At 74.0% G+C, this 49,246-nt stretch carries 38 protein-coding genes; 14 read left to right on the top strand and 24 right to left on the bottom strand.

Translation table 11 applies throughout. The annotated features are described in order from the left end of the window. Positions 1-70: 70 nt before the first annotated feature. The gene (locus ACFVU9_RS32990) at positions 71-511 is read right to left on the bottom strand and encodes a hypothetical protein (RefSeq protein ID WP_387599759.1); all 441 of its coding nucleotides are present in this window, start codon (positions 509-511) and stop codon (positions 71-73) included. Positions 512-584: 73 nt separating this feature from the next. Between ACFVU9_RS32990 and ACFVU9_RS32985 the strand changes: the two genes are divergently transcribed. After that, complete coding sequence (locus ACFVU9_RS32985; protein ID WP_380506862.1) at positions 585-815, top strand: hypothetical protein; 231 nt, start codon at positions 585-587, stop codon at positions 813-815. Here ACFVU9_RS32985 and ACFVU9_RS32980 read toward each other — a convergent pair. Further along, positions 810-1,088, bottom strand: coding sequence for a hypothetical protein (locus ACFVU9_RS32980; protein WP_387599756.1), 279 nt, complete (start codon positions 1,086-1,088; stop codon positions 810-812). The genes ACFVU9_RS32985 and ACFVU9_RS32980 overlap by 6 nt on opposite strands. Positions 1,089-1,406: 318 nt before the next feature. On the opposite strand from ACFVU9_RS32980, the gene ACFVU9_RS32975 reads away from it, so the two are divergent. The 5 genes from ACFVU9_RS32975 to ACFVU9_RS32955 all read left to right on the top strand — a co-directional run bounded on the left by ACFVU9_RS32975 (position 1,407) and on the right by ACFVU9_RS32955 (position 11,904). Then, positions 1,407-2,453, top strand: coding sequence for an alpha/beta hydrolase (locus tag ACFVU9_RS32975; RefSeq protein WP_387599754.1), 1,047 nt, complete (start codon positions 1,407-1,409; stop codon positions 2,451-2,453). Positions 2,454-2,748: 295 nt separating this feature from the next. Next, the gene (locus tag ACFVU9_RS32970) at positions 2,749-3,672 is read left to right on the top strand and encodes a diiron oxygenase (protein WP_387599751.1); all 924 of its coding nucleotides are present in this window, start codon (positions 2,749-2,751) and stop codon (positions 3,670-3,672) included. 47 nt (positions 3,673-3,719) lie between these two features. Beyond that, the gene (locus ACFVU9_RS32965) at positions 3,720-5,309 is read left to right on the top strand and encodes an FAD-dependent oxidoreductase (protein WP_387599749.1); all 1,590 of its coding nucleotides are present in this window, start codon (positions 3,720-3,722) and stop codon (positions 5,307-5,309) included. Between the two features lie 1,857 nt (positions 5,310-7,166). Next, positions 7,167-9,440, top strand: coding sequence for a PQQ-binding-like beta-propeller repeat protein (locus ACFVU9_RS32960; RefSeq protein ID WP_387599746.1), 2,274 nt, complete (start codon positions 7,167-7,169; stop codon positions 9,438-9,440). An 88-nt stretch (positions 9,441-9,528) separates the two neighbouring features. Continuing rightward, on the top strand, positions 9,529-11,904 hold the full coding sequence (locus ACFVU9_RS32955; protein ID WP_387599743.1) for a PQQ-binding-like beta-propeller repeat protein: 2,376 nt from the start codon (positions 9,529-9,531) through the stop codon (positions 11,902-11,904). A gap of 28 nt (positions 11,905-11,932) precedes the next feature. On the opposite strand, the gene ACFVU9_RS32950 is transcribed toward ACFVU9_RS32955, so the two are convergent. The 3 genes from ACFVU9_RS32950 to ACFVU9_RS32940 all read right to left on the bottom strand — a co-directional run bounded on the left by ACFVU9_RS32950 (position 11,933) and on the right by ACFVU9_RS32940 (position 14,274). Continuing rightward, on the bottom strand, positions 11,933-12,988 hold the full coding sequence (locus ACFVU9_RS32950; RefSeq protein WP_380506882.1) for a Rieske 2Fe-2S domain-containing protein: 1,056 nt from the start codon (positions 12,986-12,988) through the stop codon (positions 11,933-11,935). Between the two features lie 5 nt (positions 12,989-12,993). Continuing rightward, positions 12,994-13,890 (bottom strand): methyltransferase domain-containing protein, encoded by an 897-nt coding sequence (locus tag ACFVU9_RS32945; RefSeq protein ID WP_380506885.1) that lies wholly within the window; start codon positions 13,888-13,890, stop codon positions 12,994-12,996. Between the two features lie 105 nt (positions 13,891-13,995). Continuing rightward, positions 13,996-14,274 (bottom strand): hypothetical protein, encoded by a 279-nt coding sequence (locus ACFVU9_RS32940; RefSeq protein WP_387599739.1) that lies wholly within the window; start codon positions 14,272-14,274, stop codon positions 13,996-13,998. Positions 14,275-14,372: 98 nt separating this feature from the next. Between ACFVU9_RS32940 and ACFVU9_RS32935 the strand changes: the two genes are divergently transcribed. Further along, positions 14,373-15,536, top strand: coding sequence for a hypothetical protein (locus tag ACFVU9_RS32935; RefSeq protein ID WP_387599736.1), 1,164 nt, complete (start codon positions 14,373-14,375; stop codon positions 15,534-15,536). A gap of 475 nt (positions 15,537-16,011) precedes the next feature. Here the strand turns inward: ACFVU9_RS32935 and ACFVU9_RS32930 are convergent, their stop codons facing one another. Continuing rightward, the gene (locus ACFVU9_RS32930) at positions 16,012-17,148 is read right to left on the bottom strand and encodes a PucR family transcriptional regulator (protein ID WP_387599734.1); all 1,137 of its coding nucleotides are present in this window, start codon (positions 17,146-17,148) and stop codon (positions 16,012-16,014) included. Positions 17,149-17,206: 58 nt separating this feature from the next. After that, positions 17,207-18,112 (bottom strand): GntR family transcriptional regulator, encoded by a 906-nt coding sequence (locus ACFVU9_RS32925; RefSeq protein ID WP_387599730.1) that lies wholly within the window; start codon positions 18,110-18,112, stop codon positions 17,207-17,209. A gap of 196 nt (positions 18,113-18,308) precedes the next feature. On the opposite strand from ACFVU9_RS32925, the gene ACFVU9_RS32920 reads away from it, so the two are divergent. Next, the gene (locus ACFVU9_RS32920) at positions 18,309-19,121 is read left to right on the top strand and encodes a tyrosine-protein phosphatase (RefSeq protein ID WP_387599727.1); all 813 of its coding nucleotides are present in this window, start codon (positions 18,309-18,311) and stop codon (positions 19,119-19,121) included. Between the two features lie 60 nt (positions 19,122-19,181). Next, complete coding sequence (locus tag ACFVU9_RS32915; protein WP_387599724.1) at positions 19,182-19,745, top strand: DUF4291 domain-containing protein; 564 nt, start codon at positions 19,182-19,184, stop codon at positions 19,743-19,745. A 31-nt stretch (positions 19,746-19,776) separates the two neighbouring features. On the opposite strand, the gene ACFVU9_RS32910 is transcribed toward ACFVU9_RS32915, so the two are convergent. Both ACFVU9_RS32910 and ACFVU9_RS32905 read right to left on the bottom strand, forming a co-directional pair. Next, positions 19,777-20,655, bottom strand: coding sequence for an ABC transporter permease (locus ACFVU9_RS32910; RefSeq protein WP_387599722.1), 879 nt, complete (start codon positions 20,653-20,655; stop codon positions 19,777-19,779). Beyond that, complete coding sequence (locus ACFVU9_RS32905; protein ID WP_380506906.1) at positions 20,652-21,563, bottom strand: ABC transporter ATP-binding protein; 912 nt, start codon at positions 21,561-21,563, stop codon at positions 20,652-20,654. The genes ACFVU9_RS32910 and ACFVU9_RS32905 overlap by 4 nt, the downstream gene beginning before the upstream one ends. Positions 21,564-21,717: 154 nt before the next feature. Between ACFVU9_RS32905 and ACFVU9_RS32900 the strand changes: the two genes are divergently transcribed. Both ACFVU9_RS32900 and ACFVU9_RS32895 read left to right on the top strand, forming a co-directional pair. Beyond that, positions 21,718-22,953: a sensor histidine kinase gene (locus tag ACFVU9_RS32900; RefSeq protein WP_380441945.1), complete on the top strand. Its 1,236-nt coding sequence runs from the start codon at positions 21,718-21,720 to the stop codon at positions 22,951-22,953. Then, positions 22,950-23,606 (top strand): response regulator, encoded by a 657-nt coding sequence (locus ACFVU9_RS32895; protein ID WP_380441947.1) that lies wholly within the window; start codon positions 22,950-22,952, stop codon positions 23,604-23,606. Before ACFVU9_RS32900 ends, ACFVU9_RS32895 begins: the two co-directional genes overlap by 4 nt. 176 nt (positions 23,607-23,782) lie before the next feature. Here ACFVU9_RS32895 and ACFVU9_RS32890 read toward each other — a convergent pair whose 3' ends face one another. The 14 genes from ACFVU9_RS32890 to ACFVU9_RS32825 all read right to left on the bottom strand — a co-directional run bounded on the left by ACFVU9_RS32890 (position 23,783) and on the right by ACFVU9_RS32825 (position 40,801). Next, complete coding sequence (locus ACFVU9_RS32890; RefSeq protein ID WP_387599718.1) at positions 23,783-24,874, bottom strand: hypothetical protein; 1,092 nt, start codon at positions 24,872-24,874, stop codon at positions 23,783-23,785. Positions 24,875-25,178: 304 nt separating this feature from the next. Continuing rightward, positions 25,179-25,628 (bottom strand): SgcJ/EcaC family oxidoreductase, encoded by a 450-nt coding sequence (locus ACFVU9_RS32885; RefSeq protein ID WP_380506912.1) that lies wholly within the window; start codon positions 25,626-25,628, stop codon positions 25,179-25,181. A 61-nt stretch (positions 25,629-25,689) separates the two neighbouring features. After that, on the bottom strand, positions 25,690-26,823 hold the full coding sequence (locus ACFVU9_RS32880) for an MFS transporter (RefSeq protein WP_387599764.1): 1,134 nt from the start codon (positions 26,821-26,823) through the stop codon (positions 25,690-25,692). A gap of 1,825 nt (positions 26,824-28,648) precedes the next feature. Continuing rightward, complete coding sequence (locus ACFVU9_RS32875; RefSeq protein ID WP_387599715.1) at positions 28,649-29,812, bottom strand: MAB_1171c family putative transporter; 1,164 nt, start codon at positions 29,810-29,812, stop codon at positions 28,649-28,651. Positions 29,813-29,814: 2 nt separating this feature from the next. Next, positions 29,815-30,354: a hypothetical protein gene (locus tag ACFVU9_RS32870; RefSeq protein WP_380496609.1), complete on the bottom strand. Its 540-nt coding sequence runs from the start codon at positions 30,352-30,354 to the stop codon at positions 29,815-29,817. Positions 30,355-30,457: 103 nt separating this feature from the next. Beyond that, positions 30,458-31,030 (bottom strand): hypothetical protein, encoded by a 573-nt coding sequence (locus tag ACFVU9_RS32865; RefSeq protein WP_387599712.1) that lies wholly within the window; start codon positions 31,028-31,030, stop codon positions 30,458-30,460. 64 nt (positions 31,031-31,094) lie between these two features. Next, complete coding sequence (locus ACFVU9_RS32860; RefSeq protein ID WP_387599709.1) at positions 31,095-31,730, bottom strand: hypothetical protein; 636 nt, start codon at positions 31,728-31,730, stop codon at positions 31,095-31,097. A gap of 194 nt (positions 31,731-31,924) precedes the next feature. Beyond that, a complete protein-coding gene (locus ACFVU9_RS32855) occupies positions 31,925-32,944 on the bottom strand; it encodes an N-acetylglucosamine kinase (RefSeq protein WP_380441962.1) in 1,020 nt (339 codons plus the stop codon). Positions 32,945-33,286: 342 nt separating this feature from the next. Continuing rightward, positions 33,287-34,588 carry a 6-phospho-beta-glucosidase gene (locus ACFVU9_RS32850; RefSeq protein WP_380441964.1) on the bottom strand — a complete coding sequence of 434 codons (1,302 nt, stop codon included), beginning with the start codon at positions 34,586-34,588 and terminating at the stop codon, positions 33,287-33,289. Then, a complete protein-coding gene (locus tag ACFVU9_RS32845; RefSeq protein WP_387599705.1) occupies positions 34,588-35,487 on the bottom strand; it encodes a carbohydrate ABC transporter permease in 900 nt (299 codons plus the stop codon). Before ACFVU9_RS32845 ends, ACFVU9_RS32850 begins: the two co-directional genes overlap by 1 nt. Before the next feature lie 37 nt (positions 35,488-35,524). Beyond that, positions 35,525-36,523 (bottom strand): carbohydrate ABC transporter permease, encoded by a 999-nt coding sequence (locus ACFVU9_RS32840; RefSeq protein WP_380441968.1) that lies wholly within the window; start codon positions 36,521-36,523, stop codon positions 35,525-35,527. A gap of 46 nt (positions 36,524-36,569) precedes the next feature. Then, entirely contained in the window at positions 36,570-37,925 is a 1,356-nt protein-coding gene (locus tag ACFVU9_RS32835) for an ABC transporter substrate-binding protein (protein ID WP_387599702.1), read from the bottom strand. 130 nt (positions 37,926-38,055) lie between these two features. After that, positions 38,056-39,246 (bottom strand): ROK family protein, encoded by a 1,191-nt coding sequence (locus ACFVU9_RS32830; protein WP_380506929.1) that lies wholly within the window; start codon positions 39,244-39,246, stop codon positions 38,056-38,058. Positions 39,247-39,622: 376 nt separating this feature from the next. After that, positions 39,623-40,801 (bottom strand): mechanosensitive ion channel family protein, encoded by a 1,179-nt coding sequence (locus tag ACFVU9_RS32825; RefSeq protein WP_380441974.1) that lies wholly within the window; start codon positions 40,799-40,801, stop codon positions 39,623-39,625. A 457-nt stretch (positions 40,802-41,258) separates the two neighbouring features. Here ACFVU9_RS32825 and ACFVU9_RS32820 point away from each other — a divergent pair, with 457 nt between their 5' ends. Then, on the top strand, positions 41,259-41,903 hold the full coding sequence (locus ACFVU9_RS32820; RefSeq protein ID WP_380441976.1) for an HNH endonuclease: 645 nt from the start codon (positions 41,259-41,261) through the stop codon (positions 41,901-41,903). Positions 41,904-42,052: 149 nt separating this feature from the next. Here the strand turns inward: ACFVU9_RS32820 and ACFVU9_RS32815 are convergent, their stop codons facing one another. Further along, positions 42,053-46,057, bottom strand: a complete 4,005-nt coding sequence (locus ACFVU9_RS32815) for a beta-N-acetylglucosaminidase domain-containing protein (RefSeq protein WP_387599699.1) — start codon at positions 46,055-46,057, stop codon at positions 42,053-42,055. A 643-nt stretch (positions 46,058-46,700) separates the two neighbouring features. Between ACFVU9_RS32815 and malQ the strand changes: the two genes are divergently transcribed. Then, complete coding sequence (gene malQ, locus ACFVU9_RS32810; RefSeq protein WP_387599761.1) at positions 46,701-48,785, top strand: 4-alpha-glucanotransferase; 2,085 nt, start codon at positions 46,701-46,703, stop codon at positions 48,783-48,785. Positions 48,786-48,869: 84 nt separating this feature from the next. Continuing rightward, positions 48,870-49,097, top strand: a complete 228-nt coding sequence (locus tag ACFVU9_RS32805) for a hypothetical protein (protein ID WP_380441980.1) — start codon at positions 48,870-48,872, stop codon at positions 49,095-49,097. The last annotated feature ends 149 nt before the right edge of the window (positions 49,098-49,246 follow it).

The raw sequence follows: 49,246 nt of genomic DNA, 5'->3' as shown, positions 1-49,246 counted from the left end.
GACCTTACCCGCTCGTCTGTAACCCGGGGGGGCCCGACGACCCGGCCGTGGGCCCCACCGGGCTTTTTTCTCACATCGCCGCCGCCTCGCCGAACTCCCGGTAGGCCGAGTCCGAGGCGGGCAGCAGGCCGGCCCGGACCATCGCCGCGCCGAGCTCCAGCCGCCGCTCGGGGTCGTCGCACTCCAGCCCGCACTGGATGACCTCCGCGACCACCTCCGTCGTCCCGGCCAGGAAGATCGAACCGCTGTCCACCTGGTAGAACCAGGCCTCGTAGCGCGGTACTCCGTCGGCCACCACGTCCCAGAGCTCGCAGAAGTGCAGCACGCCCTCGTCGTCGCCGTCCCCGTCCGCGTCGCCGTCCGCGTCCCCGTCCACGTCCGCGGACAGTCGCCGCTCGGCGGGCAGGTCCTCGCCGTCGTAGAGCCTGCCGCTCAGGGCGACCTGCGCCGCCTGGAGCGGGGTGAGCGAGTCCGCCGACGTGACCGGGCGGCGATTGGTGAAGTCAGCCATGCGCGGGAACCTACCAATACCCACCGACCACGGCCGGTCCGACATTTCTCGCCGGCCGGTGGTGGCGGTGGCCATGGTGCACGGGCCGGCCGCCGGACTCGCGCTGCTCTCGGAGCTGGAGGCGGACCGGCGGCCGCCGCGCCACCACCGGCCCTTCGCGGTGCGCGGGCATCTGCTGGAGCTGCTGGAGCTGTTGGGGCAGTCGGCGGAGGCTGCCGCCGCCTACCGCGAGGCCGCGGCCCGTACGGTCAGCGCGCCCGAGCGGCGGTACCTCGCGGAGCGGGCCGGCCGGGTGGCGTCATGACGTCGCCCGGCGGGCCCGGAGCTCGTCGAGCCGGCCGCTGACCTGCTCGTCGCTGTGCAGGTAGGGGGCTCCGGGGCCGTGGCGCAGGTCGATCCCGGCGAGCAGGGCGAGGGCCCGGGCGGCCGACTCGTCGGTGTCGTCCTCGGTCAGGTGCATCTGCTGCACGGCCCACTCGTCCGCCGCCTCCCGGGTGAGACGGCCGTCGAGGACGTTGCTCCTGCACCGTACCGACCCGAAGCGGGCGTACTTCTTCGCCCCGTCCTGGGGCGTCAAGTTCGCGCCGTGTCAGGCGCCTTCGGACGACGAGATGCACCTCACCGACGGCAGGACCGTCACGTGTGAGATCTACCTCGTGCCGGAGAGCGTCCAGCCGCTCTACGTGGGATTCCAAGGGCAGCGGGATGCCTCGAACCCGAGCAACGACACGGGTTCCGCGCCGGAGGTGATCCGGAAGGCGGGCTGACGGTGCCGCCCGGGTGCCCGCCGTGCCGGCTCGCGACCGCCTTGAGCGGGCGTCGAGGCGGGGTTCCCCCGACCGGCGGGCGGCCCCATCATGGGGGCTCCCCAGGAGAGCCCCCCCAGGAGGCAGCGATGTCGATTCCATTCCCCGTCCGGATCCAGGCCGCCGTCGTCCGGGGCGCGTTCGCGCTGCCGGAGGGGGTGCGGCGGGCGATCGCGGGGGCGCCGGTCGTGCGGGACGGGCAGACGCTCGCCCTGGACGCGCAGCTGATCCTCAAGCTGCAGCGGCTGTCGAAGGCGGCCCTCGTCCTGCCGGGCGGGGTCGGGCCCTCGCGGACGGCGATGGAGTACGCGCGGTATCTGGTGGGCGGGCCGACGATCGGGCCGGTGGCCGTCCGGGAGGTCGGAATCCCCTCCGGCGGCGACGAGTTGGCGGCGACGCTGTACAGCCCGGCCGGGCTGGGGGAGCGGTCCGGGCTGCTCGTGTACTTCCACGGCGGCGGCTGGGTGGTGGGCTCCCGGGCGAGCCACGACCAGGTCTCGCGGTTCCTGGCCCAGCGGGCCGGGGTGCGGGTGCTGTCGGTGGAGTACCGCCTGGCGCCCGAGCACGCGTACCCGGCGGCGGCCGACGACGCCCTCGCCGCCGTCGACTTCGCCCTCGCCAAGGCGGGCGACCTCGGCGCGGACCCGGCACGGATAGCCGTCGGCGGCGACAGCGCGGGCGGCAACCTCGCCGCCGTCGCCGCGCAGCGGGCCGTGCGCCGGGGCGGGCCCGCGCCCGTCTTCCAGCTGCTGCTGTACCCGGCGACGGACGCGTCCGTCCGGCGGCCGTCCCGGGACCTCTTCGCCGACGGCTTCTTCCTCACCAGCGCCGACATGGACTGGTTCGCGGACCGCTACGCCCCCGAGCCGGTCGACCGCGCCGACCCGGGCGTCTCACCGCTGCGCGCCGCCGACCTCACCGCCCTGCCGCCCGCGTACGTCGGCACGGCCGGCTACGACCCGCTGCGCGACGAGGGCGAGGCGTACGCGGAGGCGCTGCGGGCGGCGGGGGTCGAGGTGGAGCTGAGCCGGCAGCCGGACCTGATCCACGGGTACGCCAACTACATCGGGATCGGGCACCGGTTCCGCGAGGCGACGGCGGAGGCGGCGGAGGCGCTGCGGAAGGCGCTGCGGTAGGGCTTCGGTTCTTTGAGGCGGCCCGCGTTTCTTTGATCCGGCCCGCGTTCCTTTGAGGCGGCCCGCGTTCCTTTGAGACGGCCCGCGTTTCTTTGAGACGGCCCGCGTTCCTTTGAGACGGCCCGCGTTTCTTTGAGACGGCCCGCGCCCCGGGATTCGCTCCCGGGGCGCGGGCCTTTCGCTGTGCGCCCCCGGCCCGTCGCGCGGGGGGTTCTCGGCGGCAGGCTCTTATTGTACTGTCCGTCTAATAAGCGGGTCAGCGGGAACCCGCAGGAGCAGGCACCTGGAGGCAGCCATGGCTCTCACCGACCCGGCGGCGCGGCGGAGGAACGACCAGCACACCGTTGCCGACGACGACGTCTCGAAACGGCTGCTGGACTCGGCCGCCATGCTCTCGTACGACCCGTCGACCGAGATCGACTGGGACGCCCCCCTCCCCGACGAGCACTACGGCCTCAACCCGGAGTGGAGCACGCTCTACGGCACCCGCCTCTGGGACGAGATGACCGAGCAGCAGCGCGTGACCCTCACCCGGCACGAGGTCTGCTCGATCATGAACACCGGCATCTGGTTCGAGATGATCCTCCAGCAGATGGTGCTCCGCGATCAGTACCTCAAGAACCCGGCCAGCTCCGAGTTCCAGTTCGCGCTCACCGAGATCGCCGACGAGTGCCGGCACTCGATCATGTTCGCGCGCGCCTGCCAGAAGATGGGCGTGCCCGCGTACCGGCCGAACAAGGTGGTCGCCAACGCCGGCCGCGCCTTCAAATCCCTCGCGAAGGGCGAACTCGCCTACGGCGGCATCCTCGTGGCCGAGGAGGTGCTCGACGTCATGCAGCGCGACTGGATGCGCGGCGAGAACGTCCTCGACATCGTCCGCGGCACCTCCCGCATCCACGTCGTCGAGGAATCCCGGCACATGAAGTTCGCCCGCCAGGAGATCCGCGAACGCATGCGGCACGCCGGCCCCACCCGGCGGCGCACCTCCGCGACGGGCATCGCCATGGGCGCGTACGTCATCGTCACCAGCATGGTGCACCCCGGGGTGTACAAGGCCACCGGACTCGACGTCGCGCGGGCCCTCGCCGAAGTCCGGGGCAACGAGCACCGCAAGGCCATGATGCGCACCAGCTCCCGGCACCTGATGGCCTTCCTCGCCGAGACCGGGCTCCTCACGCAGCGCTCCGCGGCCATCTACCGGCGCATCGACATGCTCTGACCTCCCCCTCCTCCCCCCCCCCACTCAGTGAGGACCCACCCCCGGCCATGGCCTACGCGATCACCCGCACCTGCTGCAACGACGCCTCCTGCGTGTCCGTCTGCCCGGTCAACTGCATCCACCCGACCCCGGACGAACCGGAGTTCGGCACGACCGACATGCTGTACATCGACCCGGCGGCCTGCATCGACTGCGGCGCGTGTGCGGACGCCTGCCCGGTCGACGCCGTCTTCCCCGTCGACCGGCTCCGCGGGCCCGACACCGTGTACGGCGACCTCAACCGGGACTGGTACCGCGACCACCCCAACGACCACGCGTGGGGCGCGCCCACCTTCCCCCGCAGCCTGCCCGACGGGCTCGGGCCGCTGCGGGTCGCCGTCGTCGGCACCGGGCCCTCCGCCGGGTACACCGCGCAGGAACTGCTGCGCACCACCGGCGCCGAGATCACCATGATCGACCGGCTGCCCGTCGCCGGCGGCCTCCTGCGGCACGGCGTCGCCCCCGACCACCAGTCGACCAAGCGCATCGCCGAGAGCTTCGCCGGCGTCTTCCACGACCCGCGGCTGCGGATGTACCTCAACGTCGAGGCCGGCACGGACCTCACCCACGACGAACTCGCCGCCCACCACCACGCGGTGGTCTACGCCGTCGGCGCGGCGGCCGACCGGCGGCTCGGCGTACCCGGCGAAGACCTGCCCGGCAGCCTCCCCGCCACCACCTTCGTGCGCTGGTACAACGCCGAACCGACCGTGCCGGCCGACGCGGTGACGCTGTCTTCGTCGTCGTGCGGTCGGGTCGTCGTGATCGGCAACGGGAACGTCGCCGTCGACATCGCGCGCATCCTGCTCACCGACCCCGACCGGCTCGCCACCACCGACATCGCCGACCACGCGCTCGCCGCCCTGCGCGGCAGCCGGGTGCGGGAGGTCGTCCTGCTCGCGCGGCGCGGGCCGGCGGAGGCGGCGTGGACGCGGTCGGAGTTCCTCGCGCTGCGCCAACTGCCCGGAGTGGAGGTGGTGGTGGACTCGTCCGCGTCCTCGCCCGCGCCTCTGCTGGACGGGCTGCCGCTGGTGCGCTTCGACGGCTCGGCGGAGCCCGAGGGGGCTCGCCGCTTGGTGCTCCGCTTCTTCTCCACCCCCACGGCTCTGACCGGGGACGACGGGGGAGTGACGGGGGTCGCGGTCCGGCGGGCCACGGGGGAGGAGGAGGTGATCCGGGCCGGCCTGGTCGTGCGCTCCATCGGCCACCGGGGCGTCCCGATCCCCGGCCTCCCGTTCGACGAGACGACGGAGACCGTCGCCCACCGCGGCGGCCGCGTCGACGGCCTCCCCGGCACCTACGTCGTCGGCTGGGCCAAACGCGGCCCGTCCGGCGGCATCGGCGCCAACCGCGCCTGCGCCCGCGAAACCGTCGACGCCCTCCTCGACGACGCCACCGCCCGCACCCTCCCCACCCCGGCCGCCACCCGCAAGGACCTCGACCACCTCATCCGCTCCCGGCGCCCCGACACGGTGGGCCTGAAGGAACTGCGAGCCGTGGACCGCGCCGAACGCACCCGAGGCGAAGCCGAAGGCCGCCCCCGCGTAAAGCTGGCCACCGTCCCAGCCCTCCTCGCCGCCGCCCGCTCCAAGCCCTAACCCCACCTCACCCCACCCGACGTCCTGCACATCGCCGCCCCACCCACCGACCACGCACAGGTAGTCGCCCAGCCCGACTTCCTGCACATCGCCGCCCCCTTCGTCCACCCACACGCGGCGCCCGCCGGCGCTGCTCGTCGCGCCGCAGCACCCGCCCCGCGCGAGAAGTCGGCCCGCCCGACTTCCTGTGCACCGCCGTCCCCTTCGTGCACCCGCGCGCGGTGCCCGCTGGCGCTGCTCGTCGCGCCGCAGCACCCGCCCCGCGCGAGAAGTCGGCCCGCCCGACTTCCTGTGCACCGCCGTCCCCTGCGCTATTTCGCCCATCGAGCTGCGCGCGAGAAGTCGGCCAGCTCGACTTCCTGCGCATTGGCGACCCCTTCGTGCACCCGCACGCGGCGCCCGCCGGCGCTGCTCGTCGCGCCCCAGCGCCTGCGCGGGAAGTCGGCCCGTCCGACTTCCTGTGCACCGCCGCCTCACCCGGCGGCCACACGCAGGAAGTCGGCCAGCCCGACTTCCTGAGCATGGGCGTCCCCATTGTTCGCCCGCACGCGGTGCCCGCTGGTGCTGCTCGTCGCGCCGCAGCGCCTGCGCGAGGAGTCGGCCCGTCCGACTTCCTGTGCACCGCCGCCTTACCCGGCGGCCACGCGCAAGAAGTCGCCCAGCCCGACTTCCTGCGCATCGGTGACCCCTTCGTCCACCCGCACGCGGTGGCCGCCGGCGCTGCTCGTCGCGCCGCAGCACCCGCCCCGCGCGAGAAGTCGGCCAGCCCGACTTCCTGCGCATTGGCGATCCCTTCGTGCACCCGCACGCGGTGGCCGCCGGCGCTGCTCGTCGCGCCGCAGCACCCGCCCCGCGCGAGAAGTCGGCCAGCCCGACTTCCTGCGCATTGGCGATCCCTTCGTGCACCCGCACGCGGCGCCCGCCGGCGCTGCTCGTCGCACCCCAGCACCTACGTGAGAAGTCGGCCCGCCCGACTTCCTATGCAGCGGCGATTCCTGTGCTTTGGGGGTGCACTGAGCCGGATGACAGGCACCGGCTGACCCCGCACGAGAAGTCGGTCTGCTCGACTTCCTGTACGCAGCTGGCGCCTTCCTCGCCCGCTGGCTTGTACGGGCGGCGCACCCAACCCGCATGGGAAGTCGGCCGACCCGACTTTTGACGCACCAATTCCAACGCCCCAACTCTTGTGCAGCCCACGCGAGAAGTCGGGCCTGCCGACTTCTCGCGTATTGGCTGCTGGGTGGTGTGCAGGGTGGAGTTTCGAGTGAGTGAGTGGGTGTGTGAGAAGTCGGGTTGGTCGACCTCGTGTGCAGGCTTGAGGTGGATTTCGAGGGTGAGCGTGCAAGAAGTCGGCCACGTCGACTTTCTGTGTGTCGGCTGGTGGGTGGCGTGCAGGGTGGGTTCTCCGAGTGAGTGAGTGGTGCGTGAGAAGTCGGGCTCGCCGACTTCCTGTTGCAGGGGTGGCTCGTAGGGCGATAGGGGGTGGGCGCACAGGAAGTCGGCTGGGTCGACTTTCTGTGCGAAGTGGGGTGGGGATTCGGGGTGAAGGGGTGGTGGGGGCGTGTCTCCGGTGGGGTGGGGGCGTTGGGCGGGGCGTGAGTGATTGTGTTGCGTCGCTGGGCGAGGAAACGATTCTGCGGGACGCCGCCGGGGTGCCGATCTATGCCGAGTTGGTGCGGCTCTGGTGGGCGGCCGGGCGGGCGGTGCCGGGGGTGGTGGATCCGGTGTGGGAGAGTTTGGCGGCTCCGCCACCGGGGTGGGTGCCGGGCAGTGCCGGGTCGATAAAACCCGGATGATCCACTGTCACCGCACCGCGGTTGGCCCTAGCCTTTGAGGGCTCGCGGGGAGGGGGAGACGGTGGAGCAACTCGGGCCTGCGGATCCGCGCCAGGTCGGGCCGTACGCATTGGTCGGACGGCTCGGGGCCGGTGGCATGGGGGCCGTGTACCTGGGCCGGTCGGCCGGTGGGCGGACCGTGGCCGTCAAGGTCGTGCGGCCGGAGCTGGCCGGGGACCCGGGCTTCCGCGCGCGGTTCCGGCAGGAGGTCGCGGCGGCGCGCCGGGTGTCGGGGGCGTTCACCGCGCCCGTCGTCGACGCCGACCCGGAGGCCGTCACCCCCTGGATGGCCACGGCCTTCGTCGTGGGCGTCCCGCTGCAGGAGGCCGTGGCGCGGCACGGCCCGTTACCCGAGGGGACGGTCCGCACGCTGGCCGCCGGGCTCGCCGAGGCCTTGCACGAGGTGCACCGCGCCGGGCTGATCCACCGGGACCTCAAGCCCGGCAACGTGCTGCTGGCGCTGGACGGCCCGCACGTCATCGACTTCGGCATCTCGCGCGCCGCCGACGGCACCGGGCTGACGACGACCGGTTCGGTGATCGGTTCGGCGCCGTACATGTCACCGGAGCAGGCACTGGGCGAGCCGCTCGCCCCGGCGAGCGACGTGTTCGCGCTCGGGTCGACGGTCGCGTACGCGGCACTCGGACGGCACCTGTTCGGCGAGGGTGCCGCTGCGGCCGTGCTGTTCCGCGTGGTCAACACCGAGCCGGACCTGAGCGGTCTGCCGGACGGCCTCCGGTACCTGGTGGGCGCCTGCCTCGCGAAGAACCCGGTGCACCGGCCGGCCCCGCGGCAGCTCGTCGAGCTGGTCGAGCGGATCGGCCGTCCCGACACGGCGGGCGGCTGGCTCCCGCAGGCCGTCACGGCGGACGTGCTCGCGGTGCGGGGCGTCCTCACCGCGGCACCCGAGCCATCGGAGAGACCGGAGTCCCCGGAGCCACCGGAGTCACCGGCATACCCGCCGCCGGCATACCCGCCCCCGGCATACACGCCGCCCCCGTCCGACGCCCCACCCCGCCAACCCCCGCGTCGCCGGCTCCCGCGCCGTCGCGTCCTGCTGGCCATCGGCGGCGGCGTGCTCACCGCAGCGGGCGCGGCCACCACCGTCGCTCTCCTCCGCGAGCAGGACGTCCGCGACGTTCACGCGCCGCCCGGAGCCGCCGCCACCACGGGCGCCACGACCACCCGCCCCGCCGTCGCCTCCGTCCCCGAGGCGTCCCTCGCCTGGAAGGTGAACCTGCCGTCCGCCTGCCCCCAGCTCCTCTCCGCCCCCGGCGTGACGGCCTGCATCGGGCTCGGCCACATCTGGGGCGTGGACGACGCCGGGCACACCAAGTGGACGGCGGACGCCGGCTACGCGATGGGCGGCATGCCCCGGAACTTCTCGGCCCTGGGCGGCGACCGCCTCTACACCGTCGGAATGGCGATGGTCGGAGCCGCGCCGAGGAGCGAGCTGGTGAGCGTGAACCCGGCCGACGGTTCGGTCGACTGGCGGCTCCAGCAGGACCACCCGCACGCCGTGGGCGAGCTGCTGTTCGCCGGGGTCCGCGCCGGCCGGGCCTACCTGATCGGCCTCGGCGACGGCGCGGACCGGGGGATCGCGGACACCGGCTTCCACGTGTGGGCGGTGGACCTGGCCGGCCGCCGTACCGCCTGGCTCCACGGCGACCAGGCGCAGCTGCTCGAACTCGCGCTCCTGCCCGGTGACGACCACGCGGCGCTGAGCACCCAGGACACCCTGAAGATGCTGGACGCCAAGGGCGAGGTCGCGTGGGAGCGGAGGATGCCCTCCCTCGGCCTGACCGCCGCGGGCGGCCACTACCTCGTGCCCGACGCCGTCCGGGGCACCCTGACCGCCCTCGACCCCGCCACCGGCAACCCGACGTGGACGACGGACGGCGTCATCGGCGCCTCCCTGCGCGGCGACGGCTTCGCGGCCTCGGCGGACGGCGGCACGGTGCACTGCCTGATGAAGGACGCGGACGGAGGCGTCTCGGTCGCCGCCCTCGACACCGGCAACGGCCGCCCCCGCCACCGCACCCCGCTGCCGCCCGACCCGCCGGACGCCGCGTACCTGGGCGCCCGCCTCCTGCTCGCCGACGGCAACCTCTACCGGATGGGCCCGGACACCGTCCTGTGGGCGCTCGACCCGGCGGACGGCAAACCCCGCTGGAAGTACTCGGGGTTGAAGGGCAAGGACCCGACGACCCTGGCCTGGACGGCCGGCGACGGGCGGCTGTGCGTGTCCGACCCGAGCACGTCCACGGTGACCGCCCTGCACGCGAACGGAGCGTGAGCACGACCGTGCACGACCACCCCGCCCCCGAACCCACCTCCGCCCCCGAACCCGCCCCCGAACCCGCCCCCGAACCGAACGGAACCCGATGATGCGGCAGCTGGACCCCGCCGACCCGCCCAGGATCGGCCCGTACGCGCTGCTCGGCCGGCTCGGGGCGGGCGGCATGGGCGTCGTGTACCTGGGCCGGTCGGCGGGCGGACGGACGGTCGCCGTCAAGGTGGTGCGACCCGAACTCGCCGGGGACCAGGGCTTCCGCGCCCGGTTCCGGCGCGAGGTCGCCGCCGCGCGCGCCGCGTCGTCGGCGTTCACCGCGCCGGTCGTGGACGCCGACCCGGACGGGCCCGTCCCGTGGTTGGCGACCGCCTTCGTGCCGGGCATCGGCCTGGACGAGGCGGTGATGCTGGTCGGGCCGTTCCCCGAGCACGTGCTGCGCATCGTCGCGGCCGGGATCGCCGAGGAGCTGCGCGCCATCCACGCGGCCCGGCTCACCCACCGCGACCTCAAGCCGAGCAACGTCCTGCTGGCGCTGGACGGCCCGCACGTCATCGACTTCGGCATCGCGCGGGCGGCCGACGGCACCGCGCTCACCGCCGAGGGCGCGATCTTCGGCACGCCCGCGTACATGTCCCCGGAGCAGGCGCTGGGCCGGACGGCGGGCCCGGCGAGCGACGTGTTCTCGCTCGGCGCGACGCTGGTGTACGCCGCCTCCGGCGGGCGCGGGCCGTTCGACGGCGGGCACCCGCTGGCGGTGCTGCAGAAGGTGGCGGGCGAGGAGCCCGACCTGTCGGCGGTGCCCGGCGGGCTGCGGCTGCTGATCGCGGCCTGCCTGGCGAAGGAGCCGGCGGACCGTCCGACGCCGGAGCAGGTCGTGGCCGCGCTCGCGCAGGGCGGTGCGGGGGCGGTGGCCCAAGGTCCTTGGCTGCACCCGTCGTTGGTGACGCAGATCGAGCGGGCGGCGGCCGTGCTCGCGCCGTCCGTCCCGCCACCGCCCGCGGCGCCGCCCGCGGCGCCCCCTTTCGCACCGCCCGCGGCGCCGCCCACGGCGCCGCCCGCGGCGCCCCCGCAGCCCGAGCCCGCTCCCGGGCCGACCGATCAGCCCAGGCCCTCCCGCCGCAAGCTCCTCCTGGGCCTGGCCGGGGGAGCCGTGGCGTTGGCCGGGGGCGGCGCCGCGCTGTACTACGCGCTCCCGTCCTCCTCGGACCGGGCCTCCGGCGACGGAGCGAAGCCCTCGACCGCCGCCCCCGGACGCCCCGCCCCCACCGACCTCACCCGCCCGATCGACACCAAGACCGCCGCCACCCCCCTCTGGACCGCCCAACTCGACGAGCCCGCGATCCAGTTGGCCGGTGAGGGCGGCACCGTCCTGGTCGCCGGGATGACCGGCGTCCGCGCCTTCGACCAGTCCGGCCGTCCCCTCTGGGGCCCGCTGTCGAACCAGATGGCCCGTTCGTGGACCGGGCTCGGCTCCGGCGCGTTGGTGGTCGGCGGCGGCAAGGCCTACGCCGGCGGGTTCGTGAGCCTGACCGACCCCCTCAACCTCAACTACGCGATCAAGGCCGTCGACCTCGCCACCGGCACCGTCGCCTGGTCGATCACCCGGAAGGCCGTCGGCCTCACGAACGTCTCCCTCGCGGGCCTGCTCGACGGGGTCCTGTACATCCACGGGGACGGGACCACCACGCACGTCGCCCCGCCCGCGCCGCCGACGTACCAGCAGGAGTCCTTCGTCCAGGCGATCGACCCGGCGACGCAGGCGGTCCGCTGGGAGACCACCTACCCCCACACCCAACCGGTGTACGGGCGGCTCCTGGTGCCGTCCTCCGGCACCCGCGTGCTGTACAACACCGCCACCGCCGACCGCACGATCTCCAAGCTGACCGCGCTCGACACCACCGCCGCCGGGAAGACGGTGTGGGAGCAGCCCGCCCCCGGAGCCGGGACCACGATCACCTCGCTCACCACCCTCCCCGCCTTCTCCGACGGCCCGCACGCTTCGGCCGGCGGCCGGTTCCTGTTCCTCACCGACCACCTCTACGCCCTCGACCCGGAGGGCGGCGCGGTGGCGTGGCAGTCGCCCGGCCGGCCGGTCTTCCAGGCCGCGGCGGCGAGTCCGGACGGCACCGCCGTCTACGCGGCCGCGTCGCAGTTCGAGGGACCGGCGGTGGTCGTGCAGGCCTTCGACGCGAAGAGCGGCGCGGTCCGTTGGTCGGGGTCGCTGCCGATCGGCTCGGTCAACCGGATCGAGGTGTTCTGCGCGGACGGCAACGTGTACGTGTGGGCGCACGGACAGGTGTGGGCGCTCGACCCGGACACCGGCGACGCCCGGTGGAGTTTCGACTTCACGCCGAGCACCGAGACGACCGCCCTGGTGCCGTTCTGGGCGGGCGGCGGAAGGGTCTACGGGCCGACGGACAAGGGCCTGGTCGCGCTCGCGGCGGACGGGAAGGCGGCGCGGAGCTGAGCGGCGGAGGCGCTGGTCCGTCGACCCGTCAGTCCGCCAGCGCCCCCTCCGTCGGCGCCCCGTCGGCGAACGGCTCGGGCCGGACCGCTCCGCCGATCTCCTCGCCGTAGAACTGCCGCGCCCAGCGCCGGAGCAGCCCGATCGAGCGTTCCCCGGGGACCAGGCGCGGCTGCGCCAGGTAGCGCTTGTGGGCGAGCACCGGGCGGTCCTGCTTGACGACGCGCACGGTGCCCCGCAGCGCCACCCACGCCGCCGCCCGGTCCGCCGCCCGGTCCGCCGCCGAGGCGAGCACCCCCGGCGCCCCCGGCACCCCGGGCACCCTCGGCACCCCCGGTGCCGGCCGGCCGACCGCCACGGCGATCAGCACCGCCGTCCGCCACGGCGCGACCGGCGTGGACAGCACCCACACCCGCAGCCGGCGGCCCAGTCCCGGCAGTTCCGCCACCACCTGGATCGAGCCGAGCCCGGCCAGCGTGACCGGCTGCTCCAGGCTGACCGCGCCGAGGCCCAGGAAGCGGGTGGTCGTGCGCTGGTGGACGGTGAACAGCGGGCCGGCGATCTCCGGCGGGGCGGTCTCCCGGGTGTCCAGGCCGTGCAGGACGGCGGTGTGCCGGAAGTCGACGCTGTTCTCCGCCACTTCCTGCGGGTGCGACAGCACCTCCCCGCGCCACCACGCGAGCGGCACCGCCCCGACCGGCGGTGGGAGTTCCCACGTGGGCGGTTCGTCGGCGATCCCCCGCCAGACGTACAGGATGCCGTCCCGCTCGGCGAGGTGGTTGTGCGTCAGGCCCGCCCGCAGCCGGGTGCCGTCCGGCGCGCCCGTGCACGAGCCGTCCGGCCCGAACGCGAAGCCGTGGAACGGGCAGACCAGGTCCTCGCCCCGGACGGTCCCGCCCGCCCCGAAGTGCGCGCCCAGGTGCGGGCAGTGCGGGCCCACCGCGCGCAGCGTGCCGCGCCGGGTGCGGTACAGCACCACGTCCTCGCCCATCAGGCGGGCCGTCCGCACCCGGCCGGGCGGGACGTCCCGGGCGAGGCCGACGCAGAACCAGCCGCTCGGGTACGGCAGTGGGGCGGCGTTCGTCATGCGGTTCACCTCGGGGGCTCGGCGGCGGAAGCGGGGGAGAGCGGCTTGACGGCATTCGGCTTGACGGCGGTGTGGACGTACCAGGCGACGTATGCCCGCACGGCGTACATCTCCACCGTGGAACGGAGGTTGAGCCAGCGCGCCGGATCGCCGAACCGGCGCAGCACCGCCCACGGAAGCCGGAAGTACGCGTACACGGCCTCCGTCGTCGGCGTGTAGTACGGCGTCGCGTCCAGCGCCTCCTCGACCTGGAACCCTGCCTCGGCGAGCAGGAGCGGGAGGTTGCGGGCGTGGTAGACCTTGGCGCCCGTCATCACCATCGCGTCCAGGTAGGGTTCGAGCAACGCCCGTGCGTCCGGCGCCATTTCGTCCAGCGGGACGGTGCTCATCGGACCGAGCAGCACCAGCCGCCCGCCCGGGCGCAGCACCCGGTGGAGCTCGGCGAGGGCGCGCGGCGGGTCGTAGGAGTGGACGAGCGTCTCCATCGAGTACGCGCCGTCGAACGTGCCGTCGCGGAACGGGAGTCGGTGGTAGTCGCCGCACGAGAAGGTGGTGCGGTCGGACAGTCCCGCGCGGGCGCTCAGCCGGTTCGCCTCGTCGACGTGGAAGTCCAGCAGGTCGACGCCGGTGACCGCGAGCCCGAACCGCACCGCCATCGCCCGCGCCACCACGCCCGCCCCGGCGCCCGCGTCCAGCACCTCGGCGCCCGGCGGGAGCGCGAGCCTGCGGCCGAGCACGTCCTCCAGCTGCCGCTGCGCCCGCCACAGGCGCCACTTCGACTGCCCGGGCTCGGTCCACCCCCAGTGCCGGGCGTTGCGCGCCACCCGGCTGTAGAACAGCCGGCTGCCCGTACGCCCGTAGACCCGGCGCAACCCGGCGAGATCGGGTTCCTGAGCGATCATGCAGACAAGCTAGCCCCGCACGTGAGGCGCGGACTCGCGCGCCACGCGCGGGGCTCGTTCGTTCGAAGTCGTGCGAATTCGTGCGAAGTCGTTGCGACGAGATGATCAGCTGACCATCGTCTTCCGCAGCCACGCCGTGATGAGCTCCATCGCCTCGCCCATCTTCGAGATCGCGCAATGCCCGGTGTCCGGAAGCAGGTGCACCTCGGTGGCACGGCGGCCGGTGAAGACCAGGGTGTCGTGCTGCGGGACGTGCAGGGAAGGCCCGGGGCGGCCATGAGGTGGACTGACGTCGGCCGTGCCGCCCGGCGCCGAGACCGGCGGGCGGGCCTCGGTCGTCCCGGCCGGCGCCGCGACCGGCAGGCCGCCTCGGCAGGGCTCCATCCGGCGGGGGTGGGGAAGACGCCCGGAAGGCGGGACGCGCGGAGCCGGTCCCGCCCCGGGCTCCGCAACCCGCGGGCCCGCCCTGCGTTGAACCGGCCATGAACAACTACGCTGCACCGCTTGATGCTTGGCAAGGAATCTCATGGAAGGCCGACACTCGCCCGTCGGCCAATCGGCATGTCCTTCCGGTGCTCCACGCCGTACCGCTCGGTGACCGCTGGCTCGTGCAGGTCGACGCGATCGCCCTGGCCTCCTTGGCGGCCATGCCGGACGCGGCGATCGCGTTGCGCAGCAGGCGCGGCTACCTGCCGGAGAGCCCCGGGAACCAGGCGCTCGCCGAGATGCTCCGCCGGCGTCCGCAGGACTTCGGCCTCGTCGGCGGACCCATCGTCCTCGGGGCGGAGAGCCTCCAGTGGGAGGCCGACCGGGTGCGCGGGGGCGGTCGGCTCTGGGTTTCGGGGCTGGAGTGCTACGACGGGTTCCAGCGGCTGGTGATTATGGCCCACGTCGCCCGCGAGTTGCCGCCGCCGGAACTGGTCAAGGCCGTGCTGTGGGTGGTCGTGGTCACCGGCGAGGACCGCCGGCGGACCCGGGACCTGTGCGACACGGCGGACCGGTGCGTCAGTCCGGCCGTTCCGCAGGACAATCTGGGCAGTTGCCCGCACCTCCGGGCCGTGCGGGAGGAATTTGCGGCAGAGGGAAGTTACTTCGACACCCGCCGGGGTGTCGTGTCCGGGCCGCACCCGGTGGGCTTCACGATCGCGGACGTGTTCAGGTCCCTGGCGGCGCTCTCCCGCGGGTCGAGCCCCCGGCTGAGCAATCGGCTGCAGACCGACGAGGGCCTGGACGCGCTCTGGTCGGACCTCGGCAGCGATGCCTACCGGAGCATCGTGCACGAGGACGTGCACGCGATCAGCGTCCAACGGGCCGTCGAGGCGCGGAGGGAGGCGCAGAAAGCGCTCGCCCGGCTCCGGAAGCGCCACAGCACGGGCCACTACAAGCTGCTCGAGTACGCGCCCGAACTGGTGATCTGGGGCGCCTGCCGGATGCTGCCGCGCGCAACGCTGCACGACGGGGGGCGGAACTCGCCGCGCTGGACGGAGATCATCCACGGTCAGCTCCCGGCCGAAACGGAGCGCGTGGCCCACCTGTTGGTGGCGTCCTACGAGCGGCGGCGGGGTGCGAAGCACATGTTCAAGAACGTGGCGCCGAGGCTCGACCTGTGGCTGGAACTGGTGGACGACGTGTTCGGCTGCGGTTAGGGGACCGGCTCTCCGGGGGCGGGACGGGCTTCGGGGCCGCTGCGGCGCGCGGCGGCCGGTCGCGTCGGCACCGTGTCCCCCGACACCGTGACCGACGTGACCGGCATACCCCCCGGGGTGCCCACCGGCTCGTGCCCCCCCGGCACGGTGCCCGGCACCCCCACTGCGGCCGGCGCCACCCCCTGTCGGGCGCCGGCCCACGGCCGTCGGTCCGAACCCGGCGACGGCCGTCGGCACCGGGCCGCCCGCACCACCGGACAGCCCGCCGCGGCCGCGACGTCCCCCCGTCGTGGGCCGCGCCCCCGAGCGCGTTCCGGTGGCACCGCACACCTCGGCGCCACGGAGATCGTGACAGTGCGGAGGCCCTCCGCACATTGCCAGGACCCGGCAATCTTGACGCCCCTTTGACACCCGGAAACGCGCGTGTGCCCAAGCGCGCCCGCCCGCGTGCATGCGCGCCCGCCGGCCGGCGTCGCTACAGCGGCTGCTCCGGCCAGTTCAGGAGCCGGGCCCCCATGGCCGCCGTCTCCAGCGTGAAGCGCTGGAGGGCGTCGGACGGGTCGTAGCCGGTCAGGGCCTTGATCCGCTCCAGGCGGTAGCCCAGGGTCCGGACGCTCAGGCCCAGGCGGCGGGCGGCCTCCGCGTTGACGTAGGCCGTCTCCGACTGGACCACGATCGTGTCCAGCAGCGGGCGGGCCCCGCCCCTCGCCTCCGTCAGCGGGCCCAGGACCGTCCGTACGAGGTCCGCCATGGCCGCGCGGTCGCGCATCAGCACCGGGAAGACGAGCAGCTCCTCCGCCTTCAACTGCCGTGCGGGGAGGGCGAGCCGCTCCGCGTAGTCGAGTGCCCCCAGTGCCTCCTCGTAGCTGCGCAGCACCCCGCTCGCGCCCGAGTGGCGGCGGCCCGTCGCCACCCGCCGGACCGGGCGGTAGCCGGTGCCGGGGCGCAGAGCCAGTTCGGTGAACGCCTCCAGCACCACGCGTTCGCTGTCCGGGGCGATGCACACCAGCCGACCGTCCTTGCCGGTCAGCAGGACGCCCCGTTCGCCGAAGCGCCCGACCAGTTCCCGTTCGACCCGGCTCACCAGGTGGTGCACGTGGTGCGCGTCCGCCGCGGGCCCGTCGACGGCGGCCACCGCGACGGCGTAGGCGCTGGCGAGCCGCAGGCCGAAGCGGTCGGCGCGTTCGGCGAGGGCGCCGAGGTCGGTGCGGCCGTGCAGCAGGTCGTCGATGAACTCCCGCCGTGCGGACTCCTCCTGGCGCACCGCCATGCGCTGGGCGCGTTCGTGGCCCTCGCCGAGGGCGGCGAGGGCGGCCTCGGTCGCGGCGAGGACGGCGTCGCCGGTGCGTCGCAGGTCGCCGACGCCGCTCGCGGCGGTGACGTCCGGCAGGGTGTGCCAGGCCCGGCGGGTGGCGGCCAGGCCGTGGGCGACCACCTCGCGCAGGCCGTAGCCGGCTTCGGCGCAGTGCTCGCCGAGGGTGCGCAGGTGCTCCAGTTCGGCGCGGCGCGGGAGCCGGCCGGTGCGGGCGACCTGGGCGAGCAAGTCCGTGCAGGCGGTGGCCAGTTCGGCGGGTATGCCGGGGTCGGGTCCGGGTTCGTTCCCCGCCGTCATCGTGTTCCGCCCCGCTCTTCGTTCGTGCCGCTACCGGCGCGGAACCCTAGCAGGACCGCTACGGCCCGTCCGGCCCAGGCCTGCCCGCCGCCGAGTCGCCGGGCCCAGGCCCGTCCGGCTCGGGCCCGCCCGCCGCCGAGTCGCCAGGCCCAGGCCCACCCGTCCCAGGCCCGCCCGCCGCCGAGTCGCCCGGCTCCGCTCCCAGCGGCTCGCGGAAGTGCAGGACGAAGCGCGCGCTGCTGCCGTCGATCCGCCGCCGCACGTACAGCGCCGGGGCGCCGTCCGGGGTGCAGCTGACGCCCTCGCGCACGAGCAGCGGCGTGCCCGCCGGGACGCCGAGGAGTTCGGCGTCGGCGAGGTCGGCGCCGATCGCGCCGAACGCCCGCCAGTCGTACTCCAGCTCGACCCCGGCGGCGCGGGCGAGGTCGAGCACCAGGTTGCCGGGCCGGCCGGGCCGGACGAGCTCCGCGGGCAGCGGCCCGAACGGCACCCAGTAGCTGCACGCCGCCCGGGCCCGCCCGCCGAGGCGGATCACCGTGTCGACGCGGGACAGCTCGCCCGGCCCGCGGCCCAGCTGCCGGGCGGCCTCCTCGTCCTCCGCCGAGCCGGCCACCGGCCGCGCGCCCAGCACGAACTCCCCGTCCCCGCCCTCCGGGGCGCCCGGCAGCGCGCTGTGCACGCTCCCGAGGTCGAACCGCTGGCTGCGCGGGTCCACCGTGATCGAGACGCGCACCGCCGGCGGCCGGACGAACGTGCCGACCCCGCGCCGGATCTCGACGACGGCCGCGCGCTCCAGCTCCGCCACCGCCTGCCGGACGGTGAGCCGGTTCACACCGAACTCGGCGCTCAGCTCCGGTTCGCTGGGCAGCCGGGCGCCCGCCGGGTACGCGCCGGCGTCGATCCGCTCCTGGAGCTGTCGCGCCAGGCGGCGGTAGAGGGGGGTGCTGGGAGGGTTGGTCGCCACGGGCACGATCCTACGAAGCTCCCGGCCCGACGATTCCCGTCCGGCGCGGGCCCCGGCTCGACGATCCGGCCCCGGAGCGGTGCCATGGAAGGTAGCCCCGGGGGATGGCGGCTTGCCCGCGACCCCCCGGAGCGGTTAGACATCTGGACGACACATCTAGATGTCTAGATGTCCTCTCGAAAGGCATAGGCCGCGCATGTCCCTGGTCAACTTCCGCGACTCCGCCGTCCTCGGCGACCCCGAGGGCCTGCGGGTGCGCCCCGGTGTGCTCTACCGCTCCGCCCAGCCGTTCCCGGCCGCCGACGCCGCCACCGTCGAGCAGCTGCGGGCCTGCGACATCCGCACCATCGTCGACCTGCGCGACGGCTCCGAGACCGACCCGGCCGACTGGGCCGCCGCCGAGTCCGCCGGGATAGCCGTCGTCGCGGCCCCGGTGAACCCGGCCACCGACGGCCTCGCCGAGCGCTTGCGCACCATGACCACCGCCGCCGACCTCGGCGACTTCTACGTGCTGATGGCCGAGTCCGCCCCGGCCGCCGTCGCCGCCGCCGTCGAGGCCGCGGCCCGTCCGGGCGCCGTCCTGCTGCACTGCGCGGCCGGCAAGGACCGCACCGGGCTGCTCACCGCGCTGCTGCTCGACCTGCTGGGCGTCCCGGCCGAGCTCATCGTCGCCGACTACGTCCGCACCGCCGACGCGCTGCCGCAGATCTTCGCCGGTCTCGCCGACCGCCACCGCACCGCCCTCAACGAGCGGCCCGACCTGCACATCCCGGCCCCGCTGCTGCAGGCCCCGGCCGAGGCGATGGCCGTGTTCCTCGACCTGGTCCGCACCCGCCACGGCGGCGCCGCCGCCTTCCTCCCGGCCTGCGGCGTGAGCGCGGAGACGCTGGCCGCGTTCCGCACCAAGGCCTCCGCCGATGCCTCCGCCAAGGCCTCCGCCGATGCCTCAGCCGGTGCCGCCGCCGATGCCGCCGTCAGTGCCGGCGTCGTGGAGCCCGCCGCAGGCTGAGGCCCGGGAGCCCGCAAATCCCGTTGCCGCCGCCCGCCCCTCCTGGCAACGTGCGTCGGCATGACCGCGCTGTACGGGATCCGGGCCGACCACGACGAGCGGACGATCGTCCTCTACCAGGCGTACGCCCCCGCCGTCGCCGACCCGGCGCTCGCGGCGGGCCGGTTCGTGGCGCCGTTCTCGTTCCGGCGGATGACCTGGATCAAGCCGTCGTTCCGCTGGCTCATGCACCGCAGCAACTGGGCCCGCAAGCCCGGCCAGACGCGGGTGCTGGCGGTCCGGATCACCCGCGAGGGCTGGGAGGAGGCCCTGGCCCGGGCGGTCCTGACGACGGCGCACCCGGACGAGGTCGCGGATGCGGCCGTGCACGTCCAGTGGGACCCGGAGCGGACGCTGCGCGGGGGAGCGCTCAACCACTACAGCATCCAGGTGGGGGTGGGCCGTTCGCTGATCCGGACGTTCGCCGACGAGTGGGTGGTCGGCCTCACGGACCTCACGCCGCGGGTGCACCGGATCGCCGACCTGGTCCGGGCCGGCCGGGCGGCACAGGCCGAGCGCCTGCTGCCGCCCGAGCGCCCGTACCCGCTGCCGGCCGCGATCGCCCGCCGCCTGGGAGCGGACTGACCTCCGCGGGTCCCGCCGCCCCGGCCCGTCCTCACACGTCCCGCCGCCGTACCAGGACGACCGTCACCGCCACCGCGGCCACGCCCCACACCCCCATGGTGATCCACGAGTCCAGCACGCTCGGCGCGTACTTCCCCATCGTGGTCGTCGAGTTCGGGTTGATGGCGAGCCGCTGCACGGTGGCCAGCGGCAGGTGGGTGCCGATCTCCTTGAGCCACCGGTAGCGGTCCCCGCCGAACATCATCGGCAGGATGAACAGCAGCATCACCAGCGAGACGATCGACGCGGTCGCGTGCCGCAGCAGCGCCCCCAGCGCCATCCCGATCAGCGCGCAGACCGGCACGATCGCCGCGTACCCGAGGACCGCCCGCAGGCAGCCGTCGTCGGTGATGGACAGCCCGACGTGCCGGGAGGCCAGCATCGCGTTGGTGGCGAAGAAGGAGACCACCGACACCACCGCCCCGGCGAGCGTGGTGATCCCGCCGATCAGCAGCACCTTGGCGCCGATCACCCCGCGCCGGTCGGGCACGGCGGCGAACGTGGTGCGGATCAGCCCGGTGGTGTACTCGCCGAAGACGGTGATCGCCCCGAGGCTGCCCGCCGCGACGGCCATCAGCGCGCTCGAAATGCTGCCGAGCCCGTGGTACAGCGGGTCGTACCGGTACGGCGGCATGCCGGGCATCCGCGCGGGCGGGTGGTCGATGTACGTCAGGTCGGTGTGGACGGCGTTGATGTTGACCGCGATCGCCACCAGCGAGGCCAGCGCGAGCACCCAGTAGGTGGACCGCAGCGAGCGGAGCTTGATCCACTCGGCGGCGAGCAGGTCGGTGAAGCGGTGCAGCGGCGCCTCGGGGTGAAGCGGCGCCGCGGGCTGGAGCGGGGCTGCGGGCTGAACGGTCACGGTACTCATCGGGCATCTCCGGCCAGGTACTCGACGCTGTCGGCGGTCAGGGACATGAACGCCGACTCCAGGGAGGACGTACGGGGGGCGAGCTCGTGCAGCACCACGCCGTGCCGCAGGGCCAGTTCGCCGATCCGGGCGGCGGGCAGGCCGGTCACCAGGCCGGCCTCCGGGCCTTCGCGCCGCACCTCGGCGCCCGCGTCCGTCAAGACCGGTACCAGTGAGGCGAGTTCGGGCGTCCGCACGGCCACGCCCGCCACCGCGTGCCGGGCCGAGAAGTCCGCGAGGCTCTCGTCGGCGATCAGCCGGCCCCGGCCGATCACGATCAGCCGGTCGGCGGTGTGCTCCATCTCGGCCATCATGTGGCTGGAGACGAAGACCGTCCGCCCCTCCTCCGCGAGCCGCCGGAACAGCCCGCGCACCCACAGCACGCCCTCCGGGTCCAGCCCGTTGAGCGGCTCGTCGAAGAGCAGCACCGGCGGATCGCCCAGCAGCGCGCCGGCGATGCCCAGCCGCTGCTTCATGCCCAGCGAGTACCCGCCGATCCGGCGCCCGGCGGCCTTGCCGAGCCCGACCTCCGCCAGCACCTCGTCCACCCGCCCGAGCGGGATCCGGTTGCTGCGGGCCAGCGCCGCGAGGTGCGCCCGGGCGCTGCGCCCGCCGTGCACGTCCTGCGCGTCCAGCAGGGCGCCGACGTGCCGCAGGCCGCGCGGGCGCCCGGCGAACGGGACGCCGTCGACGGTGACGGTGCCGCCGGTGGGCGTGTTGAGCCCCAGGACCATCCTGAGGGTGGTGGACTTGCCGGCGCCGTTGGGGCCGAGGAAGCCGGTGACGGTGCCCGGCCGGACGGTGAAGGACAGGTCGTCGACGGCGAGCTTGTCGCCGTACCGCTTGTTGAGTCGCTCGATCTCGATCACGGGGACAACGGTGCCGGTCGGAGCCGTGCACGGGCATCGGGCGACGGGACACACCGCGCGGCCCACGGGACACACCGCGCGACCGGTGCAGTGGCCCCGGGGATTAGGCCCGTGGGCCACTGTGCGGCGCACGGATGATCGATACGATCGGGCGATGATCATCGAAGCCCGCCCGCCGCTGCTCCGGCGCCTGCCCCCGGGCGTGTGGGTGGCGGCGTTCTGGGCGGCCGTCGTCGTCTTCCGGTTCTTCACGCGCGCCGACGAACTGCGCCACCTCCTCACCTATGACGGCAACCCCGAGGACATGCCGCTCGTCGTCACGGCGGTCGTCACCACGTCCGTCGCCGCGCTGCTGGTGCGCCTGCCGCTCGCCGCCATCGCGGTGGCGCTCGCGGGCGGCCTCTTCTCGCTCGGCATGTGGAAGGTCCCCGAGACGACCGTCCTCCAGTTCCTGATCGCCGACGCCGTCGTCGGCTACTGCGCCGCCACCCGCACCCGGCTCGTCTCCCTCTGCGCCGCCGGGATGCCGCTCGCCATGCTCCTCGGACTGTTCCTCTGGGGCGCCCTCAACGGCTACCCCGTCAACCCGATGGCCTACGGCGGCATCGGCGCGACCGTTGCCATCGCCTGGCTCGTCGGCAACACGATCCACCAGAGCCGCCGCCACACCGAAGCCCTGCGCGGGCGCGCCACCGAACAGGCCGTCACCGCCGAACGGTTGCGCATCGCCCGCGAGTTGCACGACATGGTCGCCCACAACATCGGCATCATCGCGATCCAGGCCGGCATGGGCCGCCGCGTCATGGACACCCAGCCCGCCGAGACCCGCAACGCGCTCGACGCCATCGAGGCCACCAGCCGCGAGACCCTCGCCGGACTGCGCCGCATGCTCGGCGCGCTGCGGCAGGGCGAGGGCGAGTCCGCGCCGCTCGAAGTCGCGCCCGGACTGGCCGAGTTGGACCGGCTCGTGGCGAACACCGCGGTCGCCGGCGTCCGCGTCGCACTCACCCGCACCGGCGAGCCGCGCCACCTGCCCGCCGACGTCGACCTCGCCGCCTTCCGGATCGTCCAGGAGGCGGTGACCAACGTGGTCAAGCACTCCGGGACGAGGGACTGCCACGTCACCGTCGACCACCGCCCGGACGAGGTCGAGGTCACCGTCGTCGACCTGGGCGTCGGTGCCGGCGCGGGCGGCGGCTCCGGAGCCGGCCCGGGCCACGGCTCGGGCCCGGGGCGCGGATCCGGCACCGGCTACGGCATCGCCGGCATGCGCGAACGGGTCAGCCTGCTGAACGGCGAGTTCAGCGCCGGCCCGCGCCCCGAAGGCGGCTTCCGCGTCGCCGCCCGACTACCGCTCCCCGCGGACTTCCCCCTGGAGGTGGGACCGTGATCCGAGTCGTCCTGGTCGACGACCAGCCGCTCATCCGCACCGGCCTGCGCGTGCTCATCGCCGACACCCCCGACCTGGAGGTCGTCGGCGAGGCCGGCGACGGCGCCGAGGCCGTCGACCTCGTCACCCGGCTGCGCCCGGACGTCGCCGTCATGGACATCCGCATGCCCGGCGTCGACGGCATCGAGGCCACCCGCCGCATCGCCGCCGACCCCGGCGTGGACACCCACGTGCTCGTCCTCACCACCTTCGACGACGACGACTACGTGTACGGCGCGCTGCGCGCCGGCGCGAGCGGGTTCCTCGTCAAGGACCTCGCCCTGGAGACCATCCTCGACGGCATCCGCGTCGTCGCCGCCGGGGACGCCCTCATCGCGCCGAGCGTCACCCGCCGTCTGATCGGCGAGTTCGCCGCCCGCCCGCAGTCCGCGCCGACCCCGCGCCGGCCCGTCGCCTCGATCGTCACCGAACGCGAACGCGAGGTGCTCACGCTGGTCGGGCGGGGGCTGTCGAACGCCGAGATCGCCGCGGAACTCGTCATCAGCGTGGCCACGGCGAAGGCGCACGTCGCCCGGCTCTTCGCCAAACTCGACGCCCGCGACCGGGTCCACCTGGTCATCCAGGCCTACGAGTTCGGCCTCGTCGCACCGTAGGTCCCGACGGCGGCTCCGCGCCCCTATCCCCCCGGGCACGGCAAAGCGCCGGGGCGGGCCCGCACTGCCCGCCCCGGCGCCTGTTTTCCGGCGGCCTTCAGATGGTTCTCACGTGGTGCTCAGACGGTTGCCCGGATGGTTGCCCGGACGGGTGCCCGGACGGGTGCCCGGACAGTTCAGGGAACGACCGGGTGCGAGATCTCGCAGCCGCCCGCGCCGCCGTTGTAGTCGTTCGCCCAGGTGCCCTGCATCGCGAACGAGCCCGTCGCGAGCGTCACGTTCTGCGCGCCGCCCACGCCGCCGGTGCCCTTCCAGGCGCACTTGTCGGCGTTCTCGGAGCCGGACGAGTCGGTCCAGCCGCCGGCCGGGTTCTGGTCGGTGATGGTCTCGGAGTACTCGTGGCCGTACACCATCGTCACGCCGTCCAGCAGGCCCGCGGTGCCGGTGTTGACGTAGTTCTGGCCGCACGAGGTGCCCATGTCGGTGACGTACGGGTCGTTGGTGAACGCGATGTCGCCGTACGGGGAGGAGGCCGCGCCGCCGCTCAGGGTGGAGTCGCCGTTCCAGTCGTGCCAGGCGCAGAAGCTGCCGGAGGTGGTGTTGAAGCCGTCCGGGTGGGTGCCGGTGGGGGAGAGCACCACGTACTGGACGTTGCGGTTGGCCGCACCGGTGGTGTTGCCGAAGTGCCCGGCGGCCTTGATCGCCTCGTTGGCGATCTGGTTGCCGGTGGCCTGGCCCGGGGCGGCGGCCGACGGGTCGACCCAGACGCCGGCCAGCGCGCCGCCGGTCGGGTAGCCGACGTGGGCGGCGGTGGACGGGCAGGAGGTCGCGCCCTTGGTGATGCCCTCGCAGTACTGCGTCATGACGCCGGACCAGGTCTCGTTGTTCGTGCCCAGGCCCTTGAACAACTGCTGCGCGCGGACGGCGATGCCGCTCGGGTCACCCGAGAGCGTGGTGTAGCCGTTGGCGTCGGTGCCCTGGGTGCCCCACTGGGAGCCCCAGAAGACCAGGTACACCCTGGGAGCGCCGGTGGTGACGCCGATGCCGTCGACACCGCCGCCGTAGTTGAGGTTCGACGTGCGCTTCCCGGCCGCGGCGGCGCCGGCCTCCTTGGTGGGGACGACGCCGTGCCGGTACGGGTGGGTGTGCCCGGCGAACTCGCTGCCGGGCTGGTCCGCCTGCGCGGGTGCGGCACCGGCGAAGCCGGCGGCGGCCAGCACCAGCGAGGAGAGGCCGGTCAGGACTCTGGAGGTGGGGGACATGCCCATCGTGAGGGTTCCTCTCTGCCGCCGGCGCGGAGGTGTGGGGTGCGCCGGCGGTTCATGGGGCCGAAAGGGTGGCCCGAAGCAAAGCAGAGCCGCTGAAAGCGGGTCAACGAGATCGGAAGCAAAGGAAACCCAGCCGTACCGTAGCGAACTCCAAAAGCGGGCAGGTCAGGGCACGTCCATGCGCGTAGCGACGCCTTCTATCAACATTCGGAGGGGAGTTCCGCAACAGTATGGAGACCGTCCACACAACACGTCGGGGCCCCGGCCGGGTTGGTCCTCCCGGCCGGGGTTCTCGCGCCTCACGTCAGTTGCCGGCGGGCGGCTCGGCGGCGGGCGGCTCGACGGCCGTGTTCTGGCCGGCGACGATCCGCCAGCCTTCGTCCTGCCGCGCGACGATGTAGAGCGTCGCCCCGCGCACGCCGTCGACCGGGTTGCCCGCCCGGTCGGTCGGCTGCTGGGCGACGTTCACCGCGATGACGTCGGGCGCGATCTCCAGCAGCTTGACGACGTCGTAGCGCGCGTAGGAGTCCGCGAGGAACCCCTTCAGCGCGGGCCCGCTGAACTCGGCGATCGACGCGCGGTCGTCCAGCCGCAGGCCGCGGGCGTTCGACCACGACGTCCGCCGCGCGAACTGCGCGGCCAGCGCGTCCCCGTCCTTCTCGTTGAACGCCCGCTCCAGCGCCTTCACCACCCCGGTCGCGGCCCGCCGCACGTCCTCCGGGACGGACCCCACCACCAGCACGTCGTTCGTCATGACCTGACCTCTCGCCTCTCGCCCGTCGCATCGACGGATCGGATGCGACCATTCGATGAGCTCAAGCGCCCTTGAGGTCAAGTGCCGTCCCGCGCAAGGAGTCCGGCCCCGGCACCACCAGCGCCGCGACCAGCGGGAACGCCACCACCGCCGCGTACGCCCACGCGTAGCCCGTCACGCCGATCAACGCACCGGCCGTCGGAGCGACGCCCGCCGCCACCGCGTTCTGCACCGTCGTGTGCACCCCCAGCGCGCGGCCCGCCCACGAACCGCCCGCGTACTCGGCCACCGCCGTGAACGACAGCCCGTTCGTCGACACCGTCACCACGCCCGCGGCCATCAACGCCACCGTCGCCGCCGCCGAGTGCGCGAACGCCCCCGCCGCCAGCACCGCCAGTACGCCGGCCGCCGTCAGCGCCAGACGCCGCATCGGCACCGTCCGGCTCCCCGCCCGGTCCGACCACCACCCGGCCGCCAACCGCGCCCCGGCCCCCGCCACCTGCACACCCGCCAGCACCGGACCGGCCGTCGACGGCGACCAGCCGCGCTCCTCCACCAGGAACACGAACGCGAACACGGACACCGTGAACTGCGGCACGACCAGCAGGGTCGCCGCACCGTGCAGCCGCCACAACACCGGCGTCCGGTACGGGTTCCCGCGCTTCTCCCCGGAGCCGCCCCCGAGCCGCGCCGGGTCCCGCACCAGCACGACGACCAGCAGTGCCGCGGCCACGCTCAACGCCCCGAGCACCGCCAGCGCCAAGGACCGTCCGTGTGCGGCCAACGGCGGCAGCAGGAGGGCCGCCAGCGCGACCCCCAACGGCAGCGACGTCTGCCGCAGCCCCATCGCCAACCCGCGCTCCCGCGCCGGGAACCACCCGAGGATCAACCGCCCGCTCGACGCGTGTGCCGACGCCCCGGCCGCCCCCGCGACCAGGAAGCACACCGCCAACCCGACCGTCCCGTGCACCGCCGACGCCCCCAGCAGCACCAGGCCCCCCACCCCGAGCCCCGACGCCAGCACCCACCGCTCCCCCCAGCGGTCGGCCGCCGCACCCCAGGCCGCGAGCGTCAACACCAACCCGATGGTGGGACAGGCCGCCACCAACCCCGCCTGCCCCAGGGACAACCCGCCCGCCCGCAAGGCCGGAATGAGGTACGGCAACCCGAACTGGAACGCACACCCCGAGGCCATCGCCACCATCCCGACGACCAACACCACCCACCGCCGCCCATCACCCATACCGCCCACCCAACCCGACCACCCCCACCCCGGCCACCCCCGCCCACCCAATGGACACCCCACCCGCAAAACATCGCCCACGCCGACTTCCCCCGCGCCGCAGCCCCAGCCGGCCCCGCGTCGCTTCACCCGTGCCCTTGTCACCGGGCACGAGAAGTCGGCCGCCTCGACGTCCTACGCGCCGCGGCCCCAGGCGGCCCCGCGTCGTTTCGTCCGCCCCCATATCACCGGGCGTAGGAAGTCGACGTGCCCGACTTCCTGCGTGCCGCGACCCCAGCCGGCCCCGCGTCGCTTCGTCCACCCCCTTATCGCCGGGCGTGAGAAGTCGGCCGCCTCGACTTCCTACGCGCCTCAGCCCCAAGCGGTCCCGCGTTGCTTCGCCCGTGCCCTTATGGCCGGGCGTGAGAAGTCGACGTGCCCGACTTCCTACGTGCCGCGACCCCAGGTGGCCCCGCGCCGCTTCGCCCGTGCCCTTATCGTCGGACGCAGGAAGTCGGTGGGCCCGACTTCCTGCGCCCCACCTCGCCAACGGCTCCGCGTCCGGCGGTGTCGGTTCCACCTACTCTGCACGCTCTGCACGAAAAGTCGATGAGGCCGACCTTTCGTCAGCGCTCCGCTCATGGGCCCCTAATCGCCGGGCGTGAGAAGTCGACGTGCTCGACTTCCTGCGTGCCCCTGCCCCAGGTGGTCCCGCGTTGCTTCGCCTGCCCCCTCAACGGCTTGGCATGAGGAGTCGACTGGCCCGATCTTCCGCGCGTCACCCTGCCGCCAGCGGTGCCGCGTCGATTCGCCCAGCCCCCAACCACCGGACACAGGAAGTCGATTGGCTCGACTTCCTGTGTCCGGCAGGATCCGCTTTCCGACCGTGTTGCTTCCAACTGTTGGCCTGGGTGGCTGTGCCCGCTGGCCTGCGGGCACGCGGCCGTCGGTTGGGACGGGTGTGCAGGGTGCGTGGGAGGTCGATTTGGCCGACTTCCTGTGCGGGCGCCTCCACTCCGCTCGCCGGCGCCCCGGCGTGGAGCTGCTTCTATTCGCCGGGCGGGGGAAGTCGGCCGCCTCGACTTCCCGCGTGCCGCTGTGCCAGGTGGCCCCCCGTGGCTTCGCCTTGCCCCCGACGGCTGGGCGTGAGAAGTCGACGGGCCCGACTTCCTGCGCGCCGCTGTGCCAGGTGGCGCTGTGTGGCTTCGCCTTGCCCGCAATGGCCGGGCGCGGGAAGTCGGCGGGCTCGACTTCCTGCGCGCTGCTGTGCCAGGTGGCGCTGTGTGGCTTCGCCTTGCCCCCAGCGGCCAGGTACGAGCAGTCGATGGGCTCGACTTCCTGTGTGCCGCTGGCCCTGCGTCCGGCTGGGGTGCTTCCAGTTGCTGGCTTGCGTGCGCGCGGCTGCAGGTTGGGGTGGGTGGGCAGGGTGCGTGGGAGGTCGATTTGGCCGACTTCCTGTGCGGGCGCCTCTACTCCGCCTGCTGGCGCCCCGGGGTAGAGCTGCTTCTATTCGCCGGGCGCGGGAAGTCGGCGGGCTCGAGTTCCTGCGCGCTGCTGTGCCGGGTGGTCCCGCGTTGCTTCGCCCGTGCCCTTATGGCCGGGGTGGGAAGTCGACGGGGCCGACTTCTCGCGCACCAGCCTTCGCTGCCCCGGGCGGTTCTGTGTGGATTCGCATTCGGGAGGTCGACTTGGGCGACTTTCTGTGCGCCGCATGGCCCCGGGTGGTGTGGTGTTGATTCGTTCGATTCCCAGGGGGCGGGCGCCAGAAGTCGGTCGGCCCGACTTCCTGCGCGCGGTCTCAGGTGGGTAGGCGGCGGTAGGCGGTGGCCACCTTCAGGAGCCAGGTGATCTCCTCCTGCGGGGTGGCGCCGCCGGGGTGGGCGGGTTCGGGGGGCATGCCGGTGGCCGGGGGGTGGCCGGTGGTGTGGTGGTGGAGGGCGGCGTGGAACCAGGCGGCCTCGGCGCGCGCTCGGTCGCCCGGCGCGACCGCGGCGACCGCGGCGCCCGCGCCGGGGGCCGAGGACGGCAGGCCGTCCCGCAGGGCCAGTGCCGCGTCGCGGATCTCGAACGCCCGGTGGGCGACGTCCAGCGAGCGGTCGCCGAGGGCGAAGAGGTTGCGGACCCGTCCCGCCGGGGTGCCGAAGACGACCTGCGGCGCCGCCGCGACGAGGTCGGCCCAGAGGGGGTGGAGCCGCCACATGGCGTGCTGGTCGCGGACGTAGCGGCTCACCGTCCGCAGGGGCGGCATGGCGAGGCCGAGCACGAGCAAGATGGCCGCCGCAGCCGGCAGGAGCTCGCCGACGGGGTCGTACGGTGGGACGGGTTTCCCGGTGACGGGGTCGTGTGCGACGACGGTGTGCGCCGCGATGTAGTACACCCGGTACAGGACGTACACCGCCCCGGTCCCGGTGCTCGCCGCCATCAGCCGGACGCCCGTCCGCAGGAGGCCGCGGGGCACGTTGAGCCGGTTCGACCAGAAGAGCCGGGAGGCGAGCAGTGTCGAGGCGAAGAAGAACAGGTAGTAGACGGTGAGGTAGAGCTGCACCGGCCGGTCGGCGTAGTGCGCGTCGATGCCGTCGGGCCCGATCTGCTCGTGCTTGAAGAAGAAGACCGACAGCACCGCCATCACCCCGCACGCCACGGCCGCCGCCGCGTGCCGGACCTTCGCCGAGCGGATGCCCGTCCCTGGCTTCCCGTGGATCGCGAAGACGTAGTCGAGCAGGCAGGTCGCCGCCGCGATGCCGAGGAGGTGCTTGATCAGGACGGACACCTCGGGCAGCCCGGTGCCGTCCTCCAGGAGGCGGGCGACGGGGGCGGGCCGGGTGGTGAGCGCGAGCGCCATCGCGGCCACGGTGCCCCAGAGGGCGCGGGTGGCGGGGGAGCGGAAGGCCCGGGGCGCGCGCCAGGCGACGGCGGTCCACAGGAGGGCGGGGACGAGGATCTCGAAGACGGAGCGCAGCATCCTCAGCCTCGCCCTCCCGAGGACCGCCGCCCGCGCCGGAGGGGTTCGACCGGGCTGAGCATGCTGTCGACGAGCCGTTGGGAGGATTCCGTGCGCGCGCGGTCGGTGCCCGCGAGGTCGGCGAGCAGCAGGGCTATCATCTCCGCCTCCTGTTCTTCGACGGTGGTGTAGCTCGTGCGGGCCAGGCCGAGGGCCCGGGCGACGAATTCGGGGGTGAGGTCCGGCAACAGACCGGTGAGGTGGCGCAGTTCGAGGACGCCGGTGTGCTCGCAGGCGACGTGCCCGAGTTCGTGGAGCTTGATGAGGTCCTGGTGGGCGGGGGTGGTGTGCCGTTCGTAGAAGACGACGTCGATGCTGGGGAGGGCGATCCACAGTCCGCAGGGGGCGTCGTGGCCGAGGGCGGGCAGGGGTTCCATGGCGATCGGCCGGCCCCGGTGGCGTTCGAGCGAGGCGCGGAAGCCTTCGACGGTGAACGGCACGGGCAGGTCGAGGGCGCCGAGGATGTTCTCGCAGCGCCTGCGGAGGCCGCGGGGAAGTGGCATGCGGGAAAACGTTCCTTCAGTCGGCGGCGATCGGCGAGCGGGCGCACGTGCAGGCGAGCGGGCGTACATGCGGGCGGGCGGGCACACGAGCAGGCGGAGGGCCTCAGTTCGCGTCCGAGCCGCTGAGGCCGTCTGCTCCCGACGCCCCTTCCTCCAGGGTCTTGAGCCGTTCGGCGAGGACGAGCAGCATGTTCAGGCTGTTGTCGGACAGTCCCGAGGCGCGCTTGACCAGGCTGACCACCCCGGAGTTGCCGAGGGCCTGCCGGAGGTCCCCGAACTTGTCGAGGCGGTCGAGCTGTTCGTCGACGTCGGCGGTCCTGCGGTCGTCCAGGAAGTAGGCCGCGCCCTGCCGGATGCCGAAGCCGCGGCCGAGCCAGTCGAGGGTGTCGACGGTCGGGTTGGGGCTCTGGCCCTTCTGCGTGACGCCGTGGTGGAGGTTGCGGATGGTGTCCTTGGAGATGACGTCGCGTCCGGCCAGGGTGTTGATGCGGTCGGCGAGTTCGCGGTAGGTGGGGGCGCGTCCGTCGGCCCGGGCGGCGTCGCGGGAGATCAGGTGGTCGATCTTGTCGGCGATGGCGCGGGCGCGGCGCGGCGGGTGTTCCGGCGCAGCGGGGTGGTCAGCGCCAGGGCGGTCGACGACGGGGTGGTCAGCGCCGTCCGGCTCGTGTTCGCGCACGTCACCCGCCCCTCCGATCGATCCGGGGCACCAACCTATCGCGGGGGCCCGGCCCGCTGAATCCCTACGGGCGGCCGAGTTCCGTGATCCGCATGATGCGCCCGTGCGAGTCGAGGACGACGTCGTACGTGTTGCCGTAGCAGCCGTAGGGGGTGGCGGGAGGGCGGGCGGCGAGGCAGTCGTCGAGGTGGGTGAGGAGTTCGGGCAGCGGCACCGGTTTGGCGGGGTCGCCGTTCCGGCGGTCGACGAGGGCGGCGTCGACGCCGGCGGCGGCGAAGGAGTAGCGCATCGGGCGGCCGACGGGCTCGAAGCGGTTCGACGAGCAGAGGTACCGGGTGGCCCGGGCGGTGAGCCCGGGGCCGTCCAGGGCGCCTGCGGCGTCCGCCGCCCCTGCCGGGTCCGCCGGGTCCGCGGCGACGACGAGCAGCACGGTGTGCCCGGGGTGCTCGCCGGCCGGCGAGCACGTGGCGGGGGCGGACGGCAGTGAAGGGACCGCCTCGACGGCGTCGTCACCGGCGTCACCGGCGTCCCCGGGGTCGCCGGCGTCCCCGGGGTCGTCGTCCGGGCCACCGGACTCGCTGGACGCGCTCACGGCCGTCGGGTGCTCGTCGACGGGGGTGCAGGAGGCGAGTCCGGCGACGGTGAGGGCCACGGCGGTGCAGGAGAGGACGGCGGTGAGCAGGATGCGGGGCGTGGCCATGGCACCAGTCTCCCCGGCAACGTGGCGGACGTGTACATCCGGTCGTGGACGCGGACATCCGGTTACACGTGTGCGGGCCGGGGTGCGGTTCCCGCCCCCGTCGGATGTGCGGACCCGACGGGGACGGGAAGTTCAGGAGGGCCGGAAGTTCAGGAGGGCCGGAAGGCCAGGACGACCGGAGGCTCAGGGCCGGTTCACACCGCGACCGGTCGCCCGGCCTCGTACGCCTCCCGCACCCGCGCCTGCGCCCGTGCGTCGCCGCCCAGGTGGTCGAGCCCGAGCAGGGCCGCCCCGAGCACCGGCGGCGCGACGACGACCCGCGGCTCGGCCAGCGGCGCGGCCTTCGCGAGGCGCGCCGTGACGTTGTCGAGGAGCAGCGGCTGCCGGGAGGCGAGCACTCCGCCGCCGAGCACGACCGGGGCGGGCGCGTCGAGCAGCTGCAGCCGGGTGAGCGCGACGACGGCGAGCCGGACGATCTCGTCGGCCTGCCGGTCGACGAGCTCCCGCGCGGTCGGGTCCCCCGCGTCCGCGACGGCGAACAGCACCCGGACGATCTCGTGCAGCCGCGCCGCCGGCAGGTGCCCGAGGTGGACGGCCTCGGCGACGGCGCCGGCGCTGGGCAGCCCGTAGTGCTCGGCGATGGCCCGGGCGAGGGCGGTGGGCCCGCCGCGCCCGTCCTCGGCGCGCACGGCGTGCCACATGCTGTGGCCGGCGAGGCTGGCGCCGCCGCCCCAGTCGCCCGTGAGCTCGCCGAGGGCGGGGAAGCGCGCGGTGCGGCCGTCCGGGAGGAGGCCGACGCAGTTGATGCCGGCGCCGCAGACGACGGCGACGCCGCGCGGGCCGTCGGTGCCGGCGCGCAGCAGGCCGAAGGTGTCGTTGACGACGGTGTTGCTGACGCCCCAGGGGTGGGATTCCAGCGCGGTGCGCAGCGCCTCCTCCTCCACGGGGAGGTCGGCGTTGGCGAGGCACGCGCTGACGTGGGTGGTCAGCCGGCCGGTCCAGGTGGGGTGCCCGGCCGCGCGCGCGGCCTCCTCGACCAGCGGGGCGAGGCCGGCGACGGCGGCCGCGCCGCCGATCTTCTGCGGTGCGAAGCCGCCGCCGCGGGCGGTGCCGAGGACGGTGCCGTCCGCGCCGATCAGGGCGACGTCGGTCTTGGAGTTGCCGGCGTCGATGGCGAGCACGCCGGGCAGGAGTGGTTCGGGCTGGTGGGTCATCAGGTCCCCGCGACTCGTACGTGGCCCGGCCGAGGGTGCCCGGCCGGGTGGCCCGGCCGGGGGTTCCCCGGCCGGGGGTGGGCGGTCCGCTCGCGGAGCCCGGCCCGCGACACCCTCATATCGCGGGCCGGGCCGTCCACGGCGACGCCGGGGCGCGGACGTCGGGCCGTCACAGCGGGCCCGGGACGCCTGCACGCCCGGATGCCCGGACGCCTGCACGCCCGAACACCCGGACGTCAGGACGCCCGGATGCCCGGACGCCTGCACGCCCGAACACCCGGACGTCAGGACGCCCGAACACCCGGACGTCAGGACGAGCGCGACCGCCCGGCGCCCCGGACGTCAGGCCCAGGCGAGGTGCTCGCGGTTGTGGGCGAGCAGCCGGTCCGTCAGCCGGTCGGCGAGGTCGAACTGGCCGACCAGCGGGTGGGCGAGCAGCGCGTCGTACACGCGGTCGCGCCCGCCGCGCAGGGCGGCGTCGAGGGCGAGGTGCTCGTACGAGGTGACGGCCGCGACGAGCCCGGCGTAGAGCGGCTCGACGGGCCGCTGCGGCAGCGGGCGGACGCCGGCCGCGTCGACCTCGGCCGGCACCTCGATGACGGCGTCGTCGGGCAGGAAGGGCAGTACGCCGTCGTTGCGGGTGTTGACGACCTGGACGGAGGTGCCGCCGTCGGTGCCGAGCAGGGCGGCGATGAGCTGGACGGCGGCCTCGGAGTAGAACGCGCCGCCGCGCTTGCCCAGCAGTTCGGGCTTGGTGTCGAGGGCGGGGTCGGCGTACATCTCCAGCAGCTGCCGCTCGATCTCGGCGACCTGCGCGGCCCGCGAGCCCTGCGCCTTGAGCTCCTCGACGACCTCGTCGTGCTGGTAGTAGTACCGCAGGTAGTAGGACGGGACGACGCCGAGGCGCTGCACGACGGCCTGCGGCAGGTGGAGGTCGTCGGCGATCTCCTTGCCGAAGTCGCGGAGCAGCTCGGGCAGCACCTCCCGCCCGCCCGCCGCGCCGGGGGCGTCGAGCAGGGTGACGCCGCGCTCCCAGGTGAGGTGGTTGAGGCCGACGTGGTCGAGCCGGACGAGCTCCGGTGCCACCCCGAGGTGCGCGGCGAACTTCCGCTGGAAGCCGATCGCGACGTTGCACAGGCCGACGGCCTTGTGCCCGGCCTCCTGGAGGGCCCGGGTGACGATGCCGACCGGGTTGGTGAAGTCGACGATCCAGGCGTCCGGGTTGGCCCGGCGGACGGTGTCGGCGATGTCCAGCACGACGGGGACGGTGCGCAGCGCCTTGGCGAGCCCGCCGGCGCCGGTGGTCTCCTGGCCGACGCAGCCGCACTCCAGCGGCCACGTCTCGTCCTGGTTGCGGGCGGCCTGGCCGCCGACGCGCAGCTGGAGCAGGACGGCGTCGGCGTCGGCGACGCCGGCCGCGACGTCCGTCGTGGTGGACACGACCGCCGGGTGGCCCTGCTTGGCGAAGATGCGCCGCGCCAGCCCGCCGATCAGCTCCAGCCGTTCGGCGGCCGGGTCGATCAGGACGAGTTCGCCGATCGGCAGGGTGTCCCGCAGCCGGGCGAAGCCGTCGATCAGCTCCGGGGTGTACGTCGAACCGCCGCCGACGATCGCCAGCTTGAGTACGGACTTGGTTGCGGACATCAGCCCTTGACCCCTGTCAGTGTCACGCCTTCGATGAAGGCCTTCTGCGCGAAGAAGAAGAGGAGGATCACCGGTGCCATCACGAGGAGGGTGGCGGCCATGGTGAGGTTCCAGTTGGTGTGGTGGGCGCCCTTGAAGGACTCCAGGCCGTAGGAGAGCGTCCAGGCGGCGTGGTTCTCGCTGGCGTAGATCTGCGGGCCGAAGTAGTCGTTCCAGCAGTAGAAGAACTGGAACAGGGCGACGGCGGCGATGGCCGGCTTGGCCATCGGCAGCACGACGCGCAGCAGGGTGCGCAGGTCGCCGCAGCCGTCGATCCGGGCCGCCTCGATGTACTCCTTGGGGATGGTGGTGAGGAACTGGCGCAGCAGGAAGATGGAGAAGGCGTCGCCGAAGGCCATCGGGATGATCAGCGGCCACAGGGTGCCGGTGAGGTGCATCTGCTTCGCCCAGAACAGGTACATCGGGATGATGGTGACCTGCGGCGGCAGCATCATCATCGAGATGACCGCCATGAGCGCCAGTTTCCGGCCGCGGAAGCGGAACTTGGCGAGCGCGTAGGCGACCGGGAGGCTGGAGACGACGGTCAGCAGCGTGCCGGCGCCGGCGTAGACCAGGGTGTTGCGCCACCAGGTGAGGAACCCGGGCGCCTCCCACACCTTGGTGTAGTTGCCCCACTGCCAGGAGGTGGGCCAGTAGTTCGTCGTGAGCGCCTGGCTGTCCGTCATGACGGAGGTCAGGAAGGCGAAGACGAACGGGAGGATGAAGAACAGCGCGGCGGCGATGCCCAGGGCGTGGACGGCCACCCAGTTGAGCGCGGCGCGCCGCCGGGCGGCCGCGGAGCCGGCCGAACGTCCCGAGGGCGACGAGGCCTTGGCGAGTACGGGGGTGCTGAGAGTCATGAACGGGTCCTCACTGGTCCGCTGATCCGCTGGTCCGCTAGTCCTCGCTCGCCATGAAGCCGGAGCGGCGGCGCAGCAGGAGGGAGGTGACGGCCATCGCGATGGCGAACAGGACCAGGGCGACGACGCAGGCGGAGCCGGTGTCGAAGCGCTGGAAGCCGAGGTTGTACACCATCTGCGGCAGGGTCCAGGTGGAGCCCTGCGGGAAGCCGGGCTCGAACTGCTGCCCGGAGTTGCCCGCGATGCCGCTGGCGACGCGCCCGGCGACGATCGCCTGGGTGTAGTACTGCATGGTCTGGATCACGCCGGTGACCACGGCGAACGTGATGATCGGCGAGATGTTCGGCAGCGTGACGTAGCGGAAGCGCTGGAGCGGCCCCGCGCCGTCGAGTTCGGCCGCCTCGTACTGCTCCTTGGGCACGTCCAGCAGGGCGGCCATGAAGATCACCATCAGGTCGCCGATGCCCCACATGGCGAGCATGGTGAGCGCGGGCTTGGACCAGTTCGGGTCGGCGAACCAGCCGGGCTGCGGGAGCCCGAGCTCGCCGAGGAAGTGGTTGACCGGGCCGGTGCCGGGGTTGAGCAGGAACGCGAAGGAGACGGTCGCGGCCACCGGCGGGGCCAGGTAGGGCAGGTAGAAGGCGGTGCGGAAGAAGCCGACGCCGCTCTTGATCTTCGTGATGAGCAGCCCGATGCCGAGCCCGAACAGCACCCGGAGGGACACCATGACGACGACGAGCCAGAGGGTGTTGCGCAGGCCCTGCCAGAAGAAGGGGTAGTGGTTGAAGACGTAGTCCCAGTTCTTCAGCCCGTTGAAGGCGGGTGCCGAGAACCCGTCGTACTTCATGAAGGAGAAGTAGACGGTGGAGATCAGCGGGTACAGGAAGAAGACGCCGAAGCCGATCAGCCAGGGGGAGAGGAACGCGAGGGTGCGGGCCGCCTCCCGGCGGCGCTTCCGGCGCAGCAGGTGCTGCGTGGAGTGCGCCGCCGGGTCGGCGGGTCCGGTGCCCTTGCGGGTGCCGAACGCGAGTGCCATGGGGTGCTCCGAGTGCCGTGTTCTTCGGACTGCCGTGCCGGGCCGGTTACTTCGCCTGGGCGATGGCGGCGTCGATCTCCTTGGCGGTGGCGGCGAGGCCGGCCGCGAGGTCGGGCTGCTTGCCGGACTCGTACGCGTAGCCGAGGTTCTGCAGCGACACGATGTAGGCGCCGCCGTTGGCGCTGGCCGGGGTGGTGCCGGAGTTCGGGTTCTTCGCGATGTCCAGGAAGGTCTTGAAGTTCGGGTCGCTGATGAGCTTCGGCGAGTTCAGCGCGTCGAAGGTGCTCGGCACGTTGTGGATCGCGTTGGCGAAGCTGACGACCGCGTCGGTGTCGGTGGTCAGGTACTTCACGAGCTCCCAGGCGGCGGCCTGCTTCTTGCTGCTGCGGGCGATGCCGATGACGGTGCCGGTCTGGTACCCGCGGCCGTAGGTGGCGGCCTGGTCGTCCGGCACCGGGAACGGGGCGGTGGCCCAGTCGAAGTCGGGCTTGCTCTCGGCGAGCGAGTTGGTGCGCCACTCGCCGTCGATGGCCATGGCGACCTGGCCGGTGTGGAAGGGGTTCTTCTCGCTGAACTCCTCGCCGAAGGTGGAGCGGTACTTCTCCAGCTTGTCGAAGCCGCCGAGCTTGTCGACGAGGCCCTTCTGCCAGCTGAGCATCGCGGCGACCTTGGGGTCGGAGGCGAGGGTGGACTTGCCGTCGGAGCCGAAGTACGTGGGCCCGTACTGGCCGAGGAAGTGCTCGGTGGTCGACTCGTAGCCGTGGTAGTTCGGCATGAAGCCGAGCTGCTTGAAGCCGTCGCCGTCCGGGACGGTGAGCTTGGCGGCGGCGTCGGCGAACTCGCTGAAGGTCTTCGGCGGGGCGGTGATGCCGGCGGCGGCGAAGGCCTTCTTGTTGTAGTAGAGGCCGTAGGCGTCGCCGAGCAGCGGCAGGGTGCACTGGTTGCCCTGGAACTGCGTGTAGTTGAGCATCGCCGACGGGAAGGTCTTGGCGGCGTCGATGCCGCTCTTCTTCAGCAGCGGGTTGAGGTCGATGAAGGCCTTGGTCGAACAGAACATGCCGACGTTGTTGGTGGTGAAGGAGGAGACCACGTCCGGCGCGTCGTCGCCGCCGGCCCGCAGGGCCTGGTTGACCTTGTCGTCCGCGATGTTGGCCACGGCCTTGACGTGGATGTTGGGGTGGGCCTTCTCGAAGGCGGCGATGTTGTCGTTGATCGCCTTCACCTCGTTGTCCTGGCTCCAGCCGTGCCAGAAGGTGATGGTGACGTCCTTGCCGCTCGCCGAGTCGTCGCTGCCGCCGGCGTCGTTGCTGCCGGTGCAGGCGGTGGCGAGCAGGGCGAGGACGGCGCTGCCGGTGACGGCGGCGATCGTGCGGCGGCCTCTGCGGGAGGTGGTGGGGTGCACTTCGAGGTCCTCCTGGGGGTGCGCGGGCAGGCGTCATTGCCTCGTCGCCCGCGGTCGGGGGTTGGGGAGAGGTGGGTGCAGGGGTGGATCGCAGGGGGAGTCGGGGGGAGTCGGCAGGGGCAGGGGGCTGTCAGTGGGTGGAGAAGACCGCCTCGCGGGCGGCCGCCAGGGCGCGCTGGAGCGCGCCGAGCAGGACGGGTGAACCGGCGAGGGTGCTGCTGCGCACTTCCGGGCGGGCGATCGAGAGCCGGGCGAGCTCCTCCTGGACGAGCGCGCGCAGATGTTCGCCGCCGGCGCTCGGCACGCCGCCGGAGAGGACCACCAGCTCGGGGTCGACGACGGCGACGATCACGGCCAGCCCGACGGCGATCCGGCCGGCCAGTTCGCGGAGGAACTCCTCGCCGGCGCCCGGGGTCGCCAGGGCCTTGGCGATGGTCTCCTCGGCGGTGGGCGCGCCGAGCCCGTGCTCGCGGGCCAGCGCCCGGACGGCGGCCGCGCCGACCAGGTCCTGGAACCCGCCGAAGTTGCGGCGGCGCACGTCCCGCACGACCGGCGAGCCGGGCACCGGCATGTAGCCGACCTCACCGGCGCCGCCGGTGAAGCCGCGGTGCAGCCGCCCGGCGATCACGATCGCGGCGCCGATCCCCGCACCGGCCCACAGCAGGACGAAGTCCTCGGAGCCCCGTGCCGCGCCCGAGGCCTGCTCGGCGACGGCGGCGAGGTTGACGTCGTTCTCGATCGACACGGGGGCGCCGATCTCCCCGGTCAGCTCCTCGACGAGCGTCGGCGAGTGCCAGCCGGCCAGGTGGGAGGCGTAGCGCAGCTTGCCGGTGACGGGATCGGGTGCGCCGCTGACGCCGATCACGACGGTGTGCAGCGCGCCCTCCCCGATCCCGGCCGCCCGGACCGTGTCGGCGACCGCCGCGGCGACCCGGGGGACGGTCCCGGCGGCCGGGGCGCCCTTCACCGGCACGACGTGCTCGGCGAGCGTGCTGCCGGTGATGTCGGCGACGGCGACCCGGATCCCGGTGGCCGTGACGTCCACCCCGGCGACGTACCCGGCGGCCGGATTCACCTGGTACAGCTGCGCGTTGGGCCCGGGCCCGCCCGCCGTGGTGCCGACCGGCAGGACCAGGCCCGCCGCCTCCAGGCGCGCCAGCAGCTGGGAGGCGGTGGGCTTGGAGAGCCCGGTGAGCGTGCCGATCTGGGTGCGGGAGAGCGGTCCGTTCTCCAGCAGCAGTTCGAGGGCGGCTCGGTCGTTGATGGCGCGCAGCAGGCTGGGGGTGCCGGCGAGGGGGGCCTTGGCGGTGGTCTTGGTCACGCGCAGAATCCTCCTCTTCCGGCAGGTCGGGGGCGTACCCGGGGGAACTCCCGGGGGTGTCCGGGGAGCGCCCGGGGGGTGTCCCGGGCCCACGGTGCGAACTGTTAGGAAACTTTCCAGTCGCTTGGGAAGGACCGTACGGTCAGCGTCGGCGGAGTGTCAATGGCCCGCCGGGCGGTGGATGCCGAAGCGTTACCGGGCAGCACGAAGCCCCGCCCCCACGTCGGTGGGAGCGGGGCTTTCGTCCGCGTGTCCTGGCCTTCCCGGCCGCTGCGAAGGGGTGTTACGACTCGGCGAAGTCGTCCATTGGCGGCTTACGGCTCGGCGAAGTCGTCCGTCGGCGGCTTACGGCTTGGCGAAGTCGTCCGTCGGCGGCTTACGGCTTGGCGAGGTCGTCCATCGGCGGCTTCGGCGCCGGTATCGGCTCGGTCGCCTTGTAGCGCGCCGAGGTCGGGTCGGCCAGCGAGGACGGCGGCGACGGGTCCGGGGCCGCGGCGATCGCGACGCCCGTGGCCGCCGCCTCCTCCTTGACCTTGATGCCGGCGTGGTCGAAGGCCGCCTTCAGCCGCTGGCGCATCGCCCGCGCCACCATCGCCGCCTTGCCCGGCGCCGTCCTGGCCTCGATCCGCACCACCACCGAGTCCGCCGCGACCGACTCCACGCCCAGCACCGACACCGGCTCCCAGATCAGCTCGTCGTACGGAGCCTCCTTGGACATCGCCTCGGCCGTCTCCTGGATCAGGTCCTCGGCCCGGAGGAGGTCCTCCTTGTACCCGACCTGGACGTCCACGGTGGCCGTGGACCAGCCCTGGCTCATGTTGGCGATCCGCTTCACCTCGCCGTTGCGGATGTACCAGATCTCGCCGTTCGCGCCGCGCAGCTTGGTCACCCGCAGGCCGACCTCCAGCACCGTGCCGGCGGCCACCCCGGTGTCGATCTCGTCGCCGACGCCGTACTGGTCCTCCATGATCATGAAGACGCCGGAGAGGAAGTCCGTGACCAGGTTGCGGGCGCCGAAACCGATCGCCACACCGGCCACACCGGCGCTCGCCAGCAGCGGCGCCAGGTTCACCCCCAGCGCGGAGAGCACCATGAGCGCCGCCGTGCCGAGGATGCCGAAGGACGCGACGCTGCGCAGCACCGAGCCGATCGCCTCCGAGCGCTGCTGGCGCCGCTCCGGGTTGACGACCCCGGTGTTGGCGAGCAGTCCGCCGATGCGGCCGTGCTCCTCGGCGCTCTCGTGGGCGCGCGCCATCCTGGTTATCAGCTGCGTGATGAGCTTGCGCACCACCGCGCGCAGCACCAGTGCCAGCACGATGATGAAGACGATCCGCACCCCGGCGGCGAGCCAGGACTGCCAGTGGGTGTCGAACCAGCTGGCCGCCTGCTTGGTGGTGTCCGAGACCTCCTGTGCGCTCGTCGGGATCCGCAGGTCGAGCTGCGGCACCTGCGGCGCGGTCGGGCCGGGGGACGGCGTCGTCGACTGGGAGGACGCGTCGGCGAGGCCGAGGACGCCGGAGCGGAACACGTGCGGGACCTTCCTTGCAGGGGGCATTGCCCGGTCCCGTGCCGCAGCGAGCCCGACCCGCGGACCGTCGCCCCAGCCTAGCGGGCACCGAACACCCGACCGGACCCGCCGAACGGCGCGCGGGCCGCCCCGGACGCCCCGTCAACGCCCCGGTGCGCTCCCGCGCGCACCCGTCCGGGCACCGCCTCGGCACCGCTCCGGCACCCCCGGGAGGCGGCCCCACCACTGCTCCGACCGGCCGAGCAGTCCCCCCGGGGGGAAGCGGAAGGGCTCCTACCGGGGGCCCTGGTGCAACCCGACCTTCCGCCGGGCATATCGGGTATGACGGAAACCACACCCGGAGATCACGTCAGGTCCGTTACACAGGAGTGGTGGCGCCGTACGAAGGCGTAAGGCGACACTGGGGGAGATCACTCACCCGTTGGGTGATCCAACCGCTCGTCCCGGCGCGAGCCACGCGCCGCAGGCGTCCAAGGAGGCATCCGTGCCGCATGTCCTGGTCCTCAACGCGTCCTACGAGCCACTCGGCGTCGTATCGATGCGCCGCGCACTCATCCTGGTCCTCAACCACAAGGCGGTCAGCCTGGAGGACACCGGAGTCACTCTGCACAGCGCCACCAGCGCCCTTCCGGCGCCGTCCGTCGTCCGCCTGACCCGCTTCGTCCGGGTCCCGTTCTGCGGGCCCGTCCCGCTCACCCGCCGGGCGCTGTTCGCCCGCGACCACGGCCGCTGCGTCTACTGCGGGGCCGCCGCAACCAGCGTCGACCACGTCATCCCGCGCAGCCGGGGCGGCCAGCACCGGTGGGACAACGTCGTGGCGGCCTGCCGCCGCTGCAACCACACCAAGGCCGACCGCCACCTGACCGAACTCGGCTGGCGCATGAAGCGCCCGCCCGCGCCGCCCTCCGGCCTCGCCTGGCGGATCATCGGCACCGGCATCAAGGACCCCCGCTGGCGGCCCTACCTGGAGCCGTACGGCGGCGGCGACCAACTACGCGCCCCGCAGTGGGGCGAGTACGAGCACCACGACCATACCGAGCCCAACCACTCGGTCCCGATCGGCCGGGCGCACGGCGCCCACGCCGCCCCAGTCCGCCGCGGCGAGCAGCCCGAACCGCTCTCCGCCTGAACCAGAGCTCCACAAGGGCCTGCCCCGTCACATCTCGGTACGCCTCATGGGCCGCCGCGCACCCCACCGGGGAGCACGGCGGCCCGCCGTGTGTACGGCCGCCCCGCGGGCGACCACTGCACGGACCGCTGTGCGGGCCACTGCACGGACTACTGCTTGGGCGGCGTCCCGGCGGCCGGCGGCTGCTGTCCCGCGGCCGGCTGTCCCGGCTGCGGCTGCTGCTGCGCGGGCGTGGTGCCGGGGGTGCCCGGGGTCCCCGGCTGCGCCGGAGGAGCCACCGGCGGCTGCGGCTGCGCGGGCGGCGTCACGGCGTACAGCTCGATCCCCCACAGCGAGTAGCCGTACTTGGTGGCCCGGGTCACACCCTGCATCCGCAGGAACTTGGCGTTCGCGGCGTCGAAGCGCACCGTCTCGTCGCCGCCCTTGCCGTTGTCCACGCTCGCCGCGGTCGTCCAGGTGACCCCGTCCGACGAGGTCTGGATCTTGTACGACGCGGCGTACGCGGCCTGCCAGTGCAGCACCGCAGCACCGAGCCGGACGGCCTGCGGCAGCTCCAGCTGCACCCAGGCGTTGTCCTGCGCGGGCGAGGACCAGCGGGTCTTCGGGTCGCCGTCGGCGATGTTCGAGGCCGGGAAGTTCGCCGTCTCGTCGCCCGAGGAGGTGGCCTTCGCGCCGAGCGCGAGGTCCGCCCCGCCGGTCGGCGGCACCACGTGCACCTGGAGCACCTGCTTGACGACGGTCGAGCCGGCCACGTACTGCACCGGCACCTGGTACGTCCCGGACGGCGTCCCGGCCGCGGCGCTGACCAGCAGCGGCACCCCGACCTTCCCGCCGCGCGGCACCGTCACCCCGGCCGCCGGCGCCACCGTCAGGCCCTTCGCCGCCGCCGGCACGTCGGCCTGCAGGCTGCCGGTGGTGCCCTCGGGGCGGCCGGCCGTGACCGTCGCCTGGGTCTGGGCGGGCGCGGCCGCGCCGGTCACCACGTCCAGGGACGGGTCGGCCAGGGTGAGCCGGGCCGCGGGGGCGTCCGCGTACCAGGGGATCACCTGGTTGACGACCGGCGGGTCGCCGCCCGGCTTCCAGGTCAGCCGGAACGCGTCGGCGGGCTGGCCGCCGGCCGGCAGCTCGTTGTAGCCCGGGTTGATCGTCCCTATGTCGAACCAGGTGCCGTCCGGGCGCCGCAGCGACACGGTCGCGGTGGCCTTCACACTCGGGTCGGTCAGCACGGTGAGCCGGTCCACCGGCCGGGCCGCGCCCAGCTCGACCGTCAGCGGCTCGTCCTGCGCGGTCGGCGCGCTGGCCGCCCGGTAGGCGGTGTCCGGGTTGCCGTCCAGCACCGCCGCCGCCGAGGAGCCGGGCAGCGCGGCCGGTCCGCCGGAGACGCTCGCCGGGGCCTCGTCCGGCGCCGTCACGGTGAACTCGCGCACCGCCACCGCGGTCTTCTGGGCGGCGGTGGCGCGCAGCCGCACCGCCCGCACCACCGTGCCGGCGGGCACCTGGGCGCTGACCGTCTTCTGGTTCTTCACCACGGCCAGCTGCTTCCAGCCGCCCTCGCCGGTCGAGTACTCCAGCACGCCGTCGCGGATGTAGTCGTCCACCGCGCTCTGGGCGTCCGGCCCGTCGCCCCAGCCGCCCATCAGGACGGTGACGCCGCTGACCGGGCGCCCGGAGCCGAGGTCCACGCCGACCGAGTCGCCCGGCTGCGGGGGAGCGGAGCTCCAGTAGAAGGTGTCGGCCTGGCCGTCGGTCATCAGCGCCGGCAGGTGGTCGTGCGCGGAGCCCATCGTCGTCGTCGGGCTGATGCCGCCGCTGACCACGCCCGCCCAGTTGTCGGCGGCCCGCAGCGCGTGCTCCAGGAACGGGCCGAGCACGCCCGCGCCGATCGTCGCCGGGCTCTGCGCCAGCTGCTCGCGCAGCCGGTTCAGTTCCACCCGGGCCTTCCAGGCGGCGGCGCCGTCACCGCCGTGCTGCGCCAGCAGCATGTCGAGGGCGGCCTGCCCGGCCAGCCCGTACCCGTGCAGCGGCGCCAGCCACGGCCCGGCCTCGGCGGCCAGCGCGGACGTCGCCGCGGTGCCGGCCAGCGTCTCCTGGGCCGAGGCCATCGCGCCGAACGCCTCCCGCAGCGGGCCCGCGGCCTCTATCAGCTTGGCGAGGTCGGGGGCCGCGCCCGAGGTGGGCTCGGCGGTCGCCCAGAACCTGTCGATCAGCGGGGTCAGGTAGCCCGACTCCTGCTTGGACAGCGGCGAGGACGAGCTGTTGCCGGCCAGCGCGGTGACGGCCGCAAGCGCCGACCCGGCCGGGGTCGCGGAGGCGCCGGTCGGCCCGGCCATCGTGCGCAGCGCGGCCTGCCAGGACTCGTCCGGCTTGTACGCGGCCGGGTTCCAGGCGAAGTCGCCGGCCGTCGACAGGGCTATCCGGGAGGCCACCGGCTGCTGCATCGCCCCGGTCAGCATCACCGCCGAACGGCTCGCCACCTCCGGGTCGCGCCCGGTGTAGGCGCCGAGGTAGAGCCGGTCCGGGTTGGCGTCGTTGACCGGGTAGTTGTCCATGGTGACCAGCGGGTGCCCGTACAGGCCCGCGGTGTCCGAGGCCTGAGCGCCGGTGATCTTCTCCGGGATCACCCCGACCCCGCTCCACGCCACCTGCACCCCGGCCGGCAGCGCGTCCGCGAGCGCCTTGCGGTAGGGCGTCGAACCCGACTGGTGGTACTCGGTCGGCACGATCGACAGCGGCGCCAGGCCCGGGTTCTTCGAGATCAGCCGGTCCTGCACCTTCGCGGCCAGCGCGGCCTGCGCCTTGGCCGCGGCGGCCGGCCCGGTGCCGTACGTCGAACGGTCGTCGGAGCAGTGCCACTCGTCGTAGCTGACGTCCAGGAACTGCAGCTGGAACGCGGAGAAGCCGAGGGCGCGCAGCCCGTCCAGCTTCGCCACCAGCGCGTCCACGTCCTTGCCCGAGCTGAAGCAGAACGACTGCCCCGGGTCGACGGCGTACCCGAGCGTCACGTGGTTGGCGGCCGCCCGGCCGCCCAGCTCGCGCAGCTCGGCCGTCTTGTCCGCCGGGTACGCGTCGCGCCAGCGCGACAGCCGGTACGGGTCGTCACCGGGCGCGTAGAGGTAGAAGTTCTGCTTCGAGCGGCCCAGGAACTCCACCTGGTCCAGCCGCTGCTGCGCCGTCCACGGCGTGCCGTAGAACGCCTCCGCGGTGCCGCGCACCGGCGCCCCGGACGGCCAGTCGCGCAGCGTGATCCCCGGCAGGCCGAGCCCCGAGGCGCCGGGCGCCTGGTTCTGCCCCTGCCCGGCCGGCACCGCCGCCAGCAACTGCCGCAGGCTCTGCGCCGCGTAGAAGGTGCCCGCCGCGTCCGCGCCCGCCAGCACCACCGCGCCGTACGTCCCGCCGCCCTGCGCGGGCAGCTGGCCGGCCGTCAGCACGTAGCCGCCGATCGGCATCCCGATCAGCGACGGCGCGGCGCCGTCCTTCGTCCCGCCCGCGGCGGCCAGGTCGCGCAGCGCCCGGTCCACCGCGCCGCCCGCGCCCTCGGCCGGCCCGCCGACGTACACGACGAGCGAGCCCGCGGCCGGCGGGGCGTCGACGTCGGACACGGTGGTGAAGTCGGTGGCCCCGGCGATCCCGAGCACCTCGTGCACCGCGTCCACCGCGCCGTGGTCCGCCTTCGGCGCCGTCACCAGCGTCACCGCGGCCGGCACCACGACCGGCTTCCCGGCCACCGTCTGCTCCTGCGGCCGCGGGAACACCTGCGGGTTCGTCACGCTCCCCAGCGGGGTCTGCGGCGCGGTGCTCACCACGTCCGGCCCGGGTACCCCCACGTACGCCGCCGCCGACGGCACCGGCCCCGCGAGGAGCCCGCCGACCACGGCCGCCGCGGCGACACCGGCCGCGATCTGCAGCGCCCGCCGCCCCGGCGCGCGGCTCCCGGCCGCCCGCTCGGCGCGCACGGACGCCAGCAGCGGCTCCGTCCCCTTGAGGTCGGCGATCAGCCGGTCCGCCGTCTTCGGCGCCAGCTGACGGCACGTCCGCGCGGTGGCCCGCCGGGCCGCCAGCGCCGCGGGGTGGTGCAGGACATCGCGCAGCGCGGAGCTCTGCTCCAACTGCTGCCGCAGCCGCCGCCCGGCCGCTACGGAAACTCGGGCTTGCACAGGAGCCTCCTCGCCAGGCCTGGACCACATCGCCGCAACCCCACCAGCTACCCAACCCGGTGTCAACGCCGTCGTCAGATATGTCCACTTTGCCCAATTGATCACCGTGCCTCCCCCCCCGGGTCATCCCTCCCACCAGCAGAACCGCCCGGGGCGGCCGGTCCTCCTGACGGCCGGTCGACCGCTCGCCGCCCTCGCGCCCTCCTCGCCCCTCTCTCGACGCGCGCCTCTGCCCACCCCCGCAGCCGCGCCGTTCCCCCTTCCCAGCCCCTCCTGGCGGCCGGTCGACCGCTCGCCGCTCCTCGCGCTCTCCCCGTCCCTTTCTCGACGCGCGCCTCTGCCCACCCCCGCAGCCGCGCCGTTCGCCCTCCCCGGCCCCTCCTGACGGCCGGTCGACCGCTCGCCGCCCTCGCGCTCTCCTCGTCCCTTTCTCGACGCGCGCCTCTGCCCACCCCCGCAGCCGCGCCGTTCGCCCTCCCCGGCCCCTCCTGACGGCCGGTCGACCGCTCGCGCTCGTGTCGCGCAGCGTCATCGGGCCGTCACGCGGGTAGGACTGTGGTCGTCCCGAACTGGCGTTGCCGAGACATCGCAGGAGCCGCGAGTGGCCGCTTATCTCGACCGTGACGGAGCCGACGGGCTCAAGGTGCCGGCGCAGGACGCTCCGGCCCCGCCACCCGAACTGGTGGCGCTGGCACAGGCGCACGGGGTCGATCCGAAGGACCCGGGGCCCGGCGGGGTGCCGGTCGGCGCGCGGACACTGGTGGCGGTGCTGCGGGCGCTCGGAGTCGAGGCCGGGACGCCGGAGGAGGTGCGGGCGGCGCTGGACCGTCACCGGGCCGAGCAGCAGGCCCGGTTGCTGCCGCCCTGCGTCGTCGTCCGCCAGGGGCGCCGCACCGCGCTCGACGTCCCCGCCGACGCCCGCCTCCACGTCGAGCTGGAGGACGGCGGCGTGTGGGAACTGCCCCGCGGCCACTCCCACTGGCTCCCGGCCGACCTGCCCCTCGGCCGGCACGTCCTCACCGCCGAGTGCGCCGGCGGCACGGCGCGCGCGGCCCTCGTCGTCGCCCCCGACAAGCTCCCCGGACTCCCCACCCGCAGCTGGGGTTTCCTCGCCCAGCTGTACTCCCTCCTCTCCGAGCGGTCCTGGGGCATGGGCGACCTCGGCGACCTCGCCGACCTCGCCCAGTGGGCCGGCGCCGACCTCGGCGCGGGCTTCGTCCAGATCAACCCCCTCCACGCCGGCCTCCCCGGCGCCCCCTCCGACCCGTCCCCGTACCGCCCCTCCTCTCGCCGCTTCGCCGACCCCGTCCACCTGCGCGTCGAAGCCGTCCCCGAGTACGCCTACCTCGTCGGCGACCAGCGCGCCGAGGCCGAGGAACTCGGCCGCCGGGCCGCCCGGCTCCGCGCCGAAGTGCTCGCGCACGACGGCCTGATCGACCGGGACGCCGTCTGGGCGCTCAAGCGCGAGGCGCTGGAACTGCTGCACGAGGTCCCGCGGGGCACCGGCCGCGACGCCGCCTACCGGGCCTACCTGCGCCGCGAGGGCGAGTGGCTGGAGCGGTACGCGCTGTGGAACGCGATCGCCGAGGAGCACGGCCCCGACTGGCACGCCTGGCCCAAGGGGCTGCGCCACCCGGACGGGTCCGGGATCGAGCGCGCCCGCAAGGAGCTCGCCGACCGGGTCGAGTTCCACCGCTGGCTCGCCTGGCAGGTCGACCAGCAGCTCGCCGCCGCCAGGGCCGCCGCCGACGGCGCCGACATGCCGGTCGGCCTCATCCACGACCTCGCGGTCGGCGTCCACCCGGACGGCGCCGACGCCTGGGTGCTCCAGGACGTGCTGGCGGGCGGCATCTCGGTCGGCGCCCCGCCGGACGCCTTCAACGCCCACGGCCAGGACTGGGGCCTGCCGCCCTGGCGCCCCGACGCCCTCGCCGCCGCCGGCTACGCCCCGTACGCGGAACTGCTGCGGGCCGCCGCCCGGCACGCCGGCGCGGTGCGGATCGACCACGTGATGGGGCTGTTCCGCCTGTGGTGGGTGCCGGAGGGGCACGCGCCGACGGAGGGCGCGTACGTCCGCTACGACGCCGAGGCCATGCTCGGCGTGCTCGCGCTGGAGGCGCACCGCGCCGGGACGGCGGTGATCGGCGAGGACCTCGGCACGGTCGAGCCGGGCGTCCGCGAGGAACTGGCCGAGCGCGGGATCCTCGGGACGTCCGTGCTGTGGTTCGAACGGGACTGGGCGGCCGGCGGGGAGGTCCTGCCACCGGACCGCTGGCGGCGCGGCTGCCTGGCCACCCTCACCACCCACGACCTGCCCAGCACGGCGGCCCGGCTCTCCGGCGAACACGTCGAGCTGCGCCACCGGCTGGGGCTGTTGGCCCGGCCGCTGGGGGACGAGCAGGCGGAGGCGGCGGCGGAGCTGGCCGAGTGGCGGGCGGCGCTGACGCGGCTGGGGCTGCTGGCGCCGGGGGAGCCGCTGTCGATGCCGGTGCTGTACCGCTTCCTGGGCGCCACCGGGGCCGGGCTGGTGGGCGTGTGGCTGCCCGACCTGGTCGGCGACCCGCGCCCGCAGAACCTCCCCGGCACATGGGACCAGTACCCGAACTGGCGCCTCCCGATCGCCGACGGCGCCGGCCACCCGGTGACCCTGGAAACCCTCGCCACCACCCCCGCCGCCCCCTTCCTGTCCCACCTCCTGGCCCCCACCCCGCGCCACCACCGCCCCTGAGCCGCCCCCACCCGGAGCCCCGGAAGTCCCATGAGGCCCACCCCGACGCGCGCCACCCCATAAGCCCCGGGTAAGTTGGAAAACGTGGACAAGAGGAACGCTTTGCGAGCCGGCGCGGTCTCCGCAACGGTCACGCTGATGATGCTGCTGTCGTCGCCCGCCATGGCCCTCACCCGGGACGACGGCGACGACCCGGGTTCCGGCCTCGGCGTCGGCCAGACCATCGGCCTGTACGTGCTGATCCCGATCGCGGCCTTCGCGATCATCGCCGCCCTCGCGGGCCTGCCGTACGGCAAGGGCAAGAAGAAGTAGCCGACGGCCCCCGCGGCCGTCCACCAGTAAGACCCGCACCAACGCCGAAGGGGCGCCGGACCGAGTCCGGCGCCCCTCCGCGTTGCCGGGCCTAGGGTCTGTTTTGGAAGGTCATCGGACTTGATGCCAGGCTCATCGGATGGGGCGTG

Source organism: Kitasatospora sp. NPDC057936, assembly GCF_042887525.1.
GTDB lineage: Bacteria > Actinomycetota > Actinomycetes > Streptomycetales > Streptomycetaceae > Kitasatospora.
This window is presented reverse-complemented; position numbering and strand designations above follow the sequence as displayed.

Excerpts from the sequence above, each read along its gene's own strand:
- ACFVU9_RS32990 (WP_387599759.1), bottom strand. The coding sequence starts at position 511 with ATGGCTGACTTCACCAATCGCCGCCCGGTCACGTCGGCGGACTCGCTC.
- ACFVU9_RS32985 (WP_380506862.1), top strand. The coding sequence starts at position 585 with ATGGTGCACGGGCCGGCCGCCGGACTCGCGCTGCTCTCGGAGCTGGAG.
- ACFVU9_RS32975 (WP_387599754.1), top strand. The coding sequence starts at position 1,407 with ATGTCGATTCCATTCCCCGTCCGGATCCAGGCCGCCGTCGTCCGGGGC.
- ACFVU9_RS32970 (WP_387599751.1), top strand. The coding sequence starts at position 2,749 with ATGGCTCTCACCGACCCGGCGGCGCGGCGGAGGAACGACCAGCACACC.
- ACFVU9_RS32965 (WP_387599749.1), top strand. The coding sequence starts at position 3,720 with ATGGCCTACGCGATCACCCGCACCTGCTGCAACGACGCCTCCTGCGTG.
- ACFVU9_RS32955 (WP_387599743.1), top strand. The coding sequence starts at position 9,529 with ATGATGCGGCAGCTGGACCCCGCCGACCCGCCCAGGATCGGCCCGTAC.
- ACFVU9_RS32950 (WP_380506882.1), bottom strand. The coding sequence starts at position 12,988 with ATGACGAACGCCGCCCCACTGCCGTACCCGAGCGGCTGGTTCTGCGTC.
- ACFVU9_RS32945 (WP_380506885.1), bottom strand. The coding sequence starts at position 13,890 with ATGATCGCTCAGGAACCCGATCTCGCCGGGTTGCGCCGGGTCTACGGG.
- ACFVU9_RS32940 (WP_387599739.1), bottom strand. The coding sequence starts at position 14,274 with ATGGAGCCCTGCCGAGGCGGCCTGCCGGTCGCGGCGCCGGCCGGGACG.
- ACFVU9_RS32935 (WP_387599736.1), top strand. The coding sequence starts at position 14,373 with ATGAACAACTACGCTGCACCGCTTGATGCTTGGCAAGGAATCTCATGG.
- ACFVU9_RS32930 (WP_387599734.1), bottom strand. The coding sequence starts at position 17,148 with ATGACGGCGGGGAACGAACCCGGACCCGACCCCGGCATACCCGCCGAA.
- ACFVU9_RS32920 (WP_387599727.1), top strand. The coding sequence starts at position 18,309 with ATGTCCCTGGTCAACTTCCGCGACTCCGCCGTCCTCGGCGACCCCGAG.
- ACFVU9_RS32915 (WP_387599724.1), top strand. The coding sequence starts at position 19,182 with ATGACCGCGCTGTACGGGATCCGGGCCGACCACGACGAGCGGACGATC.
- ACFVU9_RS32910 (WP_387599722.1), bottom strand. The coding sequence starts at position 20,655 with ATGAGTACCGTGACCGTTCAGCCCGCAGCCCCGCTCCAGCCCGCGGCG.
- ACFVU9_RS32900 (WP_380441945.1), top strand. The coding sequence starts at position 21,718 with ATGATCATCGAAGCCCGCCCGCCGCTGCTCCGGCGCCTGCCCCCGGGC.
- ACFVU9_RS32890 (WP_387599718.1), bottom strand. The coding sequence starts at position 24,874 with ATGGGCATGTCCCCCACCTCCAGAGTCCTGACCGGCCTCTCCTCGCTG.
- ACFVU9_RS32885 (WP_380506912.1), bottom strand. The coding sequence starts at position 25,628 with ATGACGAACGACGTGCTGGTGGTGGGGTCCGTCCCGGAGGACGTGCGG.
- ACFVU9_RS32880 (WP_387599764.1), bottom strand. The coding sequence starts at position 26,823 with ATGGCCTCGGGGTGTGCGTTCCAGTTCGGGTTGCCGTACCTCATTCCG.
- ACFVU9_RS32875 (WP_387599715.1), bottom strand. The coding sequence starts at position 29,812 with ATGCTGCGCTCCGTCTTCGAGATCCTCGTCCCCGCCCTCCTGTGGACC.
- ACFVU9_RS32870 (WP_380496609.1), bottom strand. The coding sequence starts at position 30,354 with ATGCCACTTCCCCGCGGCCTCCGCAGGCGCTGCGAGAACATCCTCGGC.
- ACFVU9_RS32860 (WP_387599709.1), bottom strand. The coding sequence starts at position 31,730 with ATGGCCACGCCCCGCATCCTGCTCACCGCCGTCCTCTCCTGCACCGCC.
- ACFVU9_RS32855 (WP_380441962.1), bottom strand. The coding sequence starts at position 32,944 with ATGACCCACCAGCCCGAACCACTCCTGCCCGGCGTGCTCGCCATCGAC.
- ACFVU9_RS32850 (WP_380441964.1), bottom strand. The coding sequence starts at position 34,588 with ATGTCCGCAACCAAGTCCGTACTCAAGCTGGCGATCGTCGGCGGCGGT.
- ACFVU9_RS32845 (WP_387599705.1), bottom strand. The coding sequence starts at position 35,487 with ATGACTCTCAGCACCCCCGTACTCGCCAAGGCCTCGTCGCCCTCGGGA.
- ACFVU9_RS32840 (WP_380441968.1), bottom strand. The coding sequence starts at position 36,523 with ATGGCACTCGCGTTCGGCACCCGCAAGGGCACCGGACCCGCCGACCCG.
- ACFVU9_RS32825 (WP_380441974.1), bottom strand. The coding sequence starts at position 40,801 with ATGCCCCCTGCAAGGAAGGTCCCGCACGTGTTCCGCTCCGGCGTCCTC.